Below are 56,577 nucleotides of genomic sequence, written 5' to 3' on the forward strand. Positions count from 1 at the left end.
GCGCTGGAGATCGCCACGACGATGGCGATGGAGCCGCAGCTGATGCTGCTGGACGAGCCGACGCAAGGCATGGGGCATGAGGACGTGGACCGCGTGACGGCATTGATCAAGCGCGTGGCGGAGGGCCGGACCGTGCTGATGGTGGAGCACAACATGAAGGTCGTGGCGAGCATCGCGGACCGGATCACGGTGTTGGCCCGTGGGGCTGTTTTGGCTGAGGGGGATTACGCGACGGTGTCGAAGCATCCGGCGGTGTTGGAGGCTTATATGGGCACGGATGCGGCTGAGTTGGTGGGGGCGCATTGATGACGCTTTCGCTCGCTGCTGTTGGTTGCTTTGCGAAGAGTGCGTCTGCTCGCTGCATTGCCGGGAGTCCCGCCCGGCGGCGGGGTAACTTTCTTCTGCGGGGCCAGAAGAAAGTCACCAAAGAAGAGGCCCTGAATCCGCACACCAGCGGGTCAAAGGGCTTGGCACTGGATCGCACCGCGAAGCGACCCGCTTCGCTCTCGCTGCTGTCCTTGTCACCAGCACCACTCATCGCGCCGCTAGCCCTCTTAAGGCGCGGCTGCACGCCGTGCTCACGAGAAACGCCGAAGACAGCGTCGCTCGGGCGACGCGGCATTTGCATTCCTGGTAAGCCCGGCGTGCAGCCGGCGTTAAGCGGCATGAAGGGGCGATGGATGCTGCTCTCCATAAGGACAGCAGCGAGAGCGCAGCGGGTCGCGTCTTCCCGCAATGACAGTGCACGTTTTCGCGCGCCGCCCGTGGCGTCGCCGCGGTCGTGTGCGGTTCAGAGCCTCTTCTTTGGTGACTTTCTTCTGGCTCCGCAGAAGAAAGTTACCCGCCCGCCGGGGCGGACTCCCGGCACGACACTCGGCACAAACCAAACGCAACGAGCAAGCTGACAGAGCCATGGCCACTCCAGCACTCGAAATCACCAACCTCAACGCCTGGTACGGCGAAAGCCACATCCTGCATGGCATCAACCTCAGCGTGCAGCCCGGCCAGGTCATCACCCTGCTCGGCCGCAACGGCGCCGGCCGCACCACCACGCTGCGCGCCATCCTCGGCCTGACCGGCGCAAGAAAAGGCTCCATCAAGATCCACGGCGACGAGACGATCAGCCTCTCCACGCACCGCATCGCGCAACTCGGCATCGGCTACTGCCCCGAAGAGCGCGGCATCTTCGCGTCGCTCACAGCAGAAGAAAACCTGCGCCTGCCCCCGCCGCTCAAATCCAAGCGCGGCAAGGTCATGAGCGAGGCAGACATCTACGCCATGTTCCCCAACCTCGCCGAGCGCAAGCACAGCCCCGGCACACGGCTGTCCGGCGGCGAGCAGCAGATGCTGGCCGTGGCGCGCATCCTGCGCACGGGCGCCGACATCCTGCTGCTGGACGAAATCTCCGAAGGCCTCGCGCCCGTCATCGTCCAGGCCCTGGCCCGCATGATCCGCACGCTCAAGAGCCAGGGTTTCACCATCGTCATGGTGGAGCAGAACTTCCGCTTCGCCGCGCCGCTGGCCGACCATTTCATCGTCATCGAGCACGGCGAAGTCGTGCTGTCTTTCCCCGCAACAGACCTACCGGCCCACCAGGCGCGGATGGACGAGCTGCTCAGCGTCTAACCCAACAACCCACTGGAGACAAAACCATGAAGAAGACCCTCATCGCTACCGCCCTCGCCACCTGCGGTCTCGCAGCCAGCGCGCAAATATCGGGCGACGTCATCAAGATCGGTTTTCTGACCGACATGTCCAGCGTCTATGCCGACATCGACGGCGCCGGCGGCGTGGAGGCCATCAAGATGGCCATCGCCGACATGAAAGGCATGACGGCCGGCAAGAAGATCGAGTTCATCTTTGCCGACCATCAGAACAAGGCCGACGTCGCCTCGGCCAAGGCGCGTGAATGGATAGACACGCAGGGCCTGGACCTGCTGATCGGCGGCACCAACTCCGGCACCAACCTGGCCATGGCCACGGTCGCAGCGGAGAAGAAGAAGCCCTTCATCTCCATCGGCGCCGGCAGCTCCGCGCTGACGAACGCGGCCTGCACGCCCTACACCATCCACTACGCCTACGACACCGTGGCGCTGGCCAACGGCACCGGCGGGGCGGTGACCAAGGCGGGCGGCAAGAGCTGGTATTTCCTGACGGCCGACTACGCCTTCGGCGCCGCGCTGCAGGCCGACACCACGGCCGTCGTGCAGAAGAACGGCGGCACGGTCAAAGGCAGCATCAAGCACCCGCTGAACGCGAACGACTTCTCCAGCTTCCTGCTGCAGGCGCAGAGCTCGGGTGCGCAGATCCTGGGCCTGGCCAATGCCGGCGGCGACACCATCAACGCCATCAAGGCGGCCAACGAGTTCGGCATCACCAAGGGCATGAAGCTCGCGGGCCTGCTGATGTTCATCAACGACGTGCACTCGCTGGGCCTGAAGACCACCGAGGGCATGTACCTGACCGACTCCTGGTACTGGAACCAGAGCCCCGAGGCACGCGCCTGGAGCCGCCGCTTCTTCGACAAAATGAAGCGCATGCCGTCGTCGCTGCAGGCGGCGGACTACTCGGCCGTGATGCACTACCTGAAGGCCGTCGAAGCCGGCAAGACCGACGACGGCGACAAGGTCGTCGCCAAGATGAAGGAGATGCCGATCAACGACTTCTACACCAAGGGCACCATCCGCAAGGAAGACGGCCGCGGCATCCACGACATGTTCCTGATGCAGGTGAAGACGGTGAAGGAATCGACCGAGCCGTGGGACTACTACAAGGTCGTGACCCGCATCCCTGGCGAAGAAGCGTTCACGAAGCTCGCCGACAGCAAGTGCCCTCTGGTGAAGAAGTAATGTCGGTTGTGCTTTCGGGCCGTGCGCCGGGCCGCCCCAAGCCGGCCCACTCAAGCCGCATGACGGGCGCTCCCCGACATGCGGCTTGGCCCCCTCGGGGGGCGGATCAGGTACACCTGAGCCGGGGGCACACATGACTGCTGAGTTTTTCGGTATTCCTCTGCCGGCCCTCTTGGGCCAGCTGCTGCTCGGCCTGGTCAACGGCTCGTTCTACGCGATGCTGTCCCTGGGCCTGGCGGTCATCTTCGGCATGCTCAACATCATCAACTTCGCCCACGGGGCGCTGTACATGATGGGGGCCTTCTTCGCCTGGATGGGGCTGGAATACCTGGGCCTGAACTACTGGCTGATGCTCGGTCTGGCGCCGCTCGCCGTCGGCCTGATCGGCATCGTCATCGAACGCACGATGCTGCAGTGGCTCTACAAGCTGGACCACCTCTACGGCCTGCTGCTGACCTTCGGCATCACCCTCGTCATCGAGGGCGTGTTCCGCTCGTTCTATGGCGTATCGGGCCAGCCTTATCAAGTGCCGGACGCGCTGCAGGGCGCCACCAACCTCGGCTTCATGATCCTGCCCAACTACCGGGCCTGGGTGGTGGTCGCGTCGCTGGTGGTCTGCTTCGCCGTCTGGGCGCTGATCGAGAAGACCTCGCTCGGTGCCAAGCTGCGCGCCGGCACCGAGAACCCCAAGCTCGTGCAGGCCTTCGGCATCAATGTGCCGCTGATGGTGACGCTGACCTACGCCGGCGGCGTGGCGCTGGCGGCGTTTGCCGGCGTGCTCGCCGCGCCCATCCTGCAGGTGTCGGCGCTGATGGGCAGCAATCTCATCATCGTGGTGTTCGCCGTGGTCGTCATCGGTGGCATGGGCTCCATCCTCGGCTCCATCCTGACCGGCCTCGGCCTGGGCATCGTCGAGGGGCTGACCAAGGTGTTCTATCCCGAGGCCTCCAACACGGTGGTGTTCGTCGTCATGGTCCTCGTGTTGTTGGTGCGTCCCGCCGGCCTGTTCGGAAAAGAGAAATGAACTCAGCACAGCCACAGAGACACAGAGGCACAGAGAGACGGCGCCTCATCGCGACCCATCCCGCTGTCTCTGTGTCTCTGTGCCTCTGTGGCTGTGTTATTCGGTCCTAGCGCAAACCATGCCTTCTTCACGCACCACTGTCCTCGGCTACGCCGCCCTCTTCGTCGGCATCGCGCTGCTGCCCACGTTGGGCGTCTACCCCGTCTTCGTCATGAAGGTGCTTTGCTACGCGCTGTTCGCGTGCGCCTTCAACCTGTTGATCGGCTTCACCGGCCTGCTGTCCTTCGGCCACGCGGCCTTCCTGGGCACGGCGGCCTACGTCACGGGCCACGCGCTCAAGGTCTGGGGCCTGCCCACGCCGGTGGGGCTGCTGGTCGGCATGGCCGGCGCGGCCAGCGTGGGCCTGCTCTTCGGCCTGTTGGCCATCCGCCGCTCGGGCATCTACTTCTCGATGATCACGCTGGCGCTCGCGCAGATGCTGTATTTCTTCTTCCTGCAGACGCCGTTCACGGGCGGGGAGGACGGCCTGCAGTCCGTGCCGCGCGGCCACTTCCTGGGGCTGGATCTAGAGAGCGACATCACGCTGTTCTACGTCGTGCTCGGCATCTTCATCGCCGCTTTCTGTCTGATCTACCGCGTCGTCCACTCGCCCTTCGGCCAGGTGCTGACGTCCATCCGCGAGAACGAGGCGCGTGCGACGTCCTTGGGCTACGACACCGCCCGCTTCAAGCTGCTGGCCTTCGTGCTGTCCGCCGCGCTGGCCGGGCTGGCGGGCGCCACCAAGACGCTGGTGCTCGGCTTCGCGACGCTAAGCGATGCGATCTGGACCACCTCGGGCCTCGTCATCCTGATGACGCTGGTGGGCGGCATGGGCACGCTCGTCGGCCCGATGGTCGGCGCGCTGGTCATCATTGCGCTGGAGAACAAGATCGGCGACTTCGGTAGCTGGCTGGGCGAGCTGACCGGCGTGGCCTGGTTCAACAGCCTGGGCGAATCGGTCAGCCTCGTCACCGGGCTGATCTTCATCGTCTGCGTGCTCGCCTTCAGGCGCGGGCTGGTGGGTGAGGCGATGGCGCTGTTCGAGAAACGGAAGGCTTCTTCCTGAAGACGAGCACGTTGCCGGCCATCACCAGCACCAAGCCGGCCAGCGCCGGTGCCGTCCACACATAGCCCTCCGCCCAGGCCGATACGTTCAGCGCGACGACCGGGAAAAGCACCGTGCTGTAGGCCGCGCGCTCGGGGCCGAGGCGACCCACCAGCGTCAGGTAGGCGGTGAAGCCGATCACCGAGCCGGGAATCGCCAGGTAGAGCAGCGCGCCGACGTAGCGCGGGCTGGTGTCGAACGCAAAAGGCACGCCGGCTACCAACGCGTAGCCCAGCAGGATGGCCGTGCCGACCGCCATGCCCCAGGCGTTGGTCTGCACCGGCTTCAGCCCTTCCTTCTGCAGCGCGGCCGACAGCAGGTTGCCAGTAGAGAAGCACAGCGTGCCGCCCAACGCCCAGGCCAGGCCGGCCGCCGTCGCGTGCCCGCGGCTGATCTCGGGCCAGAACAGCAGCACCAGACCGGCCAGCCCCAACGCGCCGCCACCCATCACCTGCGGCGCGATGACGCGGCCGTGCACGATGCGCGCTAGCAGCGCATTCCACAGCGCCGCGCTGGAGAACACGACGGCCACCAGGCCACTGGCCACCGTCTGGCTCGCGTTCAGGAAGCAGACGAAATTCAGGCAGAACAGGCACAGCCCCTGCGCCAGCACCCAGCCCAGCGCCTTGCCGCGCGGCACGACGAGTTGGCGCCGCCAGATGAGCCAGGCGAACAGCAGCAGCGCCGCCAGGCCGAAGCGGTAGGCGATGGACAGCGCGATGGGCACGGAGCCCAGCTGCCACTTCAGGGCGATCCATGTCGTGCCCCAGATGAGCACGACCAATACGTAGAGAACAGCATTCATGCCGCCATCGTGGCGCCGCAGCCGGCGGCGCGATTGCACATTCCTGCGCATCGTCGACCCCGTCACGGCGCGCAAAACCGCATCGGCCCTAGCATCGCGGCATGCTTGATCTGACCGCCGGTTCGACGGCCCACCAGCCCGTCTTCGACGTGCTGGGCCGCTCCCAAGCGCGCCGTGAGCGCGAGGTGGCGCTGGCGGATGGCCTGAGCCTGGTGCAGTGGCGCAACGATGGCGGCCGCATGGACTACCAACGGCCCGGGCACCACACCTTGTCGGTTTACCTGCAGGGCGGGCGCCACACTCACTTGATCGAAACGCCGCGCGAGACCGGTCAACCCGGCTGCCACTGCGTGCTGCCGGCCGAACACGAATCACACTGGAACGTGGCCGGGCCGCTGCGCTTCGTGCACCTCTATTTGTCGGCCGACGCCTGGGCAGACCGCATCGTCCGCCTGCTGGATGCCGAACCCCGCGCTATCACGTTGGAGCAGCGCATCTTTGGCGAGGACGACACGCTGGCCGCCTGGGCGCAGAGCGTGGCCGTTCGGGACTGGCAGGACCCGGCCGAGCGCCTGCGCATCGACGCGCTGAGCCAGGCCGCGCTGGACCACCTCGTGCTGCAGGCCGCCCAACCTCGGCAGCGCCAGCGGGCGGAGCGCAACAGCGGCGGTCTGTCGAGCGCCGCGCGGCGCCGCGTGCTGGAATTCGTGGACGCCCATCTGGACAGCGCCGACCTCAGCCTGCCGCGCCTCGCCACCCAGGCCCACCTGTCGGAATTCCACTTCGCGCGCATGTTCCGCGTCTCCATGGGCTGCACGGTGCACGCCTGGGTGGCCGCCCGCCGGCTGGACCGCGCCCGGGCGCTGCTGTGCGAGACGGCACTGCCGCTGGCCGACGTGGCCGCCGCCTGCGGCTACGCCGGCGCGAGTCACCTCAACCGGCACGTCAGGGCCGCCACCGGCGCGACGCCGGGCCAGTTCCGAAGCGCCTTGCGCGCGTGACTGCTGACAACACGGCGTCACCATTCACTTTGAGTTAGGGGGCGCGTCGGCCGGCGATGTCGCTCACTATCTCGCCATGGTCACGTCAGCCCGCTTCAAGTTCACCGCCACGCTGCTCGTGTCGGTGCTGGGCTTCGTGCTGGCGCTGATCGTGCTGCCGGCCAGTGGCCTGCTCGACGAGCCGCTGGTCATGCTGGCGCCGCAGCGCTGATCACGTCCGCCGCCCTGGGGAATTTCTCCCCCCGCTGACACCGTTTTCCGTCCCTACACTGCGCCCCGACTCCAGGGAGACTCGGGATGGCATCCAGGCTTGTTCAAGGCGCAATTGCGGCCGTCGTCGTGGCAGGGGCGGCAGCTGCCGGCTGGTGGGCCACTCACCGTGCGCCGGCCATGCCCAGCAGCGCCGAGATCGGCGCCGAGGAAGCGGCGTTTGCGTTCAGCGAGTGCAAGGCGCGGCTGCTGGACGGCTCGCCGGCCATCGCCGTCATGTTCACGCAGGCGCTGGACCGCCGGCAGGACTTCAGCGCGCTGCTGACGGCTGCCGAGGGCACGCCCGGCGCCAAGGCCGACCCCAACGACCCCAGCAGCAAGGCCACGCCGGCCGACCCCGCCAGCTTCAAGCCGCTGGCCGCCCGCTGGGTGCTGGGCGACAACCCGCGCGTGCTCTACCTGCCGTTCGCCACGCCGGACCGCGCCTACCGCATCGCGATGAAGGCCGAACTGGCCTCGCACAGCGGCAACAAGCTCGCCACCGCGCAAACCTGCGAAGCCGCCAGCGAGGCGATGCCGCCGAGCTTCTACTTCGCCAGCAAGGGCCTCGTGCTGCCGGCCGGGCAGAACGGCGGCCTGCCGGTCGTCAGCATCAACACGGCCGAGGTGGACGTGCAGTTCCTGCGCGTGAAGCCCGAATCCCTGCCCGCCTTCCTGGAACAGGTGGGCGGCCGGCGCGAGCGTGGCAACGCGAGCGCCAACAATGAGGACGGCGAGTACTACGACGGCGGTTATGGCGGCTACGGCGACAACCAGCGCCGCCTGAAAGGCACCGTCAACGGCTGGGTGCTGGACGAACTGCGCGCCATGAGCGACAGCGTCTACATCACCCGCTTCAAGACCGACGAGCGCCCCAACCGCCGCAACGTCAGCTTCCTGCCGGTTGAGAAGATCAAGGCGCTGCAGGAGCCCGGCATCTACATCGCCGTGATGAGCCAGCCCGGCCGCTTCGGCTGGGACTACCAGGTCACGCACTACTACGTCACCGACATCGGCCTGCACCTGCGCCGCCACGCCGCGCAGCTGGACGTGTTCGCCACGTCGCTGAAAAGCGGCAAGGCGCAGAGCGGCATCGAGCTCAGCCTCGTCGACGAAGCCGGCAAGGCGCTGGCCCAGGCGCAGACGGATGGCGACGGCCATGCCGTGTTCACCGGCAGCAGTGACAAGGCCCGCGCCGTGCTGGCGAAGAAGGGCAACAACGAGATGTCCATCCTGTCGCTGCGCGATGCGGCGCTGGACCTGTCGGAGTTCGACGCCACCGGCCACCCGTCGCGCAGCAACAAGGTCTTCGTGTATGCGGGCCGTGACCTCTACCGGCCGGGCGAGAGCTTCACGGTGTCGGTGCTGTCACGCGACGCCGATGGCCGCCTGCCAGCCAAGCTCATCCCGCTGACGCTGACCGTCAAGAAGCCCGACGGCAGCAAACTCGTCGAGCAGCTCGTACAGCCAAGCAAGGCAGGCCAGGGCTATTTCCAGCAGGCCATCACGCTGCCCGCAGACGCGCCCACCGGCGGCTGGACGATCCAAGCCCGCGTCGACCCCGCCGCCAAGCAGCCGGATGCGCAATGGGCCTTCAAGGTGGAGGAGTTCCTGCCCGAGCGCATGAAGCTCACGCTGACTGCGCCCGACGCGGCGCTGACGGGCGAGGTGAGCCTGCCCGTGCAGGTGCAGGGCGACTACCTCTACGGCGCGCCCGCCGCCGGCAACCGGCTGCAGGCCACCGTGTCCACCGAGCGCCTGGCCAACCCGCTGGGCCAGAAGCTGCCCGGCTACCTGTTCGGCGACTTTGCCGACGACAAGGCCCGCACACGCACCGACGTGCCCGAGCAGGAGCTGGACGCCGAAGGCAAGGCCGAGGTGGCCCTGACGGCCAAGCTTGAAGAACGCCACTCGCCCATGCGCGTGCGCGGCGCCTTCAGCCTGCTGGAGAGCGGCGGCCGGCCGGTGGTGCGCAGCATCGAGCGCACCTGGTGGCCTGCGCCCGCGCTGGTGGGCGTGCGCCCGCTGTTCGACCGCAACGTGGCGCCCGAGGGCGGCCTCGCCGGCTTCGAGGTGGTGCGTGTGGACGCCACCGGTGCCTTCAAGCCGGCCAAGGATCTGAAGCTCACGCTCACCTACGAGGAGCGCCAGTGGTATTGGCGTTATGACGACGGCCGCGGCTGGAACTCCGGCTTCAACACGACGGACGAACTCGTCGAGGCGCGTTCGCTGAAGCTGGCCGCCAAGACCACCGTGAACCTGCCGGTGAAGTGGGGCCGCTACCGCCTGGAGATCGAAGACCCGGAAACGAAGCAGACGCTGCGCTACGGCTTCTACGCCGGCTACGGCGCGCAGGACGCCGACGACATGGGCAACCGCCCCGACCGCGTGCAACTGCAGCTCAAGGGCTCGCCCTTCAAGCCGGGCGATACGGCCAAGCTCACCATCAAGCCGCCGCATGACGGCGAGGCCATCGTGACTGTAGAAGGCGACAAGGTGCTGTGGAGCAAGCGCGTCGGCGTGAAGGCCTCGGGCACCGAGCTGGACATCCCCGTGGATGCCGCCTGGGCGCGCAACGACCTCTACGTCACGGTGGCCGCCTTCCGCCCCGGCAGCGAGGGCGACCGCGTGACCCCGGCCCGCGCGCTGGGCCTGGTGCACCTGCCGCTCAACCGCGAGGACCGCAAGCTGAAAGTAGCGCTGGAGGCACCGGCCAAGACGGTGCCGTCCACCGCCCTGCCCATCAAGGTCAAGGTGCAGCAACTCGCGGGCAAGCAGGCCATCGTCACCGTCTCGGCAGTGGACGTGGGCATCCTGAACATCACCAATTTCAAGACGCCCGACCCGGCCGACTTCTTCTTCGGCAAGCACCGCTACGGCGCCGACATCCTCGACCTCTACGGCCGCCTCATCGAGAAGATGGACGGCAACGTCGCCCAGCAGCGCTTCGGTGGCGACGCCGGCAAGCGCGACACGCAATCCATGCCGCGCAAGGTGCTGCTGGTGGACCTGTTCAGCGGCCCCGTGGTGCTGGACGCCAAGGGCGAGGCGACGATCCAGGTGAAGCTGCCGGACTTCAACGGCACGCTGCGGCTGATGGCCGTCGTGAGCAGCGCCGACAGCTATGGCTCGACGCAGGCGGACACCGTCGTCGCCGCGCCGCTGGTGGCCGAGCTGTCCATGCCGCGCTTCATCGCGCCGGGCGACAAGGCGACCATCGCGCTGGACGTGACCAACCTCAGCGGTTCGCCGCAGGAGGTGCGCGTGGCGCTGAGCGCAACCGGGCCGGTGCGCATCACCGGCGACGCGACCTCGATCAAGCTGGCCGACAAGCAGCGCCAGATCCTGCGCTTCCAGGCCGAGGCACTGGATGCCTACGGCCTGGCGCCAATCAAGCTGACCGTCAGCGCGGGCACGCTCAGCCTCGTGCGTGAGGCGGCGCTGCAGGTCCAGCCCGTCACGCCGCTGACGCGCGAGAGCCGCCGCATTCGCCTCGATGCCGGCAGCACGCAGGTCATCGACAAGGCGCTGCTCGACGCCTACTGGGCCGGCTCGGCCACGTTGGGCCTGAGCGTCTCCAACACGCCGCCCATCGACATCAAGGAGCAGGTCAAGGGCCTGCTGATGTACCCGTATGGCTGCCTGGAGCAGACGACCTCCAGCGCCTACCCGCTCGTCTTCATCGACGACGAGGCCGCCAAGCGCTGGGGCCTCACACCCGTGCCCCGCGAGGAACGCGCCAAACGTCTGGAAAGCGCCTTCGCCCGCCTGGCCGGCATGCAGCAGGCGCGCGGCGGCTATGGCCTGTGGGCGGCCAGCAACCCGTATGAAGGCTGGCTGAGCGCCTACGTCACCGGCTTCCTGCAGGACGCGCGCGACGCCGGCTTTGCGGTGCCGGAAGGGCAGCTCAAGAAGTCGCTCGAGAACCTGACCGAGCAGTTCCAGCGCAGCCCCGGCCAGCAGACCACGCCGCCCAAGGAGCCGCGCCGCACTCCCAACGGCGCGATTGCCGACTACCGCGACGCGGAGCTGCTGCGCATCGCCCACCAGCGCTTCGCCGAGGCCGCGCACGCCGGCTACATCCTGGGCCGCGAGCAGAAGGCGCCTCTGGCCACGCTGCGCACGCTGCACGACCAATACCGCGCCAACGCGCTGTCGCCGCTGCCGCTGGTGCACCTGTCGCTGGCGCTCAAGGCCATGGGCGACGAGGCCCGCGCCAAGGTCGCGCTGGACGACGCGATGACGCGCACTTACGGCTACCAGCCCGACGACGCCGGCAACTACTGGTGGGGCCAGTGGCTGGGCGACTACGGCTCGCGCGTCCGCGACCGGGCGCTGGCCTATGCGCTGCTGTTGCGCCACAAGGTGCCGCACGACAAGCGCGAGAACCTGCTGTTCGACCTGGCCGACGATTTCAGCAAGCGCAACTACTACTCCACGCAGGAGCGCCTGGCCCTCTTCCTCGCCGTGCAGGCCGCCACCAACGGCGCGGGCAAGGACGACGGCTGGAAGACCACGCTGGGCGTGGGCGCGAAGAGCGATGACTGGGCGGGCAGCGGCACGGGCCAGCAAAGTTTCGAGATTGGGCAGCTGCGCTCAGGCCTGACGCTGAAGAACGACGGCGAAAAACCGCTGTACCTGGACGTGACGGCCCAGGGCTACCCCGTCAAGCCGCTGGCACCGAGCAGCGATCGCATCTCGGTGGAGCGAGCGATGTTCACGACCGCCGGCAAGCCGGTGGCCACGTCACGCGGCTTCACCACCGGCGAGATGTTCATCGTCCGCCTGCGCGTGAAGGCCGCCCAAGCCATCAAGGACGGCCTGGTGGTGGACCGCATCCCGGCCGGCTTCGAGATCGAGAACCTGAATTTGAGCCAGGGCCCGCAAGCCGGCGAGTTCACGGTGGAGGGCGTCAACGTGGCGCAGGCGAATGCCAACGAGCGCATCGTCCACACCGAGTACCGAGACGACCGCTTTGTGGCTGCGGCGCGGCTGGGGCAGCCGCTGGACCTGTTCTACCTCGTGCGCGCGGTGACGCCGGGCAAATACGTCGTGCCGGCGACGTTTGCGGAGGATATGTATCGGCCGGAGATTCGGGGGGTGGGGAAGGCGGAGGGGGAGATCGTTGTGGTGGACAAGAAATGAGCTTCATACCCTTGAAGCTCCGGCTGATCGCGCTCGGCGTCCTCGCTGGGACCAGCGTTGCACGAGCCGCCATCGACTGCACTCCCGACCTGCGCCTGGAAGTAGACAAACTGCCACCTCAGCGCATCGTCGTTATTGGCGAGCAAACCCACGGCACCCAGCAGGCGCCGGCGCTGCTGGCCGGCCTGCTCTGCGGTTTTGCCCGCGCAGGCCAGCCCGTCATCTTGGCTTGGGAGGCCTCGCGCGATGGCCAGCCTGCCCTCAATGCCTTTCTCGACTCAGCAGGCACGACCGCAGACAAGGAACGCCTGACCGAGGCTGCATTGCGAGACCCCTCGGGCAGAACCAGCTTGGCCATGCTTGACATGCTGGATCACGCGCGTCGCCTGCGCCAAGCTGGCGCACGCGTGGGCGTGGCCATGGTGGACAACGCCGAAAGTGATGTGCTGGAGCCGCTCTACGCTAACGAAGACAAATACGCGCTGTGGTCCCAGGAGCGTCGCCAGGCCCTGATGGCCCAAGCAGTGCTTGCGCGGCAACGGCAGTACCCGGAGCACCGCCTGCTGTTCTTCACTTCGCATGCCGGCCGCACAGGTGGTGAATTGGGTGTGGGCTACGAGTCCGCAACACTGCTGTTGTCCCGCCTGACGCCGGTTCACGTGATTGACCTGATCGACGAGGGCGGCGAAGCCTGGTCCTGTCGCGGCCGGACCCTCCCTGAAGCGGTTTGCAAGGCCTACCCGTCGCGTGGCCGCACTCGCAAGGATGCTGACCAGACCTTGAATCTTGGTCCCGTGACAGCCTCACCGCCGGCATCCCGTAACCCGCTGCCGATCTATGTTCCGGCGCCCGAAAGGCCGAGTCGCGAGTGAAGGCGGGTAGGGCGGGTCGCGACCCGCCATCTGCGGCCCTTGAACCACATTGAATTCGGCCTTGCACACTTACCATCTGCACGCCGGGGCCATGGCCCCAAGGAGTGATCCATGACGGCAATCGAAGCCCAACTGATCGAGCGGCTGAAGAAGCTGCCACCCAACCGCGTGGCTGAGGTGGTGGACTTCGTCGACTTCCTGACCGCCCGCGAAGAGCGCGCCGCCGCTGCGCAGCGACTGACTGGGGGCCTCGCGAAGCTGGACGCCTTCCAGCTGCCCCCGCTGCCCGAGGACGAGATCGAAGCCGAGATTCAGGCGACGCGCGCAGAACGCCGCAGCCCGCAGGGCGCCTGATCAACGCCCGGCATCGTGCGCCTCGTGCTGGACACGAATCTGCTCGTTTCGGGCGTCATCGCCAGCGGCTTGCCCAAGCGGTTGCTCCAAGGTGCCTTGTCCAGCGAGTTCGAGATCTGCACCAGCGAAGTCTTGCTAAGCGAACTGCTGGACGTGCTCCAGCGGCCCAAGTTCGCGTCGCGGCTGAGCCAGGCCGGGCTCACGGTCCAAAGCGTTGTTGAGGACCTGCGCCGGATCGCCGTCATCGTCACACCCGCGCAAACCCCTCGCGTCGTGCCCACCGACCCCGACGACGACCACGTCGTTGCCGCCGCCTTGGCCGGCAACGCCGACCTGATTGCCTCGGGCGACCAGCGCGACCTGCTTCCGATGGGGAGCTATCAGGGCATTCCCATCGTCAATGCGCGGGAGGCGGTGGCGCGGTTGGAGGCAGGACGTCGTGCCAGCGAATAGCGGACCGCATCCCGGTCGGCTTCGAGATCGAGAACCTCATCATCAGCCCGGGGCAGCCGTTGGAGCTGTTCTATCTCGTGCGCGCGATGACGCCGGGCAAGCACGTCGAGCCGGCGACGTTTGCCGAAGATATACATCGGGTGGAGATTCTGGGGTTGGCAAAGCTGATGCGTAAATCACAGCGGTGGACAAAATATGGCAACAATGAAAATAAAAATTTTCGGTTGCGTTAAATCCACCGTGATTTATTCGTTCTAACTATTTTTGAGATACGGAGTTGATATGTTTGGCTGGGGTATTGGGTTTGTTGCAGTAGGAGTTCTATCGTTTGTATTGCCGATGCTGGGTCGCCAATTAATTTTAGTGACGTTGCTTGGTCTTACGGGATTTGGATCAGCGGTTGCCGGGCTAGTGTTAATCGTTCTTGGCTTTGCCTTGCTATTTATTGCGTCGCAAAGAGGAAGCAATAAGTCACCGCAAAGCGTGGGGTACGCCAAATCACAAAGCGCTTCTCGCGTGAGCGACGATGCTTCAGGAGCAGACACTACAAAGCAAGTGCAACATGAAGGAATAACTGCTAACGAAAACTCAAGAGATGAGTGGTTTATCCAACAGACAGAGGCTCTGCTCGCTCCGTTGGCGCAGGTGGTGGATGTTAAGCTCACGGCTTTGGAGATATTTAAATCCACCAAGAAGGAGCTGGCGGCACTCAAAGACGTTGACATGTATTCAAAGTGTGTCGGCGATCGAATTGTCTCGATTCCTTCCGACATGCTTTTGAAGAGACTCGCTGCGGGCCTAACTAGAGAAGATATTCGCAACTACTGGAATCAGCCGCCGCTGATGCAAAGAATTCAGTCTAAATCCCAAGACTTCTCGATCTTTATCGCAATTAAGAATGCCGAAATAGCGAGATTGGATGTTATTGAGGTAATTCGCAATCGGCGAAAAACCAGATTGTGGCTCGGAGATCCAGACACATGGGATCCATCAATGCCCGTAAACAAAGGCTTTTCCGACGAGGATGCCGACATCTATCCTGAGTTTACAATGCGAGTGGGAATATGGGCTAGCAATGTCGCACCCAGCGAGCAAACCATACTACCCTCAAAGTATTCATCATTCAACGCAATGGTGCGCCACCTTATTCGAAACGGCATAGTATAAATATATTAGATAAACGCAGGGATGCGGGGTCCGCAAGGATGCGAACAGGGATGCGGGGATCGCGGGAATTCGGGGGGCCAGGTCTCAACTATTAAGTCCAGCCCCCTCATGCGACTGCGGGAAGTCAAACCGCCTCTCCATGGGAACTTCAGCACCCGCGCTGCGTCACCCCTGCCAAGGGTTCCACACGGCCCGGGGTCAAGCCACACGGCCGGGGTCAGGTCTCAACTTTTAAGTCCAGCACCCCGTTGAATTCCCGCTTGCAGTAGCACCCGCATTTCCTAACGACTCCACCATTCGAAAGGAATTGCCATGCCCGACGCCACCCTCAATGCCAAGGGCCAGACTACCATCCCCAAGGAAATCCGCGAGCGCCTGGGCCTGGAAGCCGGCGACAAGTTGACCTTCACCACCCTCAGCGACGGCACCGTCGTCATGCGCGCCAAGACCGGGCGCCTGCTCGACCTGGCCGGAAGCCTGACGCGCCCCGGACAGCCCACAGTGAGCCTGGACGAGATGAAGCCGTTTCGCAGCTGACGCGGGAACGAGTCCTTGAGCATCGCCATCGACACCGACGTCCTCGTGCGCCTGCTGGTGCGCGACGACGAGGCGCAGTTCCAGACGGCAAAGCGTCTGGTCGAGCAAGCTGAAGCCGCTGGCGAGCCCTTGTTGATCATGCTCACCGCGCTGCTGGAAACCGAATGGGTGCTGCGCAGCCGCTACCGCCTCGACAAGGCTGCTATCGCCGCCACGTTCGCACGGCTGCTGGAAACCGACGGCGTCGTGCTTGAGCATGAGCCGACGGCCGAGGAAGCGCTCTACATCTGGAACCAGCACCCCAGCGCCGATTTCGCGGACTGTCTGCACAACGCGCGGGCAGCGCAACTCGGGCGAACTCGCTTCGTGACCTTCGATGCCGGCGCAGCGAACCTGCCGCGTGGCGAACTGCTCGGCGCCCCCGCCTGACCATGCCGAACCGGTGAACGACTGCGCCACGGAGCCCGGCTGGTGAGCTGCGCACAAGAAGAACGTCCAGGTACTCCGGACGCGGACGCACTACGAACCAGTGCAGGCGAAGCTGCGGCGACGCCACAAGTCAAACCACGCCGCTCCATTCGCCGCAACAATCCCCCTTTTAACGGGAGAACACAACGATGGGTGCCTGGTCTCACCAACCTTTCGGTAACGACACCGCGAGCGATTGGGCCGATGTGCTGATGGACGCGACCAATCTGTCCTATGTCGAAGCCTCGCTCGACCGCGTGCTGGACGCCGAAGGCAGCTACCTGGAAGCCCCCGACGCCGAGGAAGGTATCGCCGCCGTGGCCGTGCTGGCCCAGTTGCTGGGCCGCAGCAAGCCCATCGAGGACGGGCCTGAGGGCCTGAACGCCTGGATCTCGGGCATCGGCGTGCGCCCGTCTGCTGCGCTGCTGGACAAGGCGCGCCGCGTGGCCGAGCGCGTGGTGGCCGAAGACTCTGAGCTGGCCGAGCTGTGGGACGACAGCGAGGACGCCGCCGAGTGGCGCGCGTCGGTGGCCGCCTTGCTGCTCGCATTGAAGACGAGCTGAGGCGCCTGGGCAAGACCGGCGCGGCGGCGCGCCCCGTGTGGCGTGTCTGCTCGAAGGAGGCCATCGCCGACGACGCCAGCTCGCGGCTGACCTGCAGTTCAAGCAGGCCGTGACGCGCCATGCGGCTGACTGCAGCACTGCGCATAGCATCAAGCCATGCGCGCCCTGCTCCTGCTCACCCTGGCATCACTCGCCACCGCCGCCCCGCTGCCGCCAGCGGCGCGTGCGGAGGTCGACACGCTGCTGACGCGCCTGCAGACCTCCGGCTGCGAGTTCAATCGCAACGGCAGCTGGTACAGCGGCGCAGACGCCAAGGCGCATCTGCTGAAGAAGCTGGGCGTCCTCGAAGGCAAGGACATGGTGAAGACCGCCGAGCAGTTCATCGAACGCGGCGCGACCGGCAGCAGCATGAGTGGCAAGCCCTACCTCGTGCGCTGCGCGGGCAAGGCGCCGGTGGAGAGCGCGACGTGGCTCAAGGGCGAACTGCAGCAGGCGCGCGCCGGGTCCGCCCCGCGTTGAGCGAATAGGGGCGGCCTCAGCCGCCCGTCCGAGCCCCCGACCCGCAGGTCAGCGGCGGCGCCGTGTCGCCGCGAGCAGCAGCAACCCGGCACCGGCGAGCACGAAGCTGCCCGGCTCCGGCACCGTCGCGATGTTGTCGAGCGCAAAGCCGCCCGTGCCCGAGAAGCTGACGGACGTCAGCTGCGCCCAGGCGCCGTCGAACGACAGGCTGCTGGTGCCCGTCAGGTCGAAGCTGCGCGAGGCTACTTGCACGTCGCCCAGCATCCCCGCCACGAGCAGCGTGCCGGGGCCGAAGCCGAGGTCATACGGCGCCACGTCGAGAGACTTCAGCCCAAACGAAGCGCCGCTGGCCAGGCTGAACATGAAGGGCGTCGCGTCGAAGCCGCCGACCAGCGCGCCGTCGATGGGCAAAAAACTCGCCGCCGGGCCGCTGACGATGAACTCGCCTTCCGCGTAGGTGGCCACCCCGGTGTCGTTGTCGATGTCGATGACACCGGGGTTGTCGAAGTTGACGAGGCCGGCATGGGCCGCCCCGCCGCTGCAGAGCGCGGCCGCGAGGGCCACGGCGCTGAGGATTCGATTCATGGCTGTGCTCCTGGAGAGAGGTTCAGTTCGCGCCCGGCTTGGGCGTGTTGAGGTAGGGGAAGCCCGGCAGCAGCGGCACGACGGCCTGGTCGACGGCGTCGTGCAGTTCCAGCGACGTGGCGCCCAGCGGCACCGAAGCGCGCGTGCAGGCCGCACCAAAGAGCGCGCCGCCGTTGTTCAGCCAGCACAGGCCGCCCATGACGGCCGCGAGCGACACGTCGACCACGTCATCCTTGGGCCGGCGGCCGTTGGGGAAGCCGGCAAAGTCGGGCGGGCTGTCGCCGTCACGCAGCGTGCCGACGATGCCGAGGCGGTTCTGCATCGCGAACGGGCGCGCGGGAATGGCGGTGTTCAGGCGCAGCATCTCCGAGCCCACCACGTTGGCCGGCTGGTTCACGCCGGGGATGCCGGTCAGGAAGGTGGTGACGAGGTCGGCGCGCGGCAGGTTCTTGGGCGCGGCATCGCCCAGGGCCAGCACGGTGGACAGCAGCGCCGGCAGCGTCGGGTTCGTCACGTAGTTGATGAACTGCCCGTCGCCCATCGGCACGGAGGCGTTGAACTTGTCCTTGTCGGGCAGGCCGATGACGACCTCGTTGACCAGCGGGTGGCCCAGCCGCGAGACCTGCACCCAGGCGCCGCCACCGCGCACGGCCGTGTCATAGCCACTGGGCGGCGCGGCGTTGACGAGTTGGCTCTGGCGCACGCTGGCCGTCGTCCAGGCGCCTATGACGGGCTCAGCCCCCTGCGTGAGGCAGCTCTTGTGCACCTCCAGCGCCAGCGACGTGACATTCTTGTCCTGGATGGAATTGGCCGCCGCCGCGTTGATGAGGCTGCGGTTGGTGATGACGCTGACCGGCGCGTTCACCAGGTCGAAGATGGCGCCCAGGTTGACCGCGAAGGCCTCTTGGCGCTGGCCGACGAACACCTTGGCTGGCATGGCGCAACCCGGCAGGCTGACGCTGTAGATGTGTTGCGCCGCGTAGGCCGGGTAGTCGGCAATCGTCTTGGTGCCGATGTTGTCGACCGGCTTGTCGAACAGCATGCCGCCCATCGGGTTGGCCACCGGCGTGGCCGTGCCCGTGCGGCGGTCGCCGCGCACGAGGGTGAGGCTGAACTTCTCGTTGACGTTGAGCGTGGCCGCATTGGGCGCACTGACGGTGCCGGCCTGCGTCAGCGGAATCGGCACCATCTGGTTGCCGATGGGCAGCGCGATGCTCTTGAGGGTGTTGGTGAACTTGAACTGGAAGGTCAGGTCTTCCTTGGCGTCGCCGTTGTTGTCGACGTGGATCTCGTAGATCGCGTTCGGGTCCAGCTTGAAGTAGTTGGGGCCGCCGTAGGCATCCTGCAGCGGCAGGTAGTTGGCGATCAGCGTCACGTAGCCGGCCCGGCCACCCGTGCCATTGGCGGCCACGCCTTCGTAGCTGCTGAACATGTAGAAGTCCGTGCCGTCCACGCGCGGCATGCCGCCGATGGACGGGGCCTCGCGGTGGCTGGAGGCGTGGGCGGGCAGGGTGGCCAGGCTGACGAGCACGCTGGCGGTGATGAGCGCAACGGTGGGCGCGCGGGAGGGAAGTTTCATGGGGGCTCCTGTTCGTGGTGGACCGCAAACAGTTGGAAACAACCAGCGCTGCGGCTCATGGCTTACGCAGCGCGCGCCGGCTGGATGCAGGCTTTCAGGCGATTCGAGGGTTCAGCCTGGGTTCAAGCTAGGGGGCTCGCCCCATTGAGCACGCCAGTCTTGACAAGCATTACTCCCACGAGCCAAATTAGCCAGAATTAGCCAACCACCAGAAGCCATGAACGCCGTCAACATGCTCGAAGCCAAGTCGAGCCTTTCTCGCCTGGTGGACGCCGTGGAAAGCGGCGCCGTGCCGGAGATCGTCATCGCACGCAATGGCAAGCCTGCGGCGAGGCTGGTGGCCATGTCTGCCCGGCTGTCGCCGGCGCGCGTGGGCGTCGCCAAAGGCTTGATCGAGGTGCCCGACGACATCGACGCGCACAACGGCGACGTGGCCCGGCTGTTCGGCGTGCACAGCGCATGAACCTGCTGCTGGACACGCACATCGCGCTTTGGGCCATCGCGGACAGCCCGCGGCTGCCGGCCCGGGCGCGAGAGCTCATCCTGGCGCCCGGCAACGCGGTCTGGGTCAGCGCGGCATCGGTGTGGGAGATTGCGATCAAGCATTCCCTCGGCCGCGGCGACATGCCGGTGTCGAGCGCGCAGGCCCTGTCGTACTTCGAGCAATCCGGCTTTCATCTGCTCGCCGTCTCCGGTGAGCACGCAGCCGCCGTGGAGGCCCTGCCCGCTCACCACGCCGACCCCTTCGACCGCATGCTGGCCGCGCAGGCTTTGACCGAGCCTCTGCGACTGCTGACGCATGACGCGACGCTCGCCCGCTACAGCGACACCGTCATCCTCGTGTGAGCGCACCAAGACTTCGCCACATCGAATGGACGGTCGCTGCACTGTTGCTCGCAGTCCTCGCCCTCGACCTCGCCTTCCCCCTCCCCCAGCCCACCGCCGACTCGCCGACGCTCACCGTCCTCGCCGCCGACGGCACGCCGCTGCGCAGCTGGGCCAGCGACGACGGCGCGCAACGCAAGCCGACGACGCCCGAGGCCGTGTCGCCGCGCTACCTGGAGGCGCTGCTGCACTACGAGGACCGCTGGTTCCACTGGCACCCGGGCGTCAACCCCGTGGCCTTGGCGCGCGCGGCCTGGCAGTGGGCGCGGCATGGCCGCATCGTGTCGGGCGGGTCCACGTTGACGATGCAGGTCGCCCGTCTGGTGGACGACAAAGCGACGGGAAGAAGCATCCCGGCCAAGCTGCGCCAGATCGCCCGCGCGCTGCAGCTGGAGCTGCATCTGAGCAAGCACGAGATCCTGTCGCTCTACCTGAACCTCGCACCGATGGGCGGCCCGCTGGAGGGCGTGGAGACGGCCAGCCGCGCCTACCTGGGCAAGAGCGCGGCCGAGCTGTCGCAGGCCGAGGCCGCGCTGCTCGTCGCGCTGCCGCAGTCGCCCACGCGGCTGCGCCCCGACCGCGCCGTGGCGGCGGCCCAGGCCGCGCGCGACAAGGTGCTCACGCGCATGCAGACGCTGGGCGTGTGGAGCGCGGCGGACGTGGCCGACGCCAAGCTGGAGCGCGTCTTCGCGCCGCCGCTGCGCGCCCGCTGGCTGGCGCCACTGGCCGCCGAGCGGCTGCGCCAGCAGGTCCGCCGCGCCGGCCGCAGCGAAGCCGTCATCCAGACCACGCTCGACGCCGGCCTGCAAGCCCGCCTGGAGCAACTGCTGGCCGACCGCCTCAACAGCCTGCCCGAGCATGTCTCCATGGCCGCCCTCGTCGTCGACAACCGCACGCTAGAGGTGCGAGGCTATGTGGGCTCGGCGGACTTCACCGACACGCGGCGCGGCGCGCATATGGACATGGTGCGCGCCCATCGCTCGCCCGGCTCCACGCTCAAGCCCTTCCTCTATGGCATGGCGCTGGACGAAGGCCTCATCCACTCCGAGAGCCTGCTCATCGACGCGCCGCAGAACTTCGGCGGCTACGCGCCGGGCAACTTCCAGACGGACTTTTCCGGCCCGGTCAGCGTCAGCGAGGCATTGCAGCGCTCGCTCAACGTGCCCGCCGTCGACCTGCTGGAGCGCCTGGGCGCCGAGCGCTTTGCCGGCCGGCTGCGCAACGCCGGCCAGCGCCTGCGCATGCCGGCCAACGCGGCACCCAACCTCAGCCTCATCCTCGGCGGCGGCAGCACGTCGCTGGAGGAGCTGGTGGGTGCCTACACGGCGCTGGCCCGTGGCGGCGTCTCCGGCAAACCGCGCCTGACGCCCGCCGACCCCACTCAGGAAACCCGGCTGATGAGCGAAGGCGCCGCCTTCATCGTGCGCGAGATCCTCGAGAACGGTGGCCGGCCAGGCAGCCCCTTCCGTGAAGGCACCCAGCGCGTGGCGTGGAAGACGGGCACCAGCTTCGGCTTCCGCGACGCCTGGGCGCTGGGCGTGACGGACCGCTACACCTTCGGCGTCTGGGTGGGCCGGCCCGACGGCACGCCCAACCCCGGCCACTTCGGCGCCAACACCTCGGCCCCGCTGCTGCGCGACATCGCCGCCGCCCTCGGCCCCGCCGAGTCCCGCCAACAGCTCGGGCCACGCCACCAACCGGCCAGCGTGAGCACCGTCGCCATCTGCTGGCCGCTCGGCACGGCCGCAGCCGCCACGCCACCCGGGCACTGCCTGCAACGCCGCACCGCCTGGGCGCTGGACGGCGCCGTGCCGCCCACGCTGCCCGACCGGCTGCAGCCCACCAGCCTCGTGCAGGCGGTGTGGACTCAAGGCCAGCAGCGCGTGCGCCCCGACTGCGCACCCGACGCCGCACGAACCGAGGCCGTGCGCTGGCCCACGCTGCTCGGCCCCTTTCTCGACGCCGCCCAGCTCGACCCCACCGAGCGCCTGCCCTGGGCGCCCGGCTGCGCGCCGCGTGCGCTCAGCGCCCAGGCGCTGCGCATCGTCGGCCTGGAGCCCGGCACCGTGCTGCGCCCCACGCCGGGCCAGGCCGCCGTGACGCTGCGCCTGCAGGCCATCGGCGCCCAGCAAGGTGTGAGCTGGCTGCTAGACGGCACGCTCGCCGGCAGCAGCGACACCGCCGGCACCGTGCAGACGCTGACGCTGCGCCAGCCCGGCCCGCATGCACTGACGGCGCTGGACGGCCGCGGCCGCTGGGCGCGTGTGGGCTTTGAGCTGCAGCCAGGCCAGACGCCGCCGCCGCGGCACGCCGCTTTGCCCTAAGCTGCCAACCCGGCGCATCGCCCAAGCCCGCGCCAGCAAAACAAAACAGGGAGAACCATGCGCCTCGCCACCTTCATCGTTGTCGCCCCGCTGCTGTCGCTGGGCCTGCTCGGCCCCTGCGCCGCTGCCGACGAAGTCGCCGCGCCGCCCGCCGCCGCAGCCTCCGAGGCCGCCAAGCCGGCCCCGACGCTGCACAGCCGCATCTACCAACTGCAGCACCGCCTGATACCGGGCTGGGTGCACAAGAGCTCCGGCGCCTTCTACACGGCCCTGGTGGTCGGCGACCTGACGCGGCTGCGCGCAGTGGCCGGCGAACTCGTCTCGCCCGAGTACGCCGCCGGCATCAAGGTCACGCCCTACCCCGATCTGGAAGGCGTGCTCATCGAGTACCCCAAGCCGCTAACGCCGCCGCTGTGCTACTTCGCCTTCGTGCGCGCCAACGCCAAGAGCAGCAGCGGTTACGACATCTACACCTATGAGAAGACGGTGAGCCTGCCGGGCATGGAGGCCGTCTACGGCGTCGTCGGCACCTGGTCAGCCGACGGCAATCAGCACAGCAACATGGGCGGGCGCGAATACAAGGACGCCGAGTCCTTCGTCCGCGACCTCAAGCTCGACAAGCAACCGAGCAAAACTGCCGAGAAGCCGGCCTGACGAAAGCAAGTCCGGCCACCCTTCGCTAAGCTGCCATGCTCCACCCCGAAGATGTGGCATCCGCTGTCCGCGCTGTGCTTTTGATATGAATGAGCTGTTGATCTGGATCCTCGCCGCCACGCTCGTGGTGGGCATCGTCTTGCTGGTGTGGCTGGGCCGTCGGCGCCAGCAGCGTGCGCGCGACCATGCGGCCCGCCGTGAATCCCACCGCGTGGCGCTGGAGCAGGCCGAGCACGTCGCACGCGCCCAGCGCCTGACGGCCGAGCGAGAGCACGCCAACGCCGAGCCCGTTCCGCTTGCCGGCGCCATCGAGGCCGTCCGCCTGGCCGAGCAGGCCCGCGGCAACGCCGACGCAGGCCGTGAAGGCGCCGACATCTCCCGCCGCATCGCCGAAGGCGAGGCCGCCCGCATCGCCCGGGACCAAGCCCAGCACGACGCCGCCGAACAGGCCGCCCAGGAAGCCGAACGGGCCGAACTGGTGGCGCAGCAAGCCCGCGAACAGGCCGAACGGGACACGGCGGCGGCCGCCGAAGCCGCCGCAGTTGCAGCCGCTGCCGCCGCGCGCCAAACCGAGGAAGCGCAGGCCGCTCGCGCCGCCGCTGAAGCGCGCGCCCGCGAGGACGCCGAGCGACTGGCCCGCGAAACTGCGGAGCGCGTCGAACGGGACGCCGCCGAGGCCGCTGCTGAAGCGGCCGCCCGCCAGGCCGCCGAGGCCGAAGCCGCCCGCCTCGCCACCGAAGCGCGCGAGCAGCAGCAACGCGAACAACAAGCCCGTGAACAGGCCGAGCGGGAGCAAGCCGAGCGCGAAGCCGCGCTAGCCCTGGAAGCCGCACGGCTAGCCGAAGAAGCCCGCGAGCGCGCCGAACAAGAGGCCGCCGCTGCGGCCGCACGTCAGGCTGCTGAGGCTGAGGCTCAAGCGCAGGCCGAGGCCGCCCGCGCCGCCGCCGCCACGGCCGCCACAGCAGCCACCCGCGAACTGCGCGCCGACGAAACACTGGTACTGGTCGCCGACGACTCCAAGATCGTGCGCGTCAAGCTCAGCCGCCTTCTGGCCTCGCAGGGCTACCGCGCGACGCTGGCAGAGAGCGGCGAGCAGGCGCTGGAGCTGATGGCCGCCGAGCGCCCGCACCTGCTCATCACCGACGTCGAGATGCCCGGCATCGACGGCTTCGAGCTGACCCGCGTGGTGCGCGCCGCAGCCGTCACGGCCGAGCTGCCCGTCGTCATGATCACGTCCTCCGACGACAAGCAGGAGCAGGCCCGCGCGGCCGGCGTCACCAAGCTGCTCGGCAAGCCCTACTCCGAGGAAGCGCTGATCGCCGCCATCGAGGCTGCGCGGCTGGCCGTGCGCGTGCCGGCCTGAGCCTCACGGCTGAGCCTGCCGTCACGGCGGCAGGCCCGAGAGCGCGCTATAGGCGCCCCATCAAAAACAGCACGACGACGATCAGCAAGATCAGACCGAGGCCGCCCGTGGGCCCGTAACCCCAGCTGCGGCTGTGAGGCCAGGCAGGGAGGGCGCCGACCAGCAGCAGGACCAGCACGATGAGCAGAATGGCGCCGAGACTCATGGCGATCTCCTTGTTGTTGAGGGGTTTCGAATCAGGCGGCGCGGCCCGATGCGGGTGCGCCTTGTGCCTGAGCGGACTGTCCTCGCAAGGCTGACCGCAGGGTGTAAGACGCGACCGCGACGGCGCCCACCGCTGCTCCTACCGACGGCCCCGGCCTTGCCGCCTCATTCACGGCTATGGTTGGGCATCACGAGACGCTTCGCCGGCACCGGCGCACCGCTGCGACCATGGAATTCCAACGCTTCACCGCTCCCGACCTCGTGGCAGTTGAGGCCAGCATCGCCGAGCAGCGAGCGCAACTGGCGCTGGCGCTTCAAGCCGGCGACGACCTCGGCCTCGTCGATCACACGGCCGACCTGGCCAGCCTGCTGACGACGGCTCGCGGCGAGGCCGAGGCGCTGCAGTTGCTGCAGGCGCAGCTCGATCGCGCCGAGCAGTTCAGCGCCTCGGAGGTGGCCGGCTGGTTCTGGAACGCCTACGCCACGGCGCTGCAATACAACGGCCTGCGCGATGAGGCCACGCCAGCTTTCGCCAAGGCGCTGGCGCTGTCACGCGCCGGCGGCTGGCTGCGCCTGCAGTCCTTCGTGCTGCAGCACTGGGGTCGCAACCTGGCCGAGCAAGGCAACCTCGATCAGGCGCAGTCGACGTTCGAAGAAGCGCTGAGCCTTCGTCGCCAGCTGGATGACCCGCGCGCCGCCTTCACCGAACGCGCGCTGGCCGGCCTGGCCGAGCTGCGCGAACTGCGCAAGCAGAGGCTTCACGGCGCCTGCCACTGCGGCGCCGTGCGCCTGACGCTGCCGTCCCTGCCCGAGAAGGCCACGCGCTGCAACTGCTCGCTCTGCCGCCGCCTCGGCGGGCTGTGGGCTTACTACGAGTTCGGCACCGTGACGGTGGAGGGCCATCCCGAGCACACGACGGGCTACGTCTGGGGTGACAAGACGCTGCGCACCGTGCGCTGCAGCCACTGCGGCTGCGTGACGCACTGGGAACCGCTCGTGCCCGAGGCCGGCGCGCGGCACGGCGTGAACCTGAACAACTTCGACCCGCAAGTGGTGGCGGCGGTGCAGGTGAGGCGCTTCGATGGGGCGCAGACGTGGACTTTTCTGGATTGAGACGCGGGAGGAAAAGAAAGGCGGGAACGCCATAGCGCCCTCGCTTGACACCGGTGCGAGCGGCGCGAACGACGTAGTCCGAAGGCGTGCGTTCGTTGGCGCACAGACGCTCCACCGCAGCCGGTCCAAGCTCCCTCTCGGGAGTTTCAACACATGGCCATTCACCACGCGCTGTCGGGAGAGCTGATCAACATTCGGCCGCTCGGCCGCGCAATCGCCGCCGCCCGGACCACCACGCTGTACAAGACCCAGCGCCTTGAGGTGTTTCGCATCATCTTGCTCGCAGGCAAGGAGATGCGCGAGCACGCGGTTGTCGGCGAGTTGACGGTGCAGTGCCTTGAAGGCAGCGTCGAATTCTCTGTCGGGACCAACCGCGACGTCATGCGGGCGGGCGACCTCAAATGCCTTGCAGGCGGAAGTCCTCATGCCCTCAGGGCCATCGAAGACACGTCCATCTTGGTCACCTTGCTGCTTCACGGTGCTTGAGCGGTGTGCATCGTTGGCCCATGTTCGATACGGAGCTGCCCCGATGCATGACGTCGTCGTCTGCATCGTCGAACTATCGGGGCCGCCTGGGTTGTTCGGCTGCTTTGCTCTTTCACGGGTGAATGCGCGTGCGCGCCATTCACGAAGCCCTCGCATGCACTGGGAAGGTTCGCATGAAGTACTCCATCTATCGCTTCAATCCGGAGCAAGACCGCAAGCCCTACATCGGCGACGGCGACCGCGTGCTGCTGGACGTGGCCCACACGACACGCATGAACTGCACCGAGGTCTGCCCGAAGGGGCTCGCGCCGCCACAGGCGATTGAAAGCATCCGGCTGACGATGGCGGGGGTTGCGCTGTGAGCGCCGCAGTCGAGACGCAGAGCGTCGCAGCGCAGCCAGTGGCCGAGGACGACGGCCCGCTGTCGTGCTGGTGGTTGCGCGCCGTGGCGATCGTGATGGTGTTCGGCTTTGCGGGGCTGATCCTGATCACGACGCTCTCGTACCGCAACGCGCCGCCAATCCCGGCACGGGTGGTCGATCCGAATGGCGCGTTGGTGTTCACCGCCGACGATGTGGGCGAAGGCCAGGCGGTGTTCCTGCGCTACGGCCTGATGGCCAACGGCAGCATCTGGGGGCACGGCGCCTACCTCGGCCCGGACTTCTCGGCCGCTGCCCTGCACCGCATGGGCTTGGTCACGGCCACGGCCATCGCGAGCGAACAGCAGCACCAGGCTGTCGGGTCTCTGAGCCGCAGCCAGGCCGCGGCGGTGCAGGCGGAGGCGATCGTGTCGTTGAAGACGAACCGCTACGACGAGGCCTCGGGGACGCTGCAGTTCACCGACGCACAAGCGACGGCCTTCAACGAGGAAATTGCGCATTGGGCCGGCTACTTTCACGACCCGGCGCGCAACGCTGGACTGAAGGCGGACCTCATCACCGACCCGACCGAGCTGCGTCAGTTCACCGCATTCGTCACGTGGGCGGCCTGGGCGTCGGTGGCGGCGCGGCCAGGCGAAGCGCACTCCTACACGAACAACTTTCCCTACGACCCGAGCGTCGGCAATGTGGCGATTTCGGGCGCGCTGCTGTGGAGCGCCATCAGCCTGATGGTGTTGCTCGCAGGAATATCCGCCGTGTTGCTGGCGTTCGGCAAGTTCGACTATTTGGGGTGGATCACCCGCGGCCATGACGTCAAGCCGCAGATGCTGCCCGGGCGATCCAGCCGCGGGCAAGACGCGCTCGTGAAATTCTTCGTGGTCGTGGCACTGCTGCTGTTGGCGCAGGCGCTCGTGGGCGGCGCCGTCGCCCACTACCGCGCCGATCCGGGCAGCTTCTATGGCTTCCAGCTCGAACGCATCTTTCCCAGCAACTTGATGCGCACCTGGCATCTGCAACTGGCGATCTTCTGGATCGCGACCGCCTACGTCGCCGCTGCGTTGTTCCTGGGCCGCTCACTGCGAACCGACGAGCCGCGCTGGCTGGCCGGTTGGACGCATGTGCTCTTCGCCGCGTTCGCGGTCGTCATCTTCGGCAGCCTGCTCGGGGAATGGGCCGGCATCGCGCAACTTCTCGGGTCGCTGTGGTTCTGGCTCGGCAACCAGGGCTGGGAGTACCTCGAGCTCGGGCGCGTCTGGCAAGTGCTTCTGGTCGTGGGGCTGTTCGTCTGGTTCGCGCTGCTGTGGTCGCTGGTGCGCTCGCGTGCGCTGGCCGACCGCGCCGCCCAGCCGATCGTCAGGATGTTCCTGGTGGCGGCACTGGCGATCCCGGTGTTCTACGTGCCGGCCATGTTCTTCGGCGCCAAGACCAACTACACCGTGGTCGACACCTGGCGCTTCTGGATCATCCATCTGTGGGTCGAAGGCTTCTTCGAGTTCTTCGCGACGACCGTTGTGGCCCTGACCTTCTACCAGCTCGGCCTGACGCGCCGCAACGTGGCGCTGAGAGTGATCTACCTCGACGCGATCCTGTACTTCCTCGGCGGGCTGATGGGCACCGGCCACCACTGGTACTTCACCGGCCAGACGAACGCCAACATGGCCCTGTCGGCGCTGTTCTCGGCGCTGGAGGTGGTGCCGCTGACCTTGCTGACGCTCGACGCGTGGGACTTCGTGCGCACGACGCGCGGGGACCGTGACGCTGCGGGCAAGCAGATGGTTATCCCGCACAAATGGACGTTCTACTTCCTGATGGCCGTGGGCTTCTGGAACTTCGTCGGTGCGGGCATGTTGGGCTTCTTGATCAACCTGCCGATCGTCAGCTACTACGAGGTCGGCACCTTGCTGACGCCCAACCACGGGCACGCCGCCATGATGGGTGTGTTCGGCATGCTGGCGATCGCGCTGATGGTGTTCGTGCTGCGGCAGACGAGCAGCGAGGCGCGCTGGCCGGGCATCGAGAAGTACATCCGCTGCGCCTTCTGGGGCACCAACGTCGGCCTGGCGATGATGGTGTTGATGAGCCTGTTTCCGGGCGGGCTGCTGCAGGTCTGGGACGTGCTGGAGAACGGCTACTGGCATGCACGCAGCCTGGACTACATCGGCAGCGAACGATCGCACCTGATCGAGTGGCTGCGCATGCCGGGCGACGTTGTCTTCATCGTGTTCGGCGCCGTTCCGCTGGTGATCGCGGCGACCAAGTGCTACTTGAATCTGCGTGCACAGCGGTGAGCGCAAAGCCGTCGAACTCTTGCGCCGCGCTTGACTCTCTGCGGATTCGACAACAGCCGCCCAACGCGCCTGCGCGGCCAACGCGGCGAACACGGCGCTGCAGCGTCATGCGGCCCCGGTGGCCGGCGCCATGACCGGGGCCGGCTTAGGTTGAAAAGCCCGCTTGACCTTGCCATCGTGGCAAGCTTGACGATGCCGACATGAACACAGCCATCTCCGCGCCCATTCCTTCCTCCGCCCTGCACGACGTGACGCTGCAGGTCGGTGGCATGACCTGCGCGTCCTGCGTGCGCCGCGTCGAGAAGGCATTGCAGGCCGTGCCCGGCGTGCAGGCCGCCAGCGTCAACCTCGCGACCGAGAAGGCCTCGGTACAGGCGCTGCCCAATGTGCCGGTTGCGGCACTGACGGCCGCGCTGGGCAAGGCCGGCTACCCGGCCACCGTGGTGGAGGCCGCCGCGCCACCTGCGGCTGAGCCCGCCGGCGGCCTGCCCGTCTGGTGGCCGGTGGCTGCCGGTGCGGTGCTGACGCTGCCCCTGATGCTGCCGATGCTGCTGGGCCTGATGCTGCCCGGCTGGCTGCAGCTGCTGCTGGCCACGCCGGTGCAGTTCGTGCTCGGCGCGCGCTTTTACCGTGCCGGCTGGCACGCGCTGCGCGCCGGCAGCGGCAACATGGACTTGCTGGTGGCGCTGGGCACGTCGGCGGCCTACGGGCTGTCGCTGTGGCTGCTGCTGAGCCACCCCGGCCATGCCCATCTGTACTTCGAGGCCTCGGCCGCCGTCATCACGCTGGTGCTGTTAGGCAAGTGGCTGGAGCAGCGCGCCAAGCGCCAGACGACCGACGCCATCCGTGCGCTCAACGCGCTGCGGCCCACGACGGCGCGCGTGCTGCGCGGCGAGGCGGAGGTCGAGGTACCGGTGGCCGACGTGCGTGTGGACGACGTGGTTGTCGTGCGGCCCGGTGACCGCATCCCGGTGGACGGCGAGATCGCGTCGGGCGAGAGCCATGTGGACGAGTCGCTGATCACCGGCGAGAGCCTGCCCGTGGCCAAGGCGCCGGGCGACCGCGTGACCGGCGGCGCCATCAACGCCGAGGGCACGCTGACCGTGCGCACCATGGCCATCGGCGCTGAGACGACGCTGGCGCGCATCATCCGCCTCGTTGAATCGGCGCAGGCCAGCAAGGCACCCATCCAGCGCATCGTCGACCGCGTCAGCGCCGTCTTCGTGCCGGTGGTGCTGGCCATCGCCGCACTGACCTTCCTCGGCTGGTGGCTGCATGCGGGCGACGTCGAGCAGGCGTTGATCAACGCGGTGGCGGTGCTCGTCATCGCCTGCCCCTGCGCGCTGGGCCTGGCGACGCCCACCACGCTGATGGCCGGCACCGGCGTCGCCGCGCGGCAAGGCATCCTCATCAAGGACGTCGAAGCGCTGGAGCTGGCGCACGCCGTCACGGTGGTCGGCTTCGACAAGACCGGCACGCTGACGCTGGGCCAACCCGGCGTGGTGGCCGTGGAGCCGGCCGCAGGCGTGGACCGGGCCGAGGTGCTGGCGCTGGCCGCCGCGTTGCAGCGCGCCAGCAGCCACCCGCTGGCCATGGCCGTGCAGCAGCAGGCGCAGGCCGAGCGGCTGGCCGTGCCGGCCGCCACCGAGACCGGCGCGCTGCCCGGCCGTGGCGTGCAGGGCCGCGTGCAAGGCCGAGCGCTGGCGCTGGGCAGCACGCGGCTGCTGCGCGAGCGCGGCCTGCAAGCCGGTGCCCTGGCAGAAGTGGCACAGCGGCTGGAGGACGAGGGCCGCACGGTGTCATGGCTGCTGGCCGACGACGCGGTGCTGGGTCTGCTCGCCTTTGGCGACCGCGTGAAGGACACGGCCGCGGCGGCCATTGCCGAGCTGCACTCGCGCGGCATACGCACCGTCATGCTGACCGGCGACAGCCACGGCGCGGCGGCCGGCGTCGCCCAGGCGCTGGGCATCGTCGAGGTGCACGCCGAGGTGTTGCCGGCCGACAAGGCCGCAGCGGTGCAGCGGCTGCGCGAGGGCGGCACCGTCGTCGCCTTCGTGGGCGACGGCCTCAACGACGGGCCGGCGCTGGCCGCCGCGTCGGTAGGCTTTGCGATGGCGGGCGGTGCCGATGTGGCGACCGAGGCGGCCGGCATCACGCTGATGCGCGGCGACCTGCGGCTGGTGGCCGACGCGCTGGACATCTCGCGCCGCACGCTGGCCAAGATACGGCAAGGCCTGTTCTGGGCGTTTGCGTACAACGTCATCGGCATTCCGCTCGCGGCGGCGGGGCTACTGAACCCGGTCATCGCCGGCGCGGCGATGGCGTTCAGCAGCGTCAGCGTGGTGGCCAACGCGCTGACGCTGAAGCGCTGGCGCGGCACGGCCAAGGACAACCGGCCATGAACATCGGCGAAGCCGCGCGCGCCGCAGGCGTGTCGGCCAAGATGATCCGGCACTACGAGAGCATCGGCCTGTTCGCGGCGCCCGCGCGCACGCAGGCCGGCTACCGCGTCTACGGCGAGCGCGAGCTGCACCTGCTGCGCTTCATCCGGCACTCGCGCGACCTGGGCTTTTCGCTGGAACAGATACGTGCGCTGCTGGGCCTGTGGCAGGACCGCGCCCGCCCCAGCCGCGAGGTGCGTGCGCTGGCCCAGGCCCACCTCACCGACGTGGAGGCCAAGCTCGCCGAGCTGCAAGCCATGCGCGCCACGCTGCAGCAACTGGTGCTCAGCTGCCACGGCGACGAGCGGCCCGACTGCCCGATCCTGGCGACGCTGGAGAACGGCGCGGGTTGACTAACGACCCACTCGAACGCGCTATCGTTGGCCATCGCCATCCCCTGCAGGTTTTCAAGATGCGCCTCTGCCTCCTCGCTCCCCTCGCCGCCCTGGCCCTGGCCGCCGCGCCCGCCGCCCAGGCCACCTCCTTCTCTTCGTCTGCTGCGGGCGCCGGTTCGGCCTCGTCGGGCAGCGTGTCCGACTCCTTCAAGGCTTCGTCCGGCAGCAGCGCCGGTGGCGACAGACGCGCCGAAGGCCGCTACCGCGTCACCGAAGTGGCCCAGGCCGATGCCGGCAAGCTGCGGCTGACGCTGGCCCGCGACGGCGCCGCCAACGCGAACGACACCGTCGAGCTGACACTGCCTCAGCAGGCGCTCGCCGCACGTGCCGTCAACGTCGGCGACGAGGTGCAGGCCACACCCCAGCCCTATGGCACCGCCTTCGCGCATGCCGACACCGGCCAGGCCTTCTTCTTGGTGCTGGAAGACGCCTGGGCACGCGAGCTGGCCGCCAAAGTCGTGACCCCTTGATCCGTTCGCCGTGGGCGGCCGGCCTGCTGGCCGCCGCCAGTGCCGCCCACGCCGGGTCGTCACTGCCGCAGGGCTGCGACCGCCCGGTCTCCATCACGGCGGGCCAGCAGGATCGCCTGCTGCGTTTCGCCGCCGTCATCCGCGCAGCACTCGCCGCCTCGGGCGCCCAGGCCGCGCTGATCGCCCGCTCGGGCACCGACCTGTCCCGCTTCGGCCTGCGCTACTCGCACGCCGCCGTCGCGCTGGCCGACGGGCTGGACACCCCCTGGGCCGTGCGCCAGCTCTACTACGCCTGCGCCGAGGGCCAGGCACGCCTGTTCGACCAAGGCCTGGCCGGCTTTGTCACCGGCAGCGACGACGCGCAGATCGGCTATGTCAGCCTGCTGCTGCTACCGCCCGAGGCCGCCGCGCCGCTCGCCGCCGCCGCGCTGGACAAGGGCATCGCACTGGGCCTGCTGAACGCGCGCTACAGCGCCAACGCCTACCCCTTCAGCACCGACTTCCAGAACTGCAACCAGTGGGTGGCCGAGCTGCTCGCCGCGTCCACTGCCGGCATGACAGCGCGTGCCGACGCCCAGGCCTGGCTGCGGCGCGAGGGCTATGCGCCCGGGCCGGTGCACGCCTCACCCTGGCTGATGCTGGCGGGCCACTTCGTGCCCTGGCTGCATTTCAGCGACCACCCGGCCGAGCAGCTCAATGCGGGCGCGGTGCAGACCAGCCTGCCCGACAGCGTCGAGGCCTTTGCGCTGCAGCGCTGGCCCACGACGCGGCGCATCGAGTTCTGCCACGGGCCGCAGGGTGTGGTGGTGCGCGAAGGCGGCGCGCCGCTGGCGGCAGGCTGCGTGGCGCAGGACGGTGACACGGTGACGGCGTTCAATTGAAGACTGCGCGCTTGTCTTGCCGGCACTCGTTCAAACGTCGTGGTGGCATGCACGTCGCTGAGCCCAGGCTGTTTGGGTGGCGGCGGCTGACCCATAAAAAGGAGTTGAGATGCTGCGATACCTGATCTCGTTTGACGATGGCGCCATGGACCACATACCGGCGGCCGACATGCCCGCGGTTGGCGAGGCCGCTCACGCTGTCGTTCGTGAAGCCAAGGCGGCGGGAGTCTGGATCTTCGGCGGCGGACTCCTGCGCCAGCAGGCGGCGATCGTCGGCACGGACGGCAAGGTGACGGATGGACCCGTGCCGGAGACCAAAGCGGTGGTCGGGGGCTTTTCGATCATCGAAGTGCCGGCACGGGAGGATGCCCTCGCGTTGGCGGCGCGGCTCGCCGGGGCGTGTAGGTGCGCCCAGGACGTGCGCGAGATCATGTTCGACCCGGAGTCGTGAGCGGGAGAGCGACGGTTGTACTGTGGGGATCAGCGTTCGCGCTCAGCGGGCGGCGATGCTGTCCGCTGCAGCAGGTGGTTAGCCGTCATTCTGGGCAAAGCTTGGGCGCTGCCGCATACCAGCTCTCGCTGGAGCGAGTAGCGCGGTCGAGGTCTATATAACCTTTGACGCTGAGCTGGGTTTATGGCGAGGCGCAGTCTGGCCTGTCACATAACGAGAGGAGGATTGCTGGCTTCAGTCGCCATCGTGATCACGCTCAACCCACTCGGCGATTTGTCTGTCGAACTCCTCATACCGAGATTCGCAAAATAAGCGAGAGAGTTGCTCCATGTGCGGCCGGCCGACCATGCCGAACGTCGCCGTTTCTTCAACCATCTTGATCTGGCCAAATCCGAACAAACTCTTGCGCGGCGCCGTCCATTCGACGGCAATGAAGTAACTGTCGCTAAGCTTGCCTTCGCTCGCGCAAGCGGTGATCCAGAGTTTGCGCTTGTTGGCCTCGTTCATCAGGATCAACGCGGCCATCGGCCCCTCTTGTGTCTCGTCCCACTGACGGTTCTGTTCTATCCAAGGGAACGCATCGAAGGCGCGCAGGAAGGTGTCCACATCGGTTGTGCCCTGTTGATCAACTTGCTCGACGGCGTAGCCAACTCTTTGTATCGCCCAGGTCAGCATATAGAGCCTCTGTAAAAGTACTGCGAACCGGAAGTCTGACGTGGCATATTCACCGTGCCAAGCATCATCCACTCTCGCGGAGAATTGTGATTGCGGAGCGGAACCTTGCTTTTTAATGACGGCTATTGGTTTATCCAGCACGCCGTGCCGCATAACTCTGGCGACTGCTGTTTAACTAAGCCAGCCAGAATCGCTGCAAAGCCTTGTCCGACCAAGAAATACTGCGGCGCTGAGGATGTCGACGTCATCAAATTCTTGTGAACGCCGGCAGGCATGCACACCAGTCTGACTGCCTCATCAGCCCTGAGCAACGCCGGGTATTCACTGCCAGACGAGGCTGTCGGGCTTCCGCCAGGCGCGCACTCAATCTCGCGCCGGAATCTTCAGCCCCCGCTGCACCGCCGGCCTCGCCAGGAAGGACTGCAGCACGCGGTCCACTTCGAGGAAGTCGTCGTAGCCGACGATCTCCCGCGCGCCGTAGAAGCCGATGAGGTTGTTGACCCAGGGGAAGGTGGCGATGTCGGCCACCGTGTACTCGTCGCCCAGCAGCCAGGCCTTGCCCTTGAGATGGCCGTCCAGCACGCCGAGCAGGCGGCGCACTTCGGCCACGTAGCGGTCGCGCGGGCGCTTGTCTTCATAGTCCTTGCCGGCGAACTTGTGGAAGAAGCCGAGCTGGCCAAACATGGGCCCGATGCCGCCCATCTGGAACATCAGCCACTGCAGCGCCTCGTAGCGGCGCGCCGGCTCCTGCGGCAGCAGCTGGCCGGTTTTGTCGGCCAGGTAGATGAGGATGGCGCCGCTCTCGAACAGCGGCAGCGGCACGCCGCCGGGGCCGCGCGGGTCGATGATGGCGGGGATCTTGTTGTTCGGGTTCAGCGACAGGAACTCAGGCGTCAGCTGGTCGTTGCTGTCGAAGCTGACGAGGTGGGGCTCGTACTCCAGGCCCAGCTCCTCCAGCGCGATGGCGACCTTGACGCCATTGGGCGTGGGTAGCGAGTAGAGCTGCAGGCGGTCCGGGTAGGCGGCGGGCCATTTCTGGGTGATGGGGAAGTCGCTGAGCTGGGTCATGGCGGGGGGCCGGTTTGATGCAGGATGAGCGCGACTTTAGAGGTGCCGGCATGGCCGCAGGCCGGCGGGGATTTGCAGCTTGATCCCGGGAGGTGCAAGCGCGCGCCAAAATCCCCGCATGACTTCCGCCGCCCCCGCCGCCGCACCCCTGTCACGGCTTGCGCTCTACCTGCAGCTGATCCGCTGGGACCGCCCCGCCGGCTGGCTGCTGTTGCTGTGGCCGACGCTGGCCGCGCTGTGGGTGGCGGCGGATGGCTTCCCCGGCTGGCATCTGCTGGCCGTCTTCACGCTCGGCACGGTGTTGATGCGCTCGGCCGGCTGCTGCGTCAACGACGTGGCCGACCGTGATTTCGACCGGCATGTGGAGCGCACCGCGCAGCGGCCCGTGACGACGGGCGCCGTGTCGGTGAAGGAGGCGCTGGTGCTGGGCGCGGTGCTGGCGCTGCTGTCCTTCGGCCTGGTGCTGACGACCAACCCGCCGGCCATCCTGCTGAGCTTCGCCGCGCTGGCCGTGGCCATCGCCTACCCGTTCGCCAAGCGCGTGCTGGCCATGCCGCAGGCGGTGCTGGGCATCGCGTTCTCGTTCGGCATCCCGATGGCGTTTGCGGCGACGCTCGGCGGCGCTGAATGGAACCTGCGCTCGGTGCCGCTGTCGGCCTGGGCGCTGCTGCTGGCCAACCTGTTCTGGGTGCTGGCCTACGACACCGAGTACGCGATGGTGGACCGCGCCGATGACCTGCGCATCGGCGTGCGCTCCTCGGCCATCGCCTTGGGCCGCTGGGACGTGGCCGGCATCATGGTTTTCTACGTCACCTACCTGGCCATGTCGGCCGGCCTGGGCCTGCGGCTGGGCCTGGGGCGCTGGTTCCTGCTGGGCATCGCGGCGGCGGCTTGCCAGGCGCTGTGGCACTACACGCTGATCCGCAGGCGCAGCCGGGCCGAGTGCTTCCGGGCCTTTCGCGCCAACCACTGGCTGGGCTTTGCGGTGTTTGCGGGCACGGCGGTGGACCTCGCGCTGCGCTGATGCGCGAGAGTGCAAAGTAACGCACGATCCACAGGCCTGCGTTGCCCGGCGCGGCATGGAATTGCGCTTACATTGCCCCGCGAATGGCAGGGAGATAAGAAGTGATGTTGAAAGCGATCCACGGTGCCGCCACGCTGGCCACCGTGTTGGGCCTGGCACTGAGCGGCTGCGGTGGGGGTGGGGGTGGCGGCTCTTCGGTAGGCAATGCCCCGGGCTTTGGTACCCCGACCGCAACCTCGCCCGACCCGGCCGGGCCTTCGGCCAGCTTCGCCCAGCAATGCGCGCCCGGCAACACGCTGGCCGCCGCCAACCTGCGCACCTCCTCGCTGAGCACCGAGAAAAAGTGGCTGCGTTCCTACTTCGACGAGGCCTACCTGTGGCGCGATGAGGTGCCGCGCGTGGACCCAAGCGAATCGCGCTTCAGCGGCAGCGACACCTATGCCGCCATCGACAGCTATTTCGAAGCACTCAAGACGCCACAGCTGACCGACTCGGGCGCGCGCCGCGACAAGTTCAGCTTCACCTACCCGACCGCCGATTGGAAGGCGCTGAGCGAGAGCGCCGTCGAGGCCGGCTACGGCATCGGCTGGAGCTGGGGCCGCTCGACGCCGCCGCGGCGCATCCGCATCGCCTTCGTCGAACCCGGCACGCCGGCGGCCAACGCCGGCCTGATGCGTGGCGATGAACTGGTCAGCGTGGACTCCGCCTCGGCCGACACGTCCAGCGATGCCGACCTGAACACGCTGTACGCCGGCCTCTACCCCGCTGCGGGCACGACGCACGCCTTCGTCTTCCAGCGCGCGGGCAGCACGCTCACAAGCAGCCTGACCGGCGCCAACGTCATGATGAGCCCGGTGCCCCAGGCCCGCGTGCTGACGCTGCCCAGCGGCGCACGCGCCGGCTACCTGCTGTTCAACGACCACAACCTGCCGGCCGAGAGCCAGCTGATCAGCGCGGTCGAGAACTTCCGCGCCCAGGCCGTCAGCGAGCTGGTGCTGGACATGCGCTACAACGGCGGCGGCTATCTCTTCATCGCCAGCCAACTGGCGACGATGATCGCCGGCACCACGCGCACGGCCGGCCAGGCCTTCGAGACGCTGCGCTACAGCGCCAAGCGCAGCAGCGAGAACGAGACTGAGTTGTTCCGCACCACGTCCTGCATCGCCGTCAACGGCTACTGCACCAGCTCGGCACCGCTGCCGACGCTGAACCTGAGCCGCGTCTACGTGCTCGTGCAGTCGGGCACCTGCTCGGCCAGCGAGGCGGTCATCAACGGCCTGCGCGGCATCAACGTCGACGTCGTCCTCATCGGCGGCACGACCTGCGGCAAGCCCTATGGCTTCACGCCCAAGGACAACTGCGGCGTCACCTACTTCCCTATCGAGTTCGTCGGCGTCAACGCCAAGGGCTTTGGCGACTACTCCGACGGCTTCGTGCCCGGCAGCGGCCCGACGGCGCGCTTCCTGCCCGGCTGCACCGTGGCCGACGACCTCGACCGCCCGCTCGGCGACACGCAGGAAGCCATGCTCGCCGCCGCACTGAACCACGCGGCCACGGGACAATGCCCCATCGGCACCGTCGCCTCGGCCAGCGTGCGCGCGCTGAGCAGCACGGCGGGCGAAGGCGGCGTGGCGGCGCACGCCTGGCGCAACCCCGCGCGCAACAACCGGCTGCTGCTCCCGCGTTAAGCCTTCTTGTTCACGCCACCCGGAAAGCGCGAGCGGATGGCATCGGTCCAGCTGAGAAGCCCCAACGTTTCCGCATGCGGCATGCGCGGGCTCTCCAGCAGGCCGGCGCGGATGCAGGTCTGCGCCTCGGCGATCTCGCCCTCGAAGCCGTTGATGACGTAGGGCGCCTCGATGCGTTCGGCCGGCGCCTTGCGCGTGACCAGCTCGACGGCCTCGGAACCCCAGAAGTCCATCGGGAAGCGCAGCCCGGCCTGGGAGCCCAGCGCCTCGAACGCGTTGACCGAGGACGCATCGAAGCCGCAGCGGAACTGCGACGTGACGTCGCCCGGGAAGTGCATCGTCACAACCACGGCCGCGTCCACGCCGGTGGGCGCGAGCTTGGTGGCCACGTCGATGGACAGCGGCTCGGGGCAGGCGCCGTCGTTGCACTGCTGCAGCACCCAGCGCGTCACGGCCAGGTTGTAGATGCCGATGTCCCACAGCGAACCACCGGCCAGCGCCGGGTTCCAGTTGCGGTGCTCGGGGTCGTAGCCGGACGAGAAGCAGAAGCTGGACTGCATCGCGCGCAGCTCGCCGATGGCGCCTTCGCGCAGCATGCGGCCGGCGACGTCGTAGGCGGGCAGGAAGCGCGTCCACAGCGCCTCCATCAGGAACACGCCCTTCTCGCGTGCCAGGGCGATGAGCTCCTGGCCCTCTTCGAGCGACGTGACCAGCGGCTTCTCGCACAGCACGGCCTTGCCCGCCAGCAGCGCGGCGCGGATGTACTCGCCGTGGTGGGAGTGCGGCGTGGCGATGTAGACGGCGTCGATGGACGCATCGGCCAGCAGGTCGGCCAGGTCGGTCGTCACGCGCGCCGGCTCGCTGCCCGCGCGCCACTGCTCGGCATAGGCCTGGCCCTTGGCCGCGTCACGCGCAAACACGACCGCGAGACGGGCACCGGGCACGGCAGCGAGGCCGCCGGCAAAGCGATTGGCGATGCCGCCGGGGCCGATGACGCCCCAACGGAAGATGTCGTTGTCATGGGCCATGGCTGATCGCCTTTACTAAATCGGATTGCGTGAGGATGCCGACGAGCCGAGCCTGCTCGCCGACGATGGGAAGGTGGTGGTGGCCGGTGGCCGAGAACAGCGGCACCAGCTCGGCGATGGCGCGCTCGGCGCTGGCCACGCGTACCTGGCGCGTCATGATCTGGCCGACGACTTCGGGCTTGGTGGAGTGGCTGGACGGCGAGGCTTTCAGCAGCGTCTGCAGCCGGCCCGCCAGGCCCTCGCGCTGCTCGGCATCGGCCGCGCGCATGAAGTCGGCCCGCGTGACGATGCCGACGATGCGCTGCACGCGGTCCACCACGGGCAGCGCCTTGATGCGGTGCTGCTGCAGCAGCGCCCAGGCCTCGGCCAGCGGCGTGCCGAACTCGACGGTGATGACGGGGCTGGACATGATGTCCACGCAGCGCAGGCCGCCCAGCCGGTTGCGGTAGCTCAGCAGCTCGGCCTCGTGCAGCAGGCCGACGAGGTCGTCGCGCGGTACGTCCAGCACCTGGTTGTAGCGGGCCAGCACGGCGTCGAGTTCGGCGTCGCCAAAGCGCGGCGGCGCCATCTGCGCACCGGGCGGCGCGGGCGGCTGCGGCTGCACGTTCTGCGCGTGCGGGTAGCGGCGGCCCGTGAGCGTGTTGTAGGCCATGCCGGCCAGCACCAGCAACAGCGAGTTCAGCGCCACGGGCACGAAGGCGAAGTGCCAGTCCTGCTGCGCGGTCAACACCATCAGCAGGCTGGCCGCGCCGCCCGGCGGGTGCAGGCAGCGCAACAGGAACATCAGGGCGATGGCCAGCGCCACGGCGACGGCGGCAATGCCCAGCGCCGGCAAAGGCAGCCACAGCATGCAGGCGATGCCGACGAGGGCCGACACGGTGTTGCCGCCGACAACCGCCCAGGGCTGGGCCAGCGGGCTGGCCGGCACGCCGAAGACGAGCACCGCGCTGGCGCCCAGCGGCGCGACCAGCCAAGGCAGGCTGGCCGCCATGCTCGCGTGGCTGAGCAAGCCGGCCAGCAGGATGCCCAGGCCGGCGCCCGCCACGACGCGCAGGCGCTCGCGCGCATTGACGGCCTGCGGCGCGGGCCGCAGCGCGTTCAGCAAAGCCAGCAAACGATCGGGCAAGGAGGCGGCAGTAGACATGGGCGGCGGCAAGGCGCAAAGCCGGGGCCGCCGATTGTGTCCGCCACCGGCGCCCGCGCCGGATCAAGCGGGTTTCAGATGACTCAGGCTTTCCCGAGCAGGGCGCTCATCTCCGCCTTCAGCACCAGGGCCTGGGCACGGCGCTCCTTCGTGGCGGCGCGCTGGTAGGTCGTCTCGGCCTTCTCGCGCAGCGCCACGGCACGTACCAGCGCCTCCTGGTAGCGCTCGACGGTGTAGGTGTTCTCGGTGCCGATGTAGACGCTGCGCGCCAGCGGCGTTTCACCAAAGCGGGGTAGGGTTACCGCGAAGCTGCAATCACGGACACGACTTCCCGCACGTTGGCGAACGATGGGGCCGGAGATTCCCGACGGCAGGTCGCTCTGCTTCTTGCGGCTGGGCGTGCGGCGCAGGCGCGAAGGCGCCGGCATCGTCGCGATGCGCTTGAGCAATTCCTTGGTCGCCAGGGCCAGTGCGCGGCGTGCGCCGCTGCCGTCCTGGCTGTGGTCGGAATAGAGCTTGGTGCCGCCATAACGCAGCTGCCAGCCATGGGTGGAAAGATGGTCGATGCGCTGGATGCACTGAGGCACCAGAAAGCGCTCGCCGGAGAAGATTGCCACGTCACGGGTTTTCATGTTTAACCTCAATATTTTTCTGCCCGCCTGCACCATTGCGGCCGGTCGTCTAACGCCCCTCTGCTACGGCAGAGTTTATGAGCGTTCGCAGAGGGGTCGCGAATTTATGACTCAGTGAAAACATTTACATCGCCATAAAGTCAGCTCGTGGACAGCTAACCCCCCAGTTCGGGGGTGGGTGACTATCTAGATGCGCCCTGGCCGCTGTCGCCGCAGCGCGGGTGCGAACAGCTCCATCACGCGCAGCTGCGAGCCGCCACGGCTGAACACCGAGTTGCGCGACCACAGCATCTGCGCCGGCATGGCCTGCCCCGTGGCGGCTTGCCATTGGCGGGCGGCGTGCCGGCGCGTGTGGCCGTTGCGCGAGAGACGCCGGGGCTGCAGCTCGCTGCGCTGGATGCGGTAGTCGTCGTAGAGCAGATGCGCCAGCGGCTTGGTGCCCAGGCCCTTCAGCGCGCGCCAGGGGCCGGTGGTGGCGCGCTGGTGCACGGCCGAGCGCGCCCAGATCAGCGGCTCGCCGTCCACGCGCAGGATGACCTCGCGCACGATGGTCAGCCCGCGCGGCGGCAGGCCCAGCGCGGCGCGTTCCAGGGTGCGAAACGGCGCGACGCGCTGGCGCAGCAGTTGCACCTCGAAGCGCCCGCCGAGCTTGGCCAGGCGGCGGCTCAGGGAGCCCGGCGCCCGCAGCCAGTCGCGCAGGCTGTCGCGCGTGGCGATGCCCACGTTCAGCCGCCGAACTCTTTGCCCAGCTCGGCAGCCCGCCTCTGCGCGGCCAGCACGGCGCGGCGAATGGCGGCGTCGACCGCGTCGGCCTGCAGCGAAGTGACGGCCGCGTAGGTCGTGCCGCCCTTGCTCGTCACGCGCTCGCGCAGCGTGGTGGGCGATTCGTCGGAGGCCAGGCCCAGCGCTGCTGCACCCGCGCAGGTGGCCAGCGCCAGGCGCCGGCCCTGCTCGGCGGTGAGGCCCATGTCCACTGCGGCAGCCATCATGGCTTCGACGAAGAAGAAGAAATAGGCCGGGCCCGAACCCGACAGTGCGGTCACGGCGTCGAGGTCGTCCTCGCGTTCGACCCACAGCGTCTGGCCGGTGGGCGCCAACAGTTGCTCGACAGCCGCGCGCTCATCCGCCGACACCGCCGGCCGCGCGTACAACCCGGCGATGCCCTGGCCGATCAGCGCCGGCGTGTTGGGCATGGCGCGCACAACGCGCTCAGCTCCCGTCGCTTTGACGATCGAGCTCGACAGGATGCCGGCCATGACCGACAGCTGCAGCGCGCCGCCCAACCAGGCCTGCAACGGCGCGGCGGCCTCGGCAAACAGCTGCGGCTTGACGGCCCAGACGACCGTGCCGGCGCCGGCCAACGAGGCGTCGCCAGCGGCGAGCGCCCGGATGCCGAAGTCGGCCCGCAACTTGTCGCGCTGGGCCTCGAACGGCTCGACGACGATCACGTCCGCCGCCTGAACATGGCCCGCGCGCAGCAGGCCGCCGAGGATGGCAGCGGCCATGTTGCCGCCGCCGATAAATGCCAATGGAGTCGCCATGGGCGCCAGTCTAGTGGTGCCCGAGACGGCGATCAGGCACGCACCAGCGCCCGGCGGTCGGCGTCCACCTTCTGCGCCACCTGGGCCTGCAGCGCCTCCACGCGCGGCAGCGTGCGCACGCTGGCCAGCGCGGGGTCATGGGCAATCCACCAACTGCGCCGCCAGCCCAGGGCCACGGCTTCCTCCAGCGCCGCCGCAGCCGCCTGCGGGCGCTGGCGCAGCGCCTCGATGCGGGCGCGCAGATAGGGCTCGGTGTGCCAGACATTGCCCTGCTGGCGGTAGCGCTTCAGGAAGGCCTCGGCCTGGGCCAGCAGCGGCTCGGCACGCGCCGGCTCGCCCAGCGCGAGGTAGACGGCCGCCGCGTCGATCAGCACATGGCGGCCCTGGAACGCGTCCCAATTGCCCCAGGCCGGCAGCGGGTCGGCCAGCATCAGGCCGACGGCCGGCTCCAGCAGGCGGCGCGCGCGCGGCAGGTCGCCCAGGCGCACCCACAGCAGGGCCGCGTCGATTTCGAGGTCACGCGCGCCACTGCCCGGCAGCTGCAGGCCGGTGAGGGTGCGGCGCAGCGCGGCCTCGTCACCCAGCAGCAAGCGCGTTGCCGCGAGCTGGGACTCGGCGGGATGGGAGGCCTGCGACTGGGACTGGGCGAAGGCATGGCGGGCTTCATCGGGCAGGCCCAGGTCCAGGTAGAGCCAGCCCAGCTGAAGCCACAGGGCGTCGCGCTGCGGGTCCACCACCAGGGCCTTGCGGTAGCCGCCGACGGCTTCAGCCAGTTGGCCCCGGGCATAGCCCACCAGGCCCAGTCCCCAGGGGCCGTTGGCATGCTGCGGCGCCAGCACCATGGCGCGTTGGTAATGGGCACGGGCCTCGTCGTAGCGGCCGGCGTAGGTGGCTGCCAGGCCCGCCAGGTGCTGCACCTGCACGGCCAGCGGGCTCAGTTCGGCGGCGCGCTGCAGCAGCGGGCCGGCAGCAGCGGGGTGGCCGTCGTCCATCTCGTTCTTGGCCGTCCAGGTCAGCAGCGTGACGTCGCTGGGCGAGCGCTGCAGGGCCGGCGCCAGCCAGCGCCGCGCCTCGTCGTGCAGGCTGAGATTGGCCTTGAGGTGGCCCTGCAGGCCTTGCGCCAGCGGCAGCTCGGGCGCCAGCTGCAGCGCGCGGTCGATCAGCGGCTGGGCGCGGGCGTCCATGTCGCGCAGGCTCAGGCCGCTGCCGTAGTGAAACTCGGCGATCCAGGTGGCGGCCTGGCCGACATAGGCCGGCGCAAAGCCGGCGTCGCGGTCGATGGCGCGCTGGAAGTAGTCCCGCGCCTTCAGGATGCCGGGCATCTGGATGCTGCGTTGGTGCTGCAGGCCGGTCAGATAGAGCTCGTAGGCATCGGCGGGGGTCGCTTGTGAGGCCAGCCCTGCCACGGGCGCGGCGCCCAGGGCGAGTAGCGCATGGTTGGCCACGCGCAAGGCCAGCCGGCTCAGGTCGGCCAGCTCCACCTCCAGCGCCTCCTGCCACAACAAGCGCTGCCCGGGCAGGCCGTGCAGGCGCAGGTTCAGTGCCAGCCGGGTGGCGGTGCGGGCCAGCTCGCCGCCCAGCACATGAGTGACGAAGCGCTGCTCGGCCAGCGGCAGCAGGGCGTCCGGGCTGTGGAACTGGAAGGACGTGGCGCGCGACAGCACCCGCACCTGCCGGTGGCTGGCCAGCGCGCCGATGACCTGCTCGGCCAGGCCGTCGGCCAGCGGCTGCTCCAGCTTGTGGGCCGACGTGTCCTGAAACGGCAGCACCGCCAGGCGCACGTTCTCGGGCAGCACCCGGCCGGCCAGCTGCCACCAGGCCGCCAGCCCGCCCACGCCGGCCACCGCCGCCGCCCCGCCGCCGATCAGCCAGCCGCGACGAGAGCGCCCGATCGCCGCGATTGGCACGACAGGAATGACGGGCGCGAGCACCGGAGCGGCCTCGGGCAGCCGTTCTGGCGCTTCGACCAGCTCCCCGGCGGCGGGTTCAGCCGGTACCGGCGTCCGCGCCATCCGCACCGGCTGCACCACCGCCACCAGCCGATAGCCCTTGCGCGGCACGGTCGCGATGTAGCGCGGCCGGCTGGCCTCGTCGCCCATCACCTGGCGCAGTTGCGACACCGCTTGGTAGACCGAACTCTGCGTCACGACCAGATCCGCCCAGACCTCGGTGAGCAGCGAGTCGACCGTCAGCACCTCGCCCGGGCGCTGTGCCAGGGCCACCAGCAAGCGCATGTTGCGGGGCTCGATCTTGAAAACTTCGTCTCCACGGCGCAGCTCATCCAGCCGACTGTCGGCAAGCCAATCCCCGATCAGCCACTGCTGGGAGGGCGATTCCGGCGTGTCAGGCGCCGTGGGCGACTCCTCACCCCCCGGTTTCAATGGATCCATAAGCCGTTGTTTTAATTGACGAAAGTTCTTCTTGAGAGAAGCCTGAGGGAAGCTTGAGGACAGCGTAGTGTCGGGCGGCCAGCATCGCCGCATCTTCACTTCCCTGCAGGCGAGACCTCGTGTCCAAACTTCTGACTCGAACCCTGGCCGCCCTGGCGCTGTGCCTGGCGGCACCCCTGGCCTCGGCCGCGCTGGTGACCTACACCGTGCAAGGTGGCTTCACCGGGGCGGCCACCGGCGACGCCGCCATCGCCGCTGCCCTTGACCCGCTCCTGGCGGGCCAGTCGCTGAGCCTGACGGTGACTCTTGACACCGCCGCTGCCGGCAGTGCCGCGCCGGGCGGATTCACGCTGTACGGCGCCGTCACCGCGTCGACGGCCAGCTTTGCCGGTTTCGACAGCACGAGTGGCGGCTGCCCCAGCGCGTCGGACTTCATCTGCAAGGTGGCGGTGCACGACGGGGTCGGCGGCTTTCTCGATCCCGACCAGTTGCACATCTTCCCGGCCATTGCGCATGCCGACGCCCTGGACGCGGCGGCCGGCCTGGGCCGCGTGCTGGAGCTGCAGTTCTTGATGTTCTTTGCCGATCCTGCCGGCCTTGCCCTGGCCGACGACGGCCTGGGCTTCGACCTGTCGGGTCTGAACCCGGCCCGGTTCACCGGCCAGCTCGCCGTGTTCGCCAGTGGCACCAGCCTGGGCGACCCCTTCGACCGCGCCGACTTCGCCTTCGACATCAGCCGCATCACCACTGGCGACGCCCAAGCGCAAGCCTTGCCCGAACCCGGCAGCCTGGCCCTGGGCCTGCTCGCGCTGGCCGGCGTGCGGCGGTGCCTGCCCACGACCCTCAGGAGTTCAACATGACATTCACCCACCCGGGCCTGCGCGCCCTGCCCGCCGCGCTTGCGCTGCTCGGCCTGCTGCAACCGGCCGCCGCCGCCACGTCGACATGGACGGGCGCCAGCAGCGCCAACTGGAACGACGCCGCCAACTGGCTGGAGGGCCTGCCCGTCGCCGGGCCGGACACCGAGCTGGTGTTCGACGCCGCCGCCCGCGCGGCCAGCTTCAACGACCTGGCCAGCGGCTTCGTGCTGCACGGCCTGACGCTGGGCGCCAGCGCCGCCGCCCCCACGCTCAGCGGCCAGGCGCTGCGCTTCCGGGGCGACGGCGCCTTCGTGCGCATGCAGTCGGACGGCGGCCACGGCCGGGTGCAGAACGCCCTGGTGCTGGACAGCACGCTGCAGCTCGACGGCGGGCCCAGCCTGACGAGCCAGCTCTTCCTGCAGGGCAGCATCAGCGGTGCCGGCGGCATCCAGGTGCTCAGCGGCAAGACGGTGCTGAGCGGCAACAACAGCTTCAGCGGCGCCACCACGGTGGCCAGTGGCGCCACATTGGGCGTGGCCGGCCTGGGCTTGAGCGGCAGCAGCGGCGTGCAGGTGGCCAGCGGCGGCGAGCTGCAACTGGTGGGCACGGGCAGCAATGCCGTCACCCAGGTCAGCAACGCCATCCAGCTCGGCGGCCTGCTGTCCAGCAGCGCCAAGAAGGTCAACAACTTCCTGGGCCAACCGGTCGCGGGCGCCTTCATCGGCAGCGCCATCACGCTGAGCGACGACGCACGCGTGCTGGCCTTGGGCGCTACCGGAGGCGGCTTGCTGGCCACCGAGCTGACGGTCGGCGGCCCCATCAACCGCGCGGGCCACGCGCTGACGCTGCAGACCACGGGCGTCAACAACCAGCTGACGGTGAGCGGCGCGATCAGCGGCAGCGGCGCGTTGCTACTGCGGCCCGACGGCGGGGAGATTTCGGTGGGCAGCGTTAGCGGCGACGGTGCGCTGCGGGCGAGCGGCAGCGGCGGCGCCGTGAGCCTGGGCGCGGTCAGCGGTGCCGGTGATATCGAGGTCGCGTTCGACACCGGCTCCTTCGGCCAGGTCACGGCCGGCGGCGTCATCGGCGGCGCCCGCAACGTCAACGTCAGCGGCGGCACGCTGGCGCTGGGCAGCCTGGCGCACAGCTTCGTCGGGCAACTGCGCATGTCGGGCTCGGGCCAGATCGTGGCTAGCAACGAGAGCAGCCTCGGCGCGGCGGGCAACAGCTTGCTGTTCGACCACGGCGGCGCGCTGCAACTCAGCAGCAGCGCCTCGCTGAGCCGCGCCATCCAGACCACCGGCGGCGTCGGCAGCGTGCTGGTGGCGGGCAACATCACGGGCACGGTCAGCTCGGTCATCAGTGGCAGCGGTGGCATCGCCTTCGAAAACTTCGGCATCCGCTCGGCGGTCACCCTCAGCGGTGCCAACAGCTTTGCCGGCGGCCTCGGCATCGGCACGGGCATCTTGCTGCGCTTCAACGACGACACCAACCTCGGCGCCGCGGGCGGCCAAGTCACGCTGGCCGGCATCCTGTCCCTGCCCGCCGGCTTCGAGCTGAACCGGCCGCTGGAGGTGTCGGGCAGCGGCGCCAGCATCAGCGCGGCGTTCGCCGGCCGGCATGTCATCAGCGGCAACATCACCGGCGCTGGCACGCTCAACCTGGGCGGCAACGGCGCCGCCACCGTGTTCGCGCCGCGCGGCAGCAGCAGCCAGACCGGCGGCACCAAGGTAGTGGCCGCCACGCTGGAACTCGGCAGCGACGGCCAAGTCGGCGCCGCTGGCGGCGTGCTGGACGTGGGCCGCGCCAATGGCTTCAGCAACCTCGCGGGCGCCCTGCGCGCCACCGCCGACCTGAGCATCGCCGCCACGCGCAGCACCAGCTTTCGCGACATGACAGTGGACACCAACGGCTTCAACGTGGTGTTCAACCAGCCCATCAACGGCCTCGGCATGACCAAGGCCGGCGCCGGCACCTGGACGCTGAACACCGCCAACACGAACAGCAGCAACAGCCACCGCGTCGACATCCAGCAAGGCACGCTGGCCCTGGGCGTGGACGAGGCCCTGGGCGCGCGCAGCACCGTGCTGCTGGCCGACACCGCACGGCTGGCGCTGGGCGGCCACACGCTGGCCGTCACCGAAATCCAGGGCGAGGCCGGCTCGGTCGTCGACCTCGGCAGCGGTGGCCAGCTCAGCCCGCTCTTCGGCACGCTGAACGGCACGCTCACCGGCCAGGGCAGCCTGGTCATCGGCCGCAACGGCTTTTCGTCTGGCGACGTGACGCTCAACGGCGCCAACAACTTTGTCGGCAGCGTGGAGGTGAACAACGGCAGCCGGCTCAGGGTCGGCCATGCGCAAGCCCTCGGCGACGCGGGCAACCTGCTGAAGCTGGACAACGGCACGCTGGCCACCAGCAGCCAGCTCAGCGCACCGCTGGTGATCAGCGATGCGACGAATGTGCAGATCGGCGCGGGCGGCGCGGGCTTCCGGGCCGAGGGCCAATCGCTCATCATCGAACGCAGCCTCGGCGGCAGCGCGCCTCTGCGCATCCAGGGCGGCAGCGGCCCCGGCAGCGCCGACAAGATCGACGTGCGCCTGGCCAACGCCGGCAACAGCTTCACCGGTGACCTGGTGCTGGGCGACCCGCAGGGCTTCGGCCTGGGTGTGGTGGGCATCACGGCCGATGGCTCGCTGGGCGCGGCCGGCAACAAGCTCGTCCTCGGCAAGAGCTTCTTCGACGGCGAGAGCACCCGCTCGGCCCAGGGCGGCCTGCGCGCCTGGGACTCGCTCACGCTGGCCGCCAGCCGCACGGTGCTGCTGGGCGGCCGCTCGGGCGAGCAGGCCGGTTTCATCGACACCAACGGCTTCACCGCGGTGCTGCAGGGCGGCATCGGCGAACAGGCCTCCGAGATGGGCCTGCTGAAGACCGGCGCCGGCACGCTGGTGCTGAACGGCACGAACAGCTACACCGGCCTCACGGTGGTGGAAGAAGGCGCGCTGGGTGGCCATGGCGAGGTGGAGCAGCTGGCCGTGCAACACGCCGAGCTGGCGCCGGGCGAAAGCGCCGGCCTCTTCAGCGTGCGCCAGGATCTGAGCTTCAGCGACGCGGCGCTGCTAACCCTGGAGCTGGGCGGCCTCACACGCGGCAGCGGCTACGACGCGCTGAACGTCGGCGGCAGCGTGGACCTGGGCGCAGACGCCGTGCTGCGCTTGAGCTTCATCGGCGGCTTCACCGCGCAGGCTGGCCAGCAGTTCCAGCTCATCGACGCCAGCGGCGGGCTGTTCGGCGAGTTTGCCAACGTGGCGGACGGCGGGCGGCTGCTCACCACCGACGGCGCCGGCAGCTTCCTCGTGCACTACGGAAATGGCCAGGGCCTGAGCTTGAGCGACTTCAACACCGCCGCCGTGCCCGAGCCCGGCACCTGGGCGTTGATGCTCGCGGGCGTCGGCTTGCTGGCGTGGCGGCGCCGCCCGCGCGGCATCTAAGACGTTCGGGTTCAAGACATCACACAGGAGACAGACCATGGCTATCGCTCGACCCAACCGCACACTGATCATCGTCAACCACCTCGCCTCGGGTGACACCGACTACCTCTACCGCTTCATCGAAAGCGCCGGCCGTGCCACCGTGGAAACCACGCTCGGTGACGACTACGCCAGCCTCGTCAAGCTGTACGGCGGCAACGCCACGCGGGCACGGTTCGTGGCTGCGTTGCGCCGCGAAGGGGCCAAGCTGGCGGTCAAGCGCATCGATGTCGTGTTCATGCTGCACGGCTCGCCCGGCAAGGTGTATTTCCATGAGGGGAGCGCCGAGACCGACGCGCTGGCCGATGACATCGCCGCGCTGAACGTGCGCAGCAAGCTGCGACTGATGTACTCGACCTGTTGCTACGGCGACAGCCACTCGACCGACTGGCTTCGCGCTGGCTTTGACACGGCCATCGGCGCCAAGAAGGTCAACGCCAACGCTGCCGTCGAGATCGCGCCGCTGCTGAGCCTGTGGCAATTCAACTTCAAGGCCAGCGAATGCCTCGCGCCCACCATCGCGCCCACCGGCGCGAACGACACCGTGGCGCGCGCCTACGGCCGGCAGCAACAGCTGAGCTGGGCGGGCGATGTGAACAGCAGCAAGGTGATCCGCGGCAACGCCAACCTGCGCATCTCGACTTGAGACCGGGCAAGGGCGCGCACAGCGCCCCGCCGCGCTGACAAGAACGGGAAACGAGTCAGCGCGGCCGGGCGGCTATCGTCTGCCCCATGACGCCGCCCCGCCTCCACCGCCGCACCCTTCTGCTGTTGACTGCCCTCACCTTGACCGCCTGCGCCGGCGGCCCTGCGGTGCCCAAGCCCTGGGCCGAAACGGCCACGCGCGAGCTGAACCTGTCGCTCGCGACCTTTGACGTGCAGGGCCGGCGCGTGACCGTCACGCGCAGCGCGGGCGCGCCGGCCACGTCGCCGGTCGTCGTCTACCTGCCCGGCCTGGGCCAGGAAAGCGATGCCGGCCAGCGCTGGGCCACCGTCTGGGCGCAGGGCGGCTACACGGTGCTGGCCGTGCAGCCGCTGGAGGCCGACGCGTCGGCCTGGCGATCCGAGCTGTCGCGCACCGGCGAGTTCCGCGAGCTGGGCCTGCTGCACTACGGCGACGCACTGCGCGGCGACCGCCTGGCCGCGCTGCGCCGCCTGCTGCCCGCCCTGCGCGCGGCGCAACCGGCACTGGACTGGGCCCACGCCGCGCTGGCCGGCTACGAGACCGGCGCGCAGACGGCGCTGGACGCTCGCGGCGACGCCGGCTGGCAGGCCGTCATCGCCGTCAGCCCGCCGGCCATGCAGGCGCCGAGCGTTGGCGCCGCGACGCTGCTCGTCACCAGCGACGTCGATGCCGACCCGCTTGGCCTGCTGCACCGCCCCACCGAGCGCCGCCAGGCCTTCGACGCGTTGGCCCCCGGCAGCGGCTGGCTGCTCAACCTCGGCGGCGTGCCGCACGCGGCGCTGGCCGGCACGCTGGCGCCCGAGGGCTGGCATGAGCAGGACCAGCACCACACGCGCGCCGCTGGCGGCATGGCCGGGCGCGGTCGCGGGCAAGGCGAAGGCGGCGGCCCCCAAGGCCCGGCCGGCGGCGGCAGGCGCGGCCCGCGCAGCGGCAGCGCGACGGAGGCGGCCCAGATCGACGTGGGCGAGGGCTTCCGCCTGAGCCGCGCCTTCCTCGACGCGCAACTGCGCGGCGCGGCGATGCCGGCCAGCGCGCTACTCAGCGCGCGCTGATTCGTGCCGATTCAGCGACCAGAAGCGCGACGGCGACGGCCCGGAGAAATGCAACCACAGAGCCACAGAGGCACGGAGAAGCCCGGCGAATGCCTTCCTCCGTGTCTCCGTGTCTCTGTGCCTCTGTGGTTGCCTTTGATGTCTGTGCAGCGGCGTCAGTCCGCATCTAGCCCCAGGAACCCGCCGCTCTGGTGCGCCCACAGCCGCGCATAGATGCCGTTCATCGCCAGCAGCTCGGCATGCGAGCCCTGCTCGACGACGTGGCCGGCGTCCATGACGATGAGGCGGTCCAGCGCCGCGATGGTGGACAGGCGGTGGGCGATGGCCACCACCGTCTTGCCCTCCATCAGCGTGTACAGGCTCTGCTGGATGGCGGCCTCGACCTCGCTGTCGAGCGCGCTGGTGGCCTCGTCGAGCAGCAAGATGGGCGCGTCCTTCAGCATCACGCGGGCAATGGCGATGCGCTGGCGCTGGCCGCCCGAGAGCTTCACGCCGCGCTCGCCGACGAAGGCCTCGAAGCCGGTGCGGCCCTTGGGGTCGGAGAGCGTGGCAATGAACTCATCCGCATGCGCCCGCTCGGCCGCGCGCCGCATGTCCTCCGCACTCGCGTCGGGTCGGCCGTAGAGGATGTTCTCGGCCACCGAACGGTGCAGCAGGGACGTGTCCTGCGTGACCATGCCGATGTGGCGGCGCAGCGAATCCTGCGTGACGCTAGCGATGTCCTGGCCGTCGATGAGGATTCGCCCGCCGTCGGGCGCCAGGTCGTACAGGCGCAGCAGCAGGTTCACCAGCGTGCTCTTGCCCGCGCCGCTGCGGCCCACCAGGCCGATCTTCTCGCCGGGCTTGATGGTGAGGTCCAGCCCTTCGACGACGACCTTGCCGTTCGGATAGGCGAAGCGCATCGCCTCGAAGCGCACTTCGCCGCGCGGGACTGTCAGCTCGGTGGCGCCGTTCGCATCCGCGATCGACTGCGGCTTGGACAGCGTGGCCAGGCCGTCCTGCACGGTGCCGATGTGCTCGAACAGCGACGCCATCTCCCACATCACCCAGTGCGAGATGCCGTTCAGCCGCATCGCCATCGCGGTGGCCGCCGCAACGGCGCCGACGCCGATGGCGGACACGCCCCACAGCCACAGCGACAGCACCGCCGTACTGCCCACGAGCAGTGCCGACAGGATGGAGTTGACGATCTCGAAGCCCGTGACCAGGCGCATCTGGCCGTAGGCCGTGGTCATGAAGTCCTGCATCGCCGACTTGGCATAGCTGGCCTCGCGGCGGCCGTGGGCGAAGAGCTTGACGGTGGCGATGTTGGTGTAGGCGTCGGTGATGCGGCCCGTCATCAGGCTGCGCGCGTCGGCCTGCGCCTGCGCGATCTTGCCCAGGCGCGGCACGAAGAAGCGCAGCGCCACGAGGTAGAGCGCCAGCCAGACGGCGAAGGGCGCCATCAGCCGGGCGTCAAAGCTGGCGACGATGGCAACCATCGTGCCGAAGTAGACGGCCACGTAGACGAGGATGTCGACGACGATGAGCCAGGTGTCGCGCACGGCCAGCGCCGTCTGCATGACCTTGGTGGCGATGCGGCCGGCGAACTCGTCGCCGAAGAAGGCCAGGCTCTGATCGAGCATGCGGCGGTGGAACAGCCAGCGCAGCCGCATCGGGAAGTTGCCGAACACGCCCTGGTACTTCATCAGCGCCTGCACGGACGCCAGCAGCACGCTCACGCCCAGCACGCCGAGCAGCAGCAGCAAGACGGGCTGCGGTTTGGCCCACAGCTCGGCGGGCTTCATGGTGGAGAGCCAGTCGACGAGCGAGGCCATCAGGCTGAACAGCAACGCCTCGGCCGCCGCGATGCCGGCGGTGAACACCATGATCACCGCGAGGTGCTTGCGCACGCCATCGGCGCAGCGCCACAGGAAGGGGAAGAAGCGCGTCGGCGGGGCGGTGCCGGAGGTTTCCGGATAGGGGTCAATGAAGCGCTCGAAGCGCGTGGCCAGGGGCTGGAAAAGCGACATGTGGGTAGTGTCGCTGGGCAGCGCTGTCAGGGCGGGGGGCAGCTTGACGCGGGATTTGGTCGTGAGAGATCTAGGGCGTAGATCAAAGACCGGAGCCTCGCCGTGCAAGCTAGCCCCGCACAGGCGCTGATGCTGCGGCCAACGGGTTCGTCGGCTGACCGTTCTGCAGCGATCGCCGCCGGTGGACGCGGGCAGGCTTCGTTGCGTCTGGGGAGAGCGTTCTCCCACATTAACGCCCGGAGCGCTCGCCGCAATCTCGCCGTGACGCCGCGGCCGAAGAGCCACGGTACTGGCGCCTCATCAGTCCTCATCGGCGAGGGGAAAATGCAGCCACAAATGGCGAAGCAGGATCTGGCCTGGTGCTTCACCATTGCGTAGGGTGAAGGTGCGAGCGTGTCGCGACAGCGCAATCGCTGGACCGCCGCCCTCGCCGCTGACAGGTTCAATGGGTGCATACGGCGCGGCGGAGCCGGAGTCGGCACTCCAAGTTGCTGCCAATGAGGTGCACGGATCGGCTGCCTCAGCGCCGATGACATAGGCCAGCATGCCCGCATGCGGCATGGCCCAGGCATAGATGCCTTCCTGAAAGCGACGGACGCCGTTCTTCACGTAGTCATCCAACGCACGACCGCGTCCGAGAATCTTGCACTCGAAGAACAAGGCGTTCTGATTGCTCGACGGGCGCGAGGACAGGCGAGGAAAGGTGAGATCGGGTCGTTTCTCCAGGAACTTGCCCGTGTGGTCGTCTATCTCTTGCCCTCGAATCGGACACAGGTACGTGGCGGGGCTGAAGCCAGCAACCTTCCCGGCGTTCAGCAACTCGCACAAGGCATCTTGAAGCATCGCCGTGATCTGCGGCTCCGTTCCAGCGGTGAGCACCGCCTGACAGTGGGGATCCCTCGTGATCTGCGACCAGGCTCCAGCGATCGCACGCTCGATGGTCTGTATCTGCTTCCTCGACCAAGCACTGAACGGAGGCGGGGGGCCTTTTGGCGCAGTGCCGAGATTGAGAAACATTAAACGGCGAGCTCAGTGCAGGAACGGTCGAACCAACAGGCCGTCATCGACCAGGTCAAGCGCGAGCAGGCGGGCCTGGCTGCGCGTCCAATACCTGGCGTGCCGAATACGGCCAATCAACCAGTCCTGATCTCCCAGTTGCAGTCGAATCTCCGAGGCTTGCAACGGCTCGCTAGCAAGCTTCAACAGTCGCCGCACAAGCCCCGGGTCGGGCGAGCGTTGGAGGTCAACGCCCATGCGAAGGAATTGCCACGGTCCATCATCGTTGCTGATGGCATGCGGCCGGACGCTCAAAGAGAGTTCATCGAGTTCGGCGAGCGTCAATGCGAGAACTTGCGCGAAGGCTTGTACAGCCTCGCCATTGCGCGGCACTTCGCAGAGCCCAGCGGCGAGAGTCTTCGGATACGGTGCTTCATGCGCAATGACATCTTCTATCAACTGCTGGTCGAAGTTCGAGAGTCCGTAGACCTCAGCCGTCAGTCGGTTCACCTGTTGCCATGGCGCACCTCCTGCACGAATGCGTTCGGCCAACTCAGAGAGCTTCGTCGCTATCTCACCAACGAGGGTCGTCATCGGCGGGACGGGGAGATCCTCGATGTCGGCCACGTTAAAAGTCTCACGCTCGACGCCGAACTGAGAACTCGTCATCAGTGACCAGTAAAGGAAGAGATCCGAGTAGGAGACAACGTACATGAAATCTGCCACCACCTTCGGGCAGCGTGACACTGGGAAGCCATAGAACGAACGGCTGTACGCAAGGTCGCCGTCCGTGGAGACAGCACCGCGCTGAGCCATCGCGAGCTTGGGTGCCTGCCTGAAGAGCACGTGCGGTCCGCGGTAGATGACCGGATCGCGAGGCCTTTCCAGTTTCAACTCCGGGAACCGCTGCTCAATCTTCTCCAGGCCGGCCACTTCAACCGCGTATTCGGGCTTGTCATCTCCTTCGAGGATAGGTAATCCGTGCAGGGCATCAGCATGCTGCTGTCGATTGCCGGCAATGAAGCCTTGTCGCAGGGCCACCCCCAATTGCTCGAAGTAGTCGCGCAAAGAGATGCGCGGCGCACGCCCGAGCCGGCCGACCAGGTCCAGATCCAACGCCGAACCGCGGGCAAGCGTCTTAAACACATGTCGTTCGCGCGCAGCCAGCGTCAGCGGCACAGCCATTGCCGAGCGCGGATCCAAGCGGAACTCACCGTTCTGGCCGAGTGCCGGCTCCAGACGAGGCGAAAGGTAGTAGAACGAGTCGTCAGGCTGGGGAAGCTCGTTCAGGGCCACGACCGCACAGAAGGGTTGACTGTTGGATGGCCAAATGTGGCGCTCCTTGCGGAGAAACATCCCATTCAAGACGCCGGTCACTCGCGCGAGAGAGAACCACCGGGCACGCACCTCAGTGGCTTCGTCGCTGAAGAGTAAACGTGCGTGAACGATCATGCCAATGACGCCGCCTGGCCGGCACCATTGCAGTGAGCGCCACATGAACGCCACGTCAGGCCATTGGTGAGGCACCGGGCTCTTGCCCGTCAGTGAATCCATGCCCCCCACACTTTCGGGCCTCTGAGGCGCAATCGACTCCAACTGCTTCCTGAACTTCGCGTCAAGGCTATTCCACGGGGGGTTGGCCAGCACGATGTCGAAAGGACCCAACGCGCTCAGACGAGCACTCAGGCTGCCGAGCTTGGCATCGACTGCGTCACTGAGTCGGTCGGCCTCGACGCAGTGAAGCGTCGAATCGAAGAGGCGCTCGAACTTCAGGTCAGACAATGGCTGCGGTTGCGGGTCCAGCTCCAGGGATGCCAGATAGAGACTGAGCGCCGCTACTTTGACTGAAGTCGGGTTGATGTCGAGACCACAAAGCTGCTCGGTCAAGATCTTCCGGATTGCGGCCCGCTGCGGACGTCGTCCGGTGTGTTGCCATCGCTCCGCGACGAGACGGCGGAACGCCAAAACGAGGAACACCCCCGCGCCCGCTGCCGGATCCAGAACCCGTGCAAGGTGACGCTTGGGTGCAGGGGTGGCCGCGAACACGCCATCAACCAACAGTTCCGCGATGTCGCGCGGCGTGTAGTGGATGCTCGTTGCATGCGCGTGCTCGGGCGTGAAGCGATGCGCGAAATGCTCGTAGACCTGGCTGAGGACGTCCACTGGGATGTGCTCGAAGCGCAGACCGTCCCAGTCCAGCGAGAGTTGCCCATCGGCTGACCGCGCCATGATGTTGCTCAACGTGGAGCAGACCTTCTCACTCGCTTGCCCGAGCCCTGACAGGTAGCCGCGGTAGTCCTTGGTTCCGAGGTCCAACAAGTCGCCGTTGAACGTCCGATCGAGCCACTCAAAAGTGCCCACAAGGGCATCGACGGTTCCAAAGAGGTTCTCCGGGCGCAGGGTTCCTGCGACGATCTTGTCGACCTCGTGTGGCTTGACGATGCCCCGATCTACGAGAAACCGCGTGAACAGTGCGCGCCCGATAAGAGACAGTACCTCCCCATCTGAAAGAGTCGATCCCGGGACCGCGTCCCGCAGACCATCAGCCGCCTTGGTCAGCAGATCGAAGAGCAAGTCGTCGAGCCAAAGTCGGTTGGCCCGCTCCT

Annotated in this window: 51 protein-coding genes and 1 pseudogene (1 of these 52 only partly in view); 37 read left to right on the top strand and 15 right to left on the bottom strand. The window is 68.2% G+C overall.

The genetic code is table 11. From position 1 onward, the window contains the following. The 5 genes and pseudogenes from ABIS05_RS02895 to ABIS05_RS02915 all read left to right on the top strand — a co-directional run. Nucleotides 1-306 (top strand): annotated as a pseudogene (locus tag ABIS05_RS02895) (ABC transporter ATP-binding protein); the annotation flags it as partial. A 606-nt stretch (nt 307-912) separates the two neighbouring features. Continuing rightward, nucleotides 913-1,626 carry an ABC transporter ATP-binding protein gene (locus ABIS05_RS02900; protein WP_348011176.1) on the top strand — a complete coding sequence of 238 codons (714 nt, stop codon included), beginning with the start codon at nt 913-915 and terminating at the stop codon, nt 1,624-1,626. 26 nt (nt 1,627-1,652) lie between these two features. Then, nucleotides 1,653-2,849 carry an ABC transporter substrate-binding protein gene (locus tag ABIS05_RS02905; RefSeq protein ID WP_348011177.1) on the top strand — a complete coding sequence of 399 codons (1,197 nt, stop codon included), beginning with the start codon at nt 1,653-1,655 and terminating at the stop codon, nt 2,847-2,849. 133 nt (nt 2,850-2,982) lie between these two features. After that, nucleotides 2,983-3,873, top strand: coding sequence for a branched-chain amino acid ABC transporter permease (locus ABIS05_RS02910; RefSeq protein ID WP_348011178.1), 891 nt, complete (start codon nt 2,983-2,985; stop codon nt 3,871-3,873). 118 nt (nt 3,874-3,991) lie between these two features. Continuing rightward, on the top strand, nt 3,992-4,978 hold the full coding sequence (locus ABIS05_RS02915) for a branched-chain amino acid ABC transporter permease (protein WP_348011179.1): 987 nt from the start codon (nt 3,992-3,994) through the stop codon (nt 4,976-4,978). Here the strand turns inward: ABIS05_RS02915 and ABIS05_RS02920 are convergent. Beyond that, the gene (locus ABIS05_RS02920; RefSeq protein WP_348011180.1) at nt 4,917-5,822 is read right to left on the bottom strand and encodes a DMT family transporter; all 906 of its coding nucleotides are present in this window, start codon (nt 5,820-5,822) and stop codon (nt 4,917-4,919) included. The genes ABIS05_RS02915 and ABIS05_RS02920 overlap by 62 nt on opposite strands. 101 nt (nt 5,823-5,923) lie before the next feature. Between ABIS05_RS02920 and ABIS05_RS02925 the strand changes: the two genes are divergently transcribed. The 12 genes from ABIS05_RS02925 to ABIS05_RS02980 all read left to right on the top strand — a co-directional run bounded on the left by ABIS05_RS02925 (nt 5,924) and on the right by ABIS05_RS02980 (nt 17,150). Beyond that, nucleotides 5,924-6,823 carry an AraC family transcriptional regulator gene (locus tag ABIS05_RS02925; RefSeq protein WP_348011181.1) on the top strand — a complete coding sequence of 300 codons (900 nt, stop codon included), beginning with the start codon at nt 5,924-5,926 and terminating at the stop codon, nt 6,821-6,823. 76 nt (nt 6,824-6,899) lie between these two features. Further along, nucleotides 6,900-7,034: a hypothetical protein gene (locus tag ABIS05_RS02930; RefSeq protein ID WP_348011182.1), complete on the top strand. Its 135-nt coding sequence runs from the start codon at nt 6,900-6,902 to the stop codon at nt 7,032-7,034. Nucleotides 7,035-7,213: 179 nt separating this feature from the next. Further along, nucleotides 7,214-12,217, top strand: coding sequence for an alpha-2-macroglobulin (locus tag ABIS05_RS02935; RefSeq protein WP_348011183.1), 5,004 nt, complete (start codon nt 7,214-7,216; stop codon nt 12,215-12,217). Further along, nucleotides 12,214-13,089 (top strand): hypothetical protein, encoded by an 876-nt coding sequence (locus ABIS05_RS02940; RefSeq protein WP_348011184.1) that lies wholly within the window; start codon nt 12,214-12,216, stop codon nt 13,087-13,089. Before ABIS05_RS02935 ends, ABIS05_RS02940 begins: the two co-directional genes overlap by 4 nt. Nucleotides 13,090-13,200: 111 nt before the next feature. Continuing rightward, nucleotides 13,201-13,443 carry a DUF2281 domain-containing protein gene (locus ABIS05_RS02945; protein ID WP_348011185.1) on the top strand — a complete coding sequence of 81 codons (243 nt, stop codon included), beginning with the start codon at nt 13,201-13,203 and terminating at the stop codon, nt 13,441-13,443. A 15-nt stretch (nt 13,444-13,458) separates the two neighbouring features. Further along, on the top strand, nt 13,459-13,896 hold the full coding sequence (locus ABIS05_RS02950) for a putative toxin-antitoxin system toxin component, PIN family (RefSeq protein WP_348011186.1): 438 nt from the start codon (nt 13,459-13,461) through the stop codon (nt 13,894-13,896). 59 nt (nt 13,897-13,955) lie between these two features. Beyond that, nucleotides 13,956-14,129: a hypothetical protein gene (locus ABIS05_RS02955; RefSeq protein ID WP_348011187.1), complete on the top strand. Its 174-nt coding sequence runs from the start codon at nt 13,956-13,958 to the stop codon at nt 14,127-14,129. Nucleotides 14,130-14,178: 49 nt separating this feature from the next. Further along, a complete protein-coding gene (locus ABIS05_RS02960; RefSeq protein ID WP_348011188.1) occupies nt 14,179-15,063 on the top strand; it encodes a hypothetical protein in 885 nt (294 codons plus the stop codon). Between the two features lie 312 nt (nt 15,064-15,375). Then, on the top strand, nt 15,376-15,600 hold the full coding sequence (locus tag ABIS05_RS02965; RefSeq protein WP_348011189.1) for an AbrB/MazE/SpoVT family DNA-binding domain-containing protein: 225 nt from the start codon (nt 15,376-15,378) through the stop codon (nt 15,598-15,600). A gap of 15 nt (nt 15,601-15,615) precedes the next feature. After that, nucleotides 15,616-16,029, top strand: a complete 414-nt coding sequence (locus ABIS05_RS02970) for a type II toxin-antitoxin system VapC family toxin (RefSeq protein ID WP_348011190.1) — start codon at nt 15,616-15,618, stop codon at nt 16,027-16,029. A gap of 188 nt (nt 16,030-16,217) precedes the next feature. Beyond that, complete coding sequence (locus tag ABIS05_RS02975) at nt 16,218-16,631, top strand: DUF4259 domain-containing protein (RefSeq protein ID WP_348011191.1); 414 nt, start codon at nt 16,218-16,220, stop codon at nt 16,629-16,631. Nucleotides 16,632-16,787: 156 nt separating this feature from the next. Beyond that, nucleotides 16,788-17,150 carry a DUF5329 domain-containing protein gene (locus ABIS05_RS02980; RefSeq protein WP_348011192.1) on the top strand — a complete coding sequence of 121 codons (363 nt, stop codon included), beginning with the start codon at nt 16,788-16,790 and terminating at the stop codon, nt 17,148-17,150. Nucleotides 17,151-17,198: 48 nt separating this feature from the next. Here the strand turns inward: ABIS05_RS02980 and ABIS05_RS02985 are convergent, their stop codons facing one another. Both ABIS05_RS02985 and ABIS05_RS02990 read right to left on the bottom strand, forming a co-directional pair. Next, nucleotides 17,199-17,735 (bottom strand): PEP-CTERM sorting domain-containing protein, encoded by a 537-nt coding sequence (locus ABIS05_RS02985; protein WP_348011193.1) that lies wholly within the window; start codon nt 17,733-17,735, stop codon nt 17,199-17,201. 22 nt (nt 17,736-17,757) lie between these two features. Further along, nucleotides 17,758-19,314: a DUF4331 domain-containing protein gene (locus ABIS05_RS02990; RefSeq protein WP_348011194.1), complete on the bottom strand. Its 1,557-nt coding sequence runs from the start codon at nt 19,312-19,314 to the stop codon at nt 17,758-17,760. Between the two features lie 217 nt (nt 19,315-19,531). Here ABIS05_RS02990 and ABIS05_RS02995 point away from each other — a divergent pair, with 217 nt between their 5' ends. The 5 genes from ABIS05_RS02995 to ABIS05_RS03015 all read left to right on the top strand — a co-directional run bounded on the left by ABIS05_RS02995 (nt 19,532) and on the right by ABIS05_RS03015 (nt 24,540). Then, nucleotides 19,532-19,777 carry a type II toxin-antitoxin system Phd/YefM family antitoxin gene (locus tag ABIS05_RS02995; RefSeq protein WP_348011195.1) on the top strand — a complete coding sequence of 82 codons (246 nt, stop codon included), beginning with the start codon at nt 19,532-19,534 and terminating at the stop codon, nt 19,775-19,777. After that, complete coding sequence (locus ABIS05_RS03000; RefSeq protein WP_348011196.1) at nt 19,774-20,160, top strand: type II toxin-antitoxin system VapC family toxin; 387 nt, start codon at nt 19,774-19,776, stop codon at nt 20,158-20,160. The genes ABIS05_RS02995 and ABIS05_RS03000 overlap by 4 nt, the downstream gene beginning before the upstream one ends. Further along, nucleotides 20,157-22,523, top strand: a complete 2,367-nt coding sequence (gene pbpC / locus ABIS05_RS03005) for a penicillin-binding protein 1C (RefSeq protein WP_348011197.1) — start codon at nt 20,157-20,159, stop codon at nt 22,521-22,523. Before ABIS05_RS03000 ends, pbpC begins: the two co-directional genes overlap by 4 nt. Nucleotides 22,524-22,580: 57 nt before the next feature. Then, entirely contained in the window at nt 22,581-23,177 is a 597-nt protein-coding gene (locus tag ABIS05_RS03010; RefSeq protein ID WP_348011198.1) for a hypothetical protein, read from the top strand. Between the two features lie 85 nt (nt 23,178-23,262). Next, nucleotides 23,263-24,540: a response regulator gene (locus ABIS05_RS03015; protein WP_348011199.1), complete on the top strand. Its 1,278-nt coding sequence runs from the start codon at nt 23,263-23,265 to the stop codon at nt 24,538-24,540. 46 nt (nt 24,541-24,586) lie between these two features. Here ABIS05_RS03015 and ABIS05_RS03020 read toward each other — a convergent pair whose 3' ends face one another. After that, on the bottom strand, nt 24,587-24,745 hold the full coding sequence (locus tag ABIS05_RS03020; RefSeq protein WP_348011200.1) for a DUF3309 domain-containing protein: 159 nt from the start codon (nt 24,743-24,745) through the stop codon (nt 24,587-24,589). 227 nt (nt 24,746-24,972) lie between these two features. Here ABIS05_RS03020 and ABIS05_RS03025 point away from each other — a divergent pair, with 227 nt between their 5' ends. From ABIS05_RS03025 to ABIS05_RS03065, 9 genes are all read left to right on the top strand, one after another. Then, nucleotides 24,973-25,857: a hypothetical protein gene (locus ABIS05_RS03025; protein WP_348011201.1), complete on the top strand. Its 885-nt coding sequence runs from the start codon at nt 24,973-24,975 to the stop codon at nt 25,855-25,857. Nucleotides 25,858-26,010: 153 nt separating this feature from the next. Continuing rightward, a complete protein-coding gene (locus ABIS05_RS03030; RefSeq protein WP_348011202.1) occupies nt 26,011-26,343 on the top strand; it encodes a cupin in 333 nt (110 codons plus the stop codon). A gap of 173 nt (nt 26,344-26,516) precedes the next feature. Beyond that, nucleotides 26,517-26,705, top strand: a complete 189-nt coding sequence (locus ABIS05_RS03035; RefSeq protein ID WP_348011203.1) for a hypothetical protein — start codon at nt 26,517-26,519, stop codon at nt 26,703-26,705. Then, on the top strand, nt 26,702-29,011 hold the full coding sequence (locus ABIS05_RS03040; RefSeq protein WP_348011204.1) for a cbb3-type cytochrome c oxidase subunit I: 2,310 nt from the start codon (nt 26,702-26,704) through the stop codon (nt 29,009-29,011). Before ABIS05_RS03035 ends, ABIS05_RS03040 begins: the two co-directional genes overlap by 4 nt. Nucleotides 29,012-29,211: 200 nt before the next feature. After that, nucleotides 29,212-31,413, top strand: a complete 2,202-nt coding sequence (locus ABIS05_RS03045; protein WP_348011205.1) for a heavy metal translocating P-type ATPase — start codon at nt 29,212-29,214, stop codon at nt 31,411-31,413. Then, on the top strand, nt 31,410-31,805 hold the full coding sequence (cueR, locus tag ABIS05_RS03050; protein WP_348011206.1) for a Cu(I)-responsive transcriptional regulator: 396 nt from the start codon (nt 31,410-31,412) through the stop codon (nt 31,803-31,805). Before ABIS05_RS03045 ends, cueR begins: the two co-directional genes overlap by 4 nt. 59 nt (nt 31,806-31,864) lie before the next feature. Further along, nucleotides 31,865-32,317 (top strand): hypothetical protein, encoded by a 453-nt coding sequence (locus ABIS05_RS03055; RefSeq protein ID WP_348011207.1) that lies wholly within the window; start codon nt 31,865-31,867, stop codon nt 32,315-32,317. After that, nucleotides 32,314-33,198, top strand: coding sequence for a DUF2145 domain-containing protein (locus tag ABIS05_RS03060; RefSeq protein WP_348011208.1), 885 nt, complete (start codon nt 32,314-32,316; stop codon nt 33,196-33,198). The genes ABIS05_RS03055 and ABIS05_RS03060 overlap by 4 nt, the downstream gene beginning before the upstream one ends. Before the next feature lie 109 nt (nt 33,199-33,307). Beyond that, nucleotides 33,308-33,649: a YciI family protein gene (locus ABIS05_RS03065; protein ID WP_348011209.1), complete on the top strand. Its 342-nt coding sequence runs from the start codon at nt 33,308-33,310 to the stop codon at nt 33,647-33,649. A 234-nt stretch (nt 33,650-33,883) separates the two neighbouring features. Here the strand turns inward: ABIS05_RS03065 and ABIS05_RS03070 are convergent, their stop codons facing one another. Both ABIS05_RS03070 and ABIS05_RS03075 read right to left on the bottom strand, forming a co-directional pair. Further along, the gene (locus ABIS05_RS03070) at nt 33,884-34,324 is read right to left on the bottom strand and encodes a hypothetical protein (RefSeq protein WP_348011210.1); all 441 of its coding nucleotides are present in this window, start codon (nt 34,322-34,324) and stop codon (nt 33,884-33,886) included. 363 nt (nt 34,325-34,687) lie between these two features. Next, nucleotides 34,688-35,392 (bottom strand): glutathione S-transferase N-terminal domain-containing protein, encoded by a 705-nt coding sequence (locus tag ABIS05_RS03075; protein WP_348011211.1) that lies wholly within the window; start codon nt 35,390-35,392, stop codon nt 34,688-34,690. Between the two features lie 118 nt (nt 35,393-35,510). Here ABIS05_RS03075 and ubiA point away from each other — a divergent pair, with 118 nt between their 5' ends. Then, nucleotides 35,511-36,416, top strand: coding sequence for a 4-hydroxybenzoate octaprenyltransferase (ubiA, locus tag ABIS05_RS03080; protein WP_348011212.1), 906 nt, complete (start codon nt 35,511-35,513; stop codon nt 36,414-36,416). 104 nt (nt 36,417-36,520) lie between these two features. Further along, nucleotides 36,521-38,104 (top strand): S41 family peptidase, encoded by a 1,584-nt coding sequence (locus ABIS05_RS03085; protein ID WP_348011213.1) that lies wholly within the window; start codon nt 36,521-36,523, stop codon nt 38,102-38,104. Here ABIS05_RS03085 and ABIS05_RS03090 read toward each other — a convergent pair. From ABIS05_RS03090 to ABIS05_RS03115, 6 genes are all read right to left on the bottom strand, one after another. Further along, entirely contained in the window at nt 38,101-39,132 is a 1,032-nt protein-coding gene (locus ABIS05_RS03090; RefSeq protein WP_348011214.1) for a Gfo/Idh/MocA family oxidoreductase, read from the bottom strand. The two genes, ABIS05_RS03085 and ABIS05_RS03090, sit on opposite strands and share 4 nt — an antisense overlap. Further along, nucleotides 39,122-40,276, bottom strand: a complete 1,155-nt coding sequence (locus ABIS05_RS03095) for an HPP family protein (protein ID WP_348011215.1) — start codon at nt 40,274-40,276, stop codon at nt 39,122-39,124. Before ABIS05_RS03095 ends, ABIS05_RS03090 begins: the two co-directional genes overlap by 11 nt. Before the next feature lie 83 nt (nt 40,277-40,359). Continuing rightward, nucleotides 40,360-40,908 (bottom strand): hypothetical protein, encoded by a 549-nt coding sequence (locus ABIS05_RS03100; RefSeq protein ID WP_348011216.1) that lies wholly within the window; start codon nt 40,906-40,908, stop codon nt 40,360-40,362. A 186-nt stretch (nt 40,909-41,094) separates the two neighbouring features. Beyond that, the gene (locus tag ABIS05_RS03105; RefSeq protein ID WP_348011217.1) at nt 41,095-41,631 is read right to left on the bottom strand and encodes a chorismate lyase; all 537 of its coding nucleotides are present in this window, start codon (nt 41,629-41,631) and stop codon (nt 41,095-41,097) included. Nucleotides 41,632-41,633: 2 nt separating this feature from the next. Then, entirely contained in the window at nt 41,634-42,449 is an 816-nt protein-coding gene (gene proC, locus ABIS05_RS03110; protein ID WP_348011218.1) for a pyrroline-5-carboxylate reductase, read from the bottom strand. 32 nt (nt 42,450-42,481) lie between these two features. Next, on the bottom strand, nt 42,482-44,839 hold the full coding sequence (locus tag ABIS05_RS03115) for a winged helix-turn-helix domain-containing protein (RefSeq protein WP_348011219.1): 2,358 nt from the start codon (nt 44,837-44,839) through the stop codon (nt 42,482-42,484). Nucleotides 44,840-44,958: 119 nt separating this feature from the next. On the opposite strand from ABIS05_RS03115, the gene ABIS05_RS03120 reads away from it, so the two are divergent. The 4 genes from ABIS05_RS03120 to ABIS05_RS03135 all read left to right on the top strand — a co-directional run bounded on the left by ABIS05_RS03120 (nt 44,959) and on the right by ABIS05_RS03135 (nt 50,963). Then, nucleotides 44,959-45,699 carry a hypothetical protein gene (locus tag ABIS05_RS03120; RefSeq protein ID WP_348011220.1) on the top strand — a complete coding sequence of 247 codons (741 nt, stop codon included), beginning with the start codon at nt 44,959-44,961 and terminating at the stop codon, nt 45,697-45,699. Continuing rightward, the gene (locus ABIS05_RS03125) at nt 45,696-49,187 is read left to right on the top strand and encodes an autotransporter-associated beta strand repeat-containing protein (RefSeq protein ID WP_348011221.1); all 3,492 of its coding nucleotides are present in this window, start codon (nt 45,696-45,698) and stop codon (nt 49,185-49,187) included. The genes ABIS05_RS03120 and ABIS05_RS03125 overlap by 4 nt, the downstream gene beginning before the upstream one ends. Nucleotides 49,188-49,224: 37 nt before the next feature. Then, on the top strand, nt 49,225-49,872 hold the full coding sequence (locus tag ABIS05_RS03130) for a hypothetical protein (protein WP_348011222.1): 648 nt from the start codon (nt 49,225-49,227) through the stop codon (nt 49,870-49,872). Nucleotides 49,873-49,958: 86 nt separating this feature from the next. Next, complete coding sequence (locus ABIS05_RS03135; RefSeq protein WP_348011223.1) at nt 49,959-50,963, top strand: hypothetical protein; 1,005 nt, start codon at nt 49,959-49,961, stop codon at nt 50,961-50,963. 155 nt (nt 50,964-51,118) lie between these two features. Here ABIS05_RS03135 and ABIS05_RS03140 read toward each other — a convergent pair whose 3' ends face one another. The 3 genes from ABIS05_RS03140 to ABIS05_RS03150 all read right to left on the bottom strand — a co-directional run. Further along, a complete protein-coding gene (locus ABIS05_RS03140; protein WP_348011224.1) occupies nt 51,119-52,975 on the bottom strand; it encodes an ABC transporter ATP-binding protein in 1,857 nt (618 codons plus the stop codon). 300 nt (nt 52,976-53,275) lie between these two features. After that, nucleotides 53,276-53,992 carry a hypothetical protein gene (locus ABIS05_RS03145; protein WP_348011225.1) on the bottom strand — a complete coding sequence of 239 codons (717 nt, stop codon included), beginning with the start codon at nt 53,990-53,992 and terminating at the stop codon, nt 53,276-53,278. A gap of 12 nt (nt 53,993-54,004) precedes the next feature. Next, nucleotides 54,005-56,577: the 3' portion of an N-6 DNA methylase gene (locus ABIS05_RS03150; protein WP_348011226.1), read on the bottom strand. 433 nt of this gene lie beyond the right edge of the window; the window shows 2,573 of its 3,006 coding nt (coding positions 434-3,006); its start codon lies beyond the right edge, outside the window — the gene reads right to left on this strand; its stop codon occupies nt 54,005-54,007.

The organism is Roseateles sp. (assembly GCF_039929605.1).
Taxonomy (GTDB): Bacteria; Pseudomonadota; Gammaproteobacteria; order Burkholderiales; family Burkholderiaceae_C; genus Pelomonas.

Excerpts from the sequence above, each read along its gene's own strand:
- ABIS05_RS02965 (WP_348011189.1), top strand. The coding sequence starts at position 15,376 with ATGCCCGACGCCACCCTCAATGCCAAGGGCCAGACTACCATCCCCAAG.
- ABIS05_RS03035 (WP_348011203.1), top strand. The coding sequence starts at position 26,517 with ATGAAGTACTCCATCTATCGCTTCAATCCGGAGCAAGACCGCAAGCCC.
- ABIS05_RS03125 (WP_348011221.1), top strand. The coding sequence starts at position 45,696 with ATGACATTCACCCACCCGGGCCTGCGCGCCCTGCCCGCCGCGCTTGCG.
- ABIS05_RS02940 (WP_348011184.1), top strand. The coding sequence starts at position 12,214 with ATGAGCTTCATACCCTTGAAGCTCCGGCTGATCGCGCTCGGCGTCCTC.
- ABIS05_RS03075 (WP_348011211.1), bottom strand. The coding sequence starts at position 35,392 with ATGACCCAGCTCAGCGACTTCCCCATCACCCAGAAATGGCCCGCCGCC.
- ABIS05_RS03095 (WP_348011215.1), bottom strand. The coding sequence starts at position 40,276 with ATGTCTACTGCCGCCTCCTTGCCCGATCGTTTGCTGGCTTTGCTGAAC.
- ABIS05_RS03085 (WP_348011213.1), top strand. The coding sequence starts at position 36,521 with ATGTTGAAAGCGATCCACGGTGCCGCCACGCTGGCCACCGTGTTGGGC.
- ABIS05_RS02980 (WP_348011192.1), top strand. The coding sequence starts at position 16,788 with ATGCGCGCCCTGCTCCTGCTCACCCTGGCATCACTCGCCACCGCCGCC.
- ABIS05_RS03045 (WP_348011205.1), top strand. The coding sequence starts at position 29,212 with ATGAACACAGCCATCTCCGCGCCCATTCCTTCCTCCGCCCTGCACGAC.
- ABIS05_RS03000 (WP_348011196.1), top strand. The coding sequence starts at position 19,774 with ATGAACCTGCTGCTGGACACGCACATCGCGCTTTGGGCCATCGCGGAC.
- ABIS05_RS03145 (WP_348011225.1), bottom strand. The coding sequence starts at position 53,992 with ATGTTTCTCAATCTCGGCACTGCGCCAAAAGGCCCCCCGCCTCCGTTC.
- ABIS05_RS02905 (WP_348011177.1), top strand. The coding sequence starts at position 1,653 with ATGAAGAAGACCCTCATCGCTACCGCCCTCGCCACCTGCGGTCTCGCA.
- ABIS05_RS02910 (WP_348011178.1), top strand. The coding sequence starts at position 2,983 with ATGACTGCTGAGTTTTTCGGTATTCCTCTGCCGGCCCTCTTGGGCCAG.
- ABIS05_RS03070 (WP_348011210.1), bottom strand. The coding sequence starts at position 34,324 with ATGCTGACCTGGGCGATACAAAGAGTTGGCTACGCCGTCGAGCAAGTT.
- ABIS05_RS03030 (WP_348011202.1), top strand. The coding sequence starts at position 26,011 with ATGGCCATTCACCACGCGCTGTCGGGAGAGCTGATCAACATTCGGCCG.
- ABIS05_RS02990 (WP_348011194.1), bottom strand. The coding sequence starts at position 19,314 with ATGAAACTTCCCTCCCGCGCGCCCACCGTTGCGCTCATCACCGCCAGC.
- ABIS05_RS03130 (WP_348011222.1), top strand. The coding sequence starts at position 49,225 with ATGGCTATCGCTCGACCCAACCGCACACTGATCATCGTCAACCACCTC.
- ABIS05_RS03135 (WP_348011223.1), top strand. The coding sequence starts at position 49,959 with ATGACGCCGCCCCGCCTCCACCGCCGCACCCTTCTGCTGTTGACTGCC.
- ABIS05_RS02900 (WP_348011176.1), top strand. The coding sequence starts at position 913 with ATGGCCACTCCAGCACTCGAAATCACCAACCTCAACGCCTGGTACGGC.
- ABIS05_RS02995 (WP_348011195.1), top strand. The coding sequence starts at position 19,532 with ATGAACGCCGTCAACATGCTCGAAGCCAAGTCGAGCCTTTCTCGCCTG.
- ABIS05_RS03025 (WP_348011201.1), top strand. The coding sequence starts at position 24,973 with ATGGAATTCCAACGCTTCACCGCTCCCGACCTCGTGGCAGTTGAGGCC.
- ABIS05_RS03010 (WP_348011198.1), top strand. The coding sequence starts at position 22,581 with ATGCGCCTCGCCACCTTCATCGTTGTCGCCCCGCTGCTGTCGCTGGGC.
- ABIS05_RS03140 (WP_348011224.1), bottom strand. The coding sequence starts at position 52,975 with ATGTCGCTTTTCCAGCCCCTGGCCACGCGCTTCGAGCGCTTCATTGAC.
- ABIS05_RS03015 (WP_348011199.1), top strand. The coding sequence starts at position 23,263 with ATGAATGAGCTGTTGATCTGGATCCTCGCCGCCACGCTCGTGGTGGGC.
- ABIS05_RS03020 (WP_348011200.1), bottom strand. The coding sequence starts at position 24,745 with ATGAGTCTCGGCGCCATTCTGCTCATCGTGCTGGTCCTGCTGCTGGTC.
- ABIS05_RS02945 (WP_348011185.1), top strand. The coding sequence starts at position 13,201 with ATGACGGCAATCGAAGCCCAACTGATCGAGCGGCTGAAGAAGCTGCCA.
- ABIS05_RS02985 (WP_348011193.1), bottom strand. The coding sequence starts at position 17,735 with ATGAATCGAATCCTCAGCGCCGTGGCCCTCGCGGCCGCGCTCTGCAGC.
- ABIS05_RS03100 (WP_348011216.1), bottom strand. The coding sequence starts at position 40,908 with ATGAAAACCCGTGACGTGGCAATCTTCTCCGGCGAGCGCTTTCTGGTG.
- ubiA (WP_348011212.1), top strand. The coding sequence starts at position 35,511 with ATGACTTCCGCCGCCCCCGCCGCCGCACCCCTGTCACGGCTTGCGCTC.
- ABIS05_RS03090 (WP_348011214.1), bottom strand. The coding sequence starts at position 39,132 with ATGGCCCATGACAACGACATCTTCCGTTGGGGCGTCATCGGCCCCGGC.
- proC (WP_348011218.1), bottom strand. The coding sequence starts at position 42,449 with ATGGCGACTCCATTGGCATTTATCGGCGGCGGCAACATGGCCGCTGCC.
- ABIS05_RS02915 (WP_348011179.1), top strand. The coding sequence starts at position 3,992 with ATGCCTTCTTCACGCACCACTGTCCTCGGCTACGCCGCCCTCTTCGTC.
- cueR (WP_348011206.1), top strand. The coding sequence starts at position 31,410 with ATGAACATCGGCGAAGCCGCGCGCGCCGCAGGCGTGTCGGCCAAGATG.
- ABIS05_RS02960 (WP_348011188.1), top strand. The coding sequence starts at position 14,179 with ATGTTTGGCTGGGGTATTGGGTTTGTTGCAGTAGGAGTTCTATCGTTT.
- ABIS05_RS02920 (WP_348011180.1), bottom strand. The coding sequence starts at position 5,822 with ATGAATGCTGTTCTCTACGTATTGGTCGTGCTCATCTGGGGCACGACA.
- ABIS05_RS02930 (WP_348011182.1), top strand. The coding sequence starts at position 6,900 with ATGGTCACGTCAGCCCGCTTCAAGTTCACCGCCACGCTGCTCGTGTCG.
- ABIS05_RS02925 (WP_348011181.1), top strand. The coding sequence starts at position 5,924 with ATGCTTGATCTGACCGCCGGTTCGACGGCCCACCAGCCCGTCTTCGAC.
- ABIS05_RS02975 (WP_348011191.1), top strand. The coding sequence starts at position 16,218 with ATGGGTGCCTGGTCTCACCAACCTTTCGGTAACGACACCGCGAGCGAT.
- ABIS05_RS03115 (WP_348011219.1), bottom strand. The coding sequence starts at position 44,839 with ATGGATCCATTGAAACCGGGGGGTGAGGAGTCGCCCACGGCGCCTGAC.
- ABIS05_RS03065 (WP_348011209.1), top strand. The coding sequence starts at position 33,308 with ATGCTGCGATACCTGATCTCGTTTGACGATGGCGCCATGGACCACATA.
- ABIS05_RS02935 (WP_348011183.1), top strand. The coding sequence starts at position 7,214 with ATGCCCAGCAGCGCCGAGATCGGCGCCGAGGAAGCGGCGTTTGCGTTC.
- ABIS05_RS03055 (WP_348011207.1), top strand. The coding sequence starts at position 31,865 with ATGCGCCTCTGCCTCCTCGCTCCCCTCGCCGCCCTGGCCCTGGCCGCC.